Genomic DNA, 40,981 nt, shown 5'->3' with positions numbered 1-40,981 from the left:
ACTTGTCCATCACCTTTTCCATATACCTTTTTTATATTTCGTATATCTATGTAACTCATTCACTTAACCTCCTTAAAATAGTATTTATTTCTAACTTCTTTATCTTTCTATATGGTATATATGCAATAATCAAAACTATACAACAAAATACTATTATTAGGATAATTAATATTCTATTATCATAATATAATCCATAAGTATCTCTATTCTTAAAATACTGAAAATATGTTCCTAGCAACATTCCTACTCCAATCTGTATAACCGTTGAATATATATATCTTTTGGCTATATCTCCTTTGCTTGCACCTGATAATAAATGTATACCATGCTCCTCTTCTCTTTCCTTTATAGAATTTAATTGTACTGTTATTATTCCAATAGATATGAATAAAAATATCACTCCACTTAATGTTATAGATGCTTTAAAACTTTTACTCAGTTCATTTATCACTATATTTATTTGTTCTTTACAACTACTTAGCTTGAAATCATTTAACTTTAACTTAGAACTTTCACTTCTTATATCAGTAATTGCATCTTTTTTATTATTTGTTATTACCATACACCCAGTAAACCAATACTGTATTTTATCAAGAGTTGCATTTTCTAATGTTATATTACTCATAGGACAAATAACTCTATCCTCTAAATCAACTACTCCTACACTAGAAAAAAAGTAACTATTTTCAGATAATATACCTATAACTTTAGCTTTTCTTTCTTTTAAAGATAAATAATCAAAATATCTAAATTCATCTCCAATTTTATATATGTTCTTATATTTTGAACCTAATATAATTGGTGTCATATTTTTCTCTTCAAAGTCTTCATTCTTAAAAGTTCTTCCTTCTTCCAAACTTAATGGAAATTCATTTAAATAACCACTATCTATATAATAACTTTTTATATTTGAAAATTTTCCTTTTACATTTTCAATAGGATCGATATAATATTTTTCTTCCTCTTTCATAGAATAATAAAATTCTTCATTTTCAGTGAAATTTTCAATAAGCATATTACTGTCTTGAGCTGATAAAGATATAAATTTTTTATTATTTTTTAAAAAACTATATAATTTATATGTATTATCTATATTCTTATTTGAGTATATCTCCATCATCTTATTTGCATTGGTATTATCCACTAATCTATATACTTCCTTATTATTGAACAAATTCTTTGTTTTATTGATAGTATCTAACGTTTCTAATGTAGTACTTAATGCCTCTATTAGTATCATTGTTCCTATTAATACTTGTCCAACTATCATTAGACATATAATAGGTTTCCTTATAATTTCATTAATTGAATATCGTATATTATTCATTTAACAACACCTCATTATCTTAGAAGGTTCCATTTTATTTATATTATATATTGATATACCTGCTGCTATTAATGTAGTAATAATTGTTATGCCTAATACTGCAAGCATAGTGACAAAATAAAATTTTACATATCCGTCTCTTATATATGTTATGAATAAATATGATAAATAGCCTATAAAAAAAGATATTATACTAACTGTACTAAGTTCCTTTAATATTTCTAGTGATATTCTATTTTTAGTAGCTCCCATTGCTCTCTTAATGCCAATAATTCTACTTTTCCTCTTTATCCAATATATAGTAGTAAGACTTATATTTAATATCAATACAATAATAACCTTAATAATATTCTCTATAGAATATACATCTATTTTATTTAAAATTTTTGAAATTGGACTTTGATTTTCACTAATCTTTTCTCTAACTATTACATTTTTATTCTCATATATATTTTTTACATCTTGAAAAATTTCTTCATTTTCTCCTTTACTTTGAAGTATGTAGTGTCCTTGTAAATAAAAACTCGTATTATCTTTTATAAGTGAATCTAAATTAATATAGACACTACTGTCACAAGATGTTTCTTCTTTCCTATCTCCCATAATTCCTATAACCTTATAATATTCGTTTTCAATATAATAATAATTTTCTCCGTTTTTAACGATTATTTCATCCTTTAAATTTTTTCCTATAACCGCTAATTTATTATTCTTATTAAAATCATCTTCATAGAAAAACCTACCTTTTATCATTTTAGGCTCTTTATTTAATTTCCCCTTAAAATATATAGCATACTGCTTGTACCCACCTAAATCATCTCTCATAACCACATATTGGTTATCTAGGCTTAGAATCTTATTATCAATTTTTTCTCCATTATCACATGTAATTGTAAAATTTAAGCTGTTATCCCCTAAAAAAACATTCTCATCTAATTGTAATTTTAAATTTTTTTCTATAGTGTAAATTGAAAATATTAAAAAGAACGACATATTGACGAAAATTATACTTAAAAATATGTTATTTTTATATCGCATATATTCACCTCTTCCAGTTAAAAACATTTTATTACTACATTAATTTCACAATCACTTTCTTGAATAATAACATACTTATATACTCATCAATGAATTCTTTAGACAGTCTTTAGAAAGTCTTATGATTTTATTTCATTTATAAAATAATCAGCCAAAAAATAACAGGCATATTCAGCCTGTTATTGATAAAATTTATTTAACTTTAAAGATTCTAGTCTTATATTTTTTATATCTTAATGCATTAGCTCTCATATAATAAATTATTATTAATTATTCTTATCTATTAATAAACTTATCTAGTCTACTACTTAAATAACACATTAACACAAATAATCTCATTGTTAGTTCCTATCCTCATTGGTGGACCCCATGTAAATAATCCTGAAGTTACAATTATTGAATACCATTTTCATATGCCTTATGTCCATAATCAGTTTCAAAAATGTTGCTTGTGATAAAATTCAAAGGATATACTTGTCCACCATGTGTATGACCAGATAAAACTAAATCACCTATATTCATATATTCATTTATATTTGATGGTTGATGATCTAATACTATTAATTGTAATCTTTTACTTTTATTTTGCTATTATTATAAACTCCTATGGTAAATATTATAACTACGATAATTAAAGCTATTATAAATTCATATGAATTTGATATAGAAGTAAAACCTATACCTGAAATAGCTTTATTTAAAAGTCGTACAATTAGTAAGAAAATAAAAGTAAGTAAAGATACTCCCATCCAATAAGATCCTAACTTACCAACTATTAATCCTACATTCCTTGAAGATAACAAGTATGTTGAAATTGTCATGATAGTCAATATCCCTATTAATATAGTAATTAATATTGAAATTGCTATATTAAAACTACTTTCAGCAAAAATAAACGCTCTATAACCTATATAATAATTTATTAAAATATATAATGTACACACCAAGAACGATCCTACATTTCGCATATATTTTGTCTCCTTTTTACTTTTTATGTAATTTACATAATAAAATCCATATCCTATTATATCATAGACTTTCCTCTATTAATGTAAAAAAAGAATAGCCCAGCGGACTATTCTTCTATATAAAAAGGAAAATGATTTGAAAAAACTTTTAACTATTACTTACTACAAATACAATATATCAATTCTCTGTGACAACTTTATGACAATTCTAATAACTAAATATGAACTCAACCTTATGCAATAATAAATAAAGCTACGGCAAATTCATATTCATTTGCCATAGCTTCATATTTATAAATAATTATTAAACTATTTTTCCTTAGAACTATCTTTCTTTATTCCAAACAAAACTATTAAGAAACCTATTATTGCAACTAAAGCAGTTAGAAAGAAAACTCCATTAATACCTGTTTGAATATTATCTTTATTTACATCAAAAACAATACCGCAAATTGCTGCTGCAAATAAAGGAGATAATGAATTCATAAATGTTAATAAAGAAGTACCAATTCCAAGTTCTGATGGATCTAATGATGCTTGTGCTGCTGGTGTTATTGAAACAGCTCTAAAACTTTCTGCAATTCCTGTTAATGCTAATGCTACAAAGTAAATTATTACTGGTGTTTTACTAGTTGTAAATCCCATTACTATAAATGCAATAGCTACTAATCCTGTAGCCATCATCATAGCTTTCTTAGAATTTGCTGCTTTCTTAGTTACCCATAAACCAGTGAAAATTGGTAATATCATTATTAATATTGTACGTGGAAATTGAAGTGCTCCTGAAATTGTTTTAGATTGTCCTAAAACTTTTTGTACTGATAATGGTGCATACATATTCATTGCTTCTTGATAGAAATATGCAATTATACCAACTATTATTAGTGTTCTATATCTTTTATTAGTAAATAAATTAGTTGGAATTATAGGTTCTTGTGCACTCCTTTCCACCTTAACTAAAATAAATCCTAAAATAATTGCTGCTATAAATCCTACTATTATTTTTATATTTCCCCATCCGATTTTAGGACCATAGTTTAATGATAATAATAAAGCAGATAAAAATAATGCTAGTAACACTACACCCTTATAATCAATAACAGCCTTTGTCTCTCTCTTCTTATTTGGTAAATTAAATCCTATAAGTAATATACCTGCTAATAACGGGAATACTGGAAATATTATTCCAAGCTTAAGTAATCCGGCATCTGCTAATATACCTGCTATGATACTTCCAGCAAATCCTCCAATAGCAATAGAGCTTGAAAGTAAGCCTAATCTTTTAGGTACATCTTTTTGTTCAAAAATTTCACCAATTAAAATATATGGTGCTGCTGTAAATGCTCCTTGTGCAGCTCCTAATATAAGCCTCAATACCATGAATGGAACAACTGTTTTTACAATTCCCATTCCGATACCAGCAATTGCTGCTACAGAACCAGCTATTATAACAATATTTCTTCTCCCGAATAAATCCCCAAGTTTTCCTCCGATAGGTGTTAAAATTGCTAATCCTAATGAAGCAAAAATTGTTAACGTTGAAAAATAGCTCATTGCATCCATTTCTTCCAATATAGGTCCTTGAATAACTGCTAGGCTAAGTCCAAAACATGCAATTGATAACATTAAACAAATACAACCTACCATAACAAGGTTTCTCTTTGCCTTCGGTAATTGAATTACAACTGTTGACCCGTTACTATTTTCCTTTTTCATAACTATTCCCCCTTTTTATCCTTAACTATTTATTATTTTCAAGCCATCTTGTTGCACAATGTGCTAAATATGCTGCTCCTATTGGAAGTACTTCTTCGTTAAAAATAACCTTAGGATTATGACTTGGTGCCACATCCTTATCTGGATATCCTGCTGATAGGAACATATATGCACCTGGAACCTTTTCCAAGATAACAGAAAAATCATCTGATGCACTTGCTTGTATTCCTGGAACCCCCATTTGTCCTGGAACATTAAGTTCAGACATGTATGAAAGAATTTCTTTTGTAAAATCAGGATTACAAATTAGTGGTGGCACTTCTGAAATCATTTCTACTTCGGCAGTTCCTCTGTAAACTTCTGCAATTTTACTTGCAACTTCTTTCATTCTTGATACCATAATTTCTCTATTTTCTACAGAAGTAGTTCTAATTGAACCTTGTATCTCTGCAGTTTCTGGTATTATATTATTTGCTTCTCCAGCAACAAGTTTTCCTATTGTCATAACACAAGGACTTGAGCTATCTACCTCTCTTGCTATTATTTCTTCTAGTCCAAGATATATTTGAACTGCTATATGTATAGGATCTATAGAATGATGAGGATATGCACCATGAGCACCTTTTCCATGTACAGTAATTTTAAATCCATCATTTGAATACATCATAGTATTTTTATCATTATACATGTGTAAACCAACTGGCATTTTCCCTGGTCCAACATGATAAGCAAGAGCTGCATCTACCTTTGGTGATTCTAAAATTCCATCTTCTATTAGTGCCTTTGATCCTTTAAATATCTCTTCCCCTGGTTGGAATACTAACTTTACTGTTCCTTCTAACGCAGCCTCATTTTCTTTAAGCATTTTAGCTGCTCCTAACAACATTGTTGTATGTAAATCATGTCCGCAAGCATGCACTGCTTTACCACTCTTACATGCAAAAGGTTCTCCACTTTCTTCTTTCATCGGTAATGCATCCATATCAGCTCTTAGTAAAATTGTCTTACCATGTCCATTTCCTACCGTTGCTGTAACTCCACTTCCTCCAACTACTTTAGGTTCATAACCCATCTCACTTAGCTTTGACACTATATAATGACATGTGTTTGGCAGTTCCATACCAACTTCTGCATTTTCATGTATATAACGTCTATTAGATATTAATTCATCTTTCAATTCCTTAGCTCTTTCAAAATAATCCATTTAAATGCACGTCTCTTACATTTTAAGCATAAAACCTTATATTTCTTCCATTATTTCAATATTATAACCCTATTTTTGTATAATGTAAATTTGTAATTTTCTCTAAAATGCAATTTACGACACAGAAAAAATCATTTCTATTTTCACTGCGTCGTAAAATCAACTCTATTTTCTTTTTACTATATTATAAGCAAAAGCACTTTCTACAGCATCTACCAAAGCTTCATTATATGTAGGATGTGCTCTCATAGCACTTTTTAAATCCTTATCTGTCAATTTATTAGCTATTGCTGTTGATAATTCACCAATCATATCTGTTGCTCTTGAACACATCATCTGAGCACCAATAATCACATGTGAATCCTTCCTAAAAATCACTTTCATGAAGCCTCTTTCGTCATTTGATAAAATTGACTTACCATTAGATGATGTAATTGTTTTTCCTACTACCACTGGTATATTCATATTTTTAGCTTCCTCTTCAGTAACTCCTACACTTGCTATTTCAGGATCTGTATATACACAACTTGGTACAATATCTAAATTTATTGTAGGTACTTTTCCATTAATCTTTTCCACTGCAACAACGCCTTGTGCTGAAGCTACATGTGCTAATTGAATTCCAAAAATAACATCACCAATAGCATAAATATCTTTAATAGATGTCTCAAAATTTTCATCCACTACTATTTTATTTCTTTCTATTTCAATATTAATATCGCTATCAAATAAATCATCAATACATGAACTCCTTCCAATAGCTAAAAGTATTGAATCTCCTTCCACTGTACATGTTTCTTCTTTTTCTTTAAAACTACATATCAATTTATCATTTTCTTTTGATATGCCTTCTACAATTGAATTTGTATGAATACTTACATTTCTTTTCTTCAATATCATTTTTAAGTTCTGAGAGATTTCTTTATCCATATTAGGTAATATTCTTGGCATCGCTTCAATAATGGTTACTTTTTTATCTAGTGATGAAAATATAGTTGCAAATTCTACACTTATAACTCCTCCACCTATGATAATCAAATTATCACACTTAATATTGGGATTTGTTAAAAAATCATCGCTAGTAAATACACCATCAGTATCAATTCCTGGAATTTTAGGAATTGCAGGTTTAGATCCTGTAGCAATTAAAATTTTACCTCCCTTTACTTCTATTAATTCATCATAAGTTTTTATCTTAACAATATTATCTTTAAAAATTTTTGCTAAGCCTGTAAATAATGTTATATTATTAGTTTTAAATAATTGACCTATTCCTTTTCTTAATTTTTCAACTACATCATCTTTATATGAAAAGATCTTTTCCATATCATAACTTATCTCGTTATGGATAATTCCGTATTCTTCGCTATGTTGCATCTTTCTATAGAGTTCTGTAGCATGAATTAAAGATTTCGTTGGTATACATCCTCGATTTAAACAAGTCCCACCAAGTTCTCCTTTTTCGATTACCGCTACCTTCATGCCTAGCTTTGCAGCTTTAATCGCTGCAATATATCCGCCAGGTCCTGCTCCAATTACTATTAAATCGTAATTAGTGTCCATTAATTTCACACCTTCTCTCTACATATCTTGCTCTTTTATCAAAAGTGAAATATCCTGTACCATTTTTTCCTCCATAGATTCTTTACATTGATACTTAGATAATTTCTCACGAATCTTTGCTTTATCAAAAATTGTTTTGTTAATAAGATGCTTAATATCTATTATGAAATCTTGTTCCATAGCATCTGAATATATCTCAATATCATCTATAATTCCACTTTTAACATTGAACTGTATATTAATATCTCCCCACTGAAATCTTCTTCCTAACTCATACTTAAAATCTATTTTTCTTCCATATCTCCATTGCCAAGATTGAAATTCTTCTATCCTTTCTTGCAATATCTTTTCATCTATATCCTTCTCATCTAATTTATCTGGAATACAATTATACGTCTCTCCAAAAGCTTCTATTAACTTCTCTTTTAAAGATGCTATTGTTATGTCTTTGCATAAAGACGACAAATTTATTACTCTAGACTTTACTGAGTCAACACCTTTAGATTTTAGTTTTTCTTTTGAAACATTTAGATACTTAGATAAATCTTGCATATTTACGTTAACCATCAACGTACCATGATGATAGCAATTATCTCCACTTTTAAAAAATGCATTTCCTGAAAATTTTCTTTCATCTATAGTTATATCATTCCTACCATTTCTCTCTGCCTTTAATCCAAACTTTTCTAATGCCTTTATAATTACTTGAAGTTGCCTTTCAACACTGTAATTATCCTTATGCACAAGAAATGTAAAATTTAAATTACCTAGATCATGAAATACTGCTCCTCCACCAGATAGTCTTCTTGCCAAGTGTCCTCCGTTTTCTTCTAAAAAATCAACTTTGCACTCTTTCCAACTATTTTGGTTTCTACCAATAACTACAGTATTTTTGTTTTGCCATAAATATAAAATACATTGATCTTTTTCTACATTATCTAACAATACTTTTTCTAGAGCCAAATTATGATATGGATTCGTATTTTCAGTTTCCACATAAGTTAGCTTTTTTATCATAACTATCACTCTCTTTCAAATATTATTTGTATCTTAATACTGGATTACGTGCTGCTTTAACTTCATCAGGTCTTCTAATTGCTGTTAAAATAGGAGCATTATGGAGTGCTTCCGGTTTAGTTTTTGCTTTATTATATAAATCACGTAAAACCTCAATAGCTTTATCTAATGTTTTCTTTGATTCAGTCTCTGTAGGCTCTATCATTAATGCTTCATGTACTATTAATGGAAAATACATTGTTGGTGGATGAATACCCTTATCTAACAAGCCTTTTGCAATATCCATTGCTGAAATTCCTGTCTCTTTCTTTAAAAACTCAAGACTCATAACAAATTCATGCATACAAGTGTTATCATAAGCCATGGTATATATATCAGATAACTTTGCCATCATGTAATTAGCATTTAATACTGCATTTTTACTTGCTTTAGGTATTCCTTCCTTTCCCAAAGTTGCAATGTATGTTAATGCTCTAACAACTACAAGAAAATTTCCATAAAAACTTTTAACTTGTCCAATGCTTTCAGAATTATACTTAAATTTGCCACTTTCATCTATTGAAGGATTAGGTAAGAATTTTGATAAAATCTTCTTACAACCTACTGGTCCACTTCCTGGTCCTCCACCACCATGAGGTGTTGAAAATGTTTTGTGTAAATTAGTATGAATAACATCAAAGCCCATATCTCCAGGTCTTGCGATACCCATAATAGCATTTAGATTTGCACCATCATAATATGCTAACGCTCCTGCTTCATGTACTATCTTTGTAATCTCTAGAATATTTTTATCAAATAATCCAACAGTATTAGGATTAGTTAACATTAACCCAGCAGTATCATCTCCAACAGCTTCTCTTAATTTATCTAAATCTACTAATCCATCTTCCCCTGATTTTATACTTACAACAGTAAATCCAGCCATAACTGCACTAGCAGGATTAGTACCATGTGCTGAATCTGGCACTATAATTTTCTTTCTTTTAAAATCTCCTCTACTTTCATGGTATGCTTTAATAAGTAATAATCCTGTAAACTCACCATGAGCTCCTGCTGCTGGCTGTAATGTCATATCATCCATTCCTGTTATTTCACATAAATATTTTTTTGTTAAATTCATTACCTCAATACAACCTTCCATTGTATCTTCCGGTTGTAATGGATGTATATTTGTGAACTCTGGCAATTTAGCAATCTCTTCATTTATCTTTGGATTATACTTCATAGTACAAGATCCTAATGGATAAAACCCATCATTTACACCATGAGTTTTCTTTGCTAATTCAGTATAATGTCTACTTAAATCATTTTCTGAAAGTTCTGGCAATTTTAATTCCAAATTTCTTTTAAATTTATCTTTAACTTCATAAATATCAACATCACACTTAGGTAATATTGTACATCCAGTTCCCATGCAGCTTTTTTCAAAAATTAAATCCATACATTACACCTCCTTAAGTATCTCAATTACTTTATCAATATCTTCTTTGCTGTTCATTTCTGTACAACACCATAATATTTCATTATCACCTAATGGGTATCCACCTAAAATTCCATTATCCTCTAGAGCCTTCAATACAATATCACATGATCTTTCAGATACTGTTACAAATTCATTAAAAAACTCCTTATTGTATTTTAATTTTTGTCCAACTTCACTTAATCTATTAGCCATATATTTTGCTTTTGACATACTTTGTAATGCAACTTCCTTTATTCCTTCACTACCCATTGCGGATAAATAAACTGATGCAGTTAATGCACATAATGCTTCATTTGAACATATATTACTTGACGCCTTTTCACGTCTTATATGTTGTTCTCTAGCTTGTAGTGTTAATACAAAAGCTCTTTTTCCTTCTGAATCCGTTGTCTCCCCTACTATTCTTCCAGGTAACTTTCTTACCATAGACTCTATACAAGCCATAAATCCTAGATATGGTCCTCCACATGATAATGGCATTCCTAAAGGTTGTCCCTCACCAACAGCGATATCTGCCCCATATTCTCTAGGAGTTTTCATTATTGCCAAAGAAATAGGATTAGCACCGATAATATATTTTCCACCAACATCATGTATACACTTTCCTAACTCCTCTGTATCTTCAATATTTCCATAAAAGTTTGGTTGTTGTATATATAAACAAGCTGCTTCACTTTCTAAAGATTCTTTAAGGAATTCTATATCTGTTACTCCATCCTTTTCTGGCACTATAATTAGTTCCATTTCACTGCCCATACAATAAGTCTTCATAGTTTCTATAACTTCAGGATTTGTTGTAGCAGAAACATATGCTTTTTTATGCTTTCTATCTCTACACATTGTTAATGATTCCGCAGCTGCTGTTGCTCCATCATATACTGAGGCATTAGATACATCCATTCCTGTCAAATTACATATCATAGTTTGATATTCAAAAATTGACTGTAATATACCTTGGCTAATTTCTGCTTGATATGGAGTATATGCTGTTACAAATTCTTCTTTACTTATTACACTATTAACTATAGCTGGAATATAGTGATTATAGGCTCCGGCACCTCTAAATATTGAAGAAAACACTTTATTTTTACTAGCTATACCTTCCATGAACTTTTTTACTTCCATCTCAGAAAGTCCCTCTGGTAAATTTAAATCACCTTTAATTTTCACTTCTTCTGGTACATCTTTGAAAAGATCATCGATACTTTTAACACCTATTGCATCTAACATTTCATTCTCTTCTTTATTAGTCGTTGAAACATATGATCCCATATCTTTTCACCTCTCTTCTGCTATTAATCTTCTTTTTCACTTTCAATAAATTTAGCATATTCATCTTTTGATAGTAATTCTGATTTTTCTGTTACATTACCTACCTTTATAAACCATGATTCATATGGTTCTTCATTTACCAATGCTGGATTATCTAAAAGTTCTTCATTTATCTCTATTACTTCTCCAGAAACTGGTGAATAAACATCTGATACAGCTTTTACAGATTCTACATCACAAAATGCTGCTTCTACCTCTACGGTATCTCCTTCTTCAGGCAAATTTATAAAAACTATATCTCCTAATTCTGATTGTGCATGATCTGATAAACCTACTAAAACTGTTGATTCATCAATAAATTTTACCCATTCATGAGATTTTGTATATTTAATATCATCTAATAATTTCATAATAATTCCTCCGTTACTTATCTTTTTTTGTCTTCTTATAAAAAGGTAACTTAACAATTTCAGCTTCTACTTTTCTTCCTCTTACTAAAACTTCAACCTTTCTACCTAATTCCGTATAATCTATATCAATCAATGCCATAGCTATTGGATAACCTAAATAAGGGCAATGGGTTCCTGAAGTAGTATGTCCAATTAGCTTTTCACCAAAGTAAACGTCTTCATGTTCCCTAATTATTCCGCGCTTTGTTACCTTTAATCCTACCCTTTTTCTTTTAAGATCTCCTTTAGCTTCTATAGCCTTTTTACCTATAAAATCATCTTTTGACATCTTAACAGCAAATCCTAAACCTGTTTCCAATGGATCAACAGTATCATCCATCTCATGTCCATATAAAGGCATTGCTGCTTCTAATCTCAGTGTATCTCTTGCCCCTAACCCGCATGGTATCAATCCAAATTCTTTTCCTGCAGTCATTAAGCTCTCCCACATCTTTGGTGCATCTTCATTACTTAGATATATTTCATATCCATCTTCACCGGTATATCCCGTTTGAGAAACTATACACCTTATTCCATCAACCTCTGCATTAAATATGCAATGATAATATTTTTTAGGTATATTTTCTTCTGAAGTAAGCTTTTTTAATATTTCAAAAGACTTTGGTCCTTGCAATGCAATTTGAGAAATGGAACTAGACATATCTTCAAATGTTACATTTCCAAACTGATGATCTAACATCCATTTATAATCTTTATCTTTATTTGCCGCATTAACTACTATGTAATAAACATTATCTTTATATTTATAAACAATTAAGTCATCCACTGTTCCACCATTCTCATTACACATTGGACTATATCTTGCTTGTCCATCTACCATATTAGTAAAGTCGTTTGTAAGAAGCATTTGTAGATTTTCTAAAGCATCTTCACCTTTGCAAATAATTTCTCCCATATGAGAGACATCAAATAAACCAGCTTTTGTTCTTACTGCCATATGCTCAGCTATTACACCTGTTTCATATTGAACAGGAAGTAAATATCCTGCAAAAGGCACTATCTTTCCGTTATATTTAACGTGTGTATCATATAATGGTGTTTTTAATTCCATATTTTCATCTCCTCTATTGGTATAATGGATACTTTGTACATATCTTTGTCACTTCGTCTCTTATATAATCAGCTTTTGTATCAAAATCAGTTATACTTAATTTAATTAATTTTGCAATTGTCCTCATATCCTCTTCTACTAATCCTCTTGTTGTTACTGCAGGAGTACCGATACGAACACCACTAGTTACAAAAGGACTTTCAGGATCATTTGGTACTGCATTTTTATTTAATGTTATATATACTTCATCTAATCTATTTTGAAGTTCCTTACCTGTTATATTCATATTTCTTAAATCAACTAACATAAGATGATTATCAGTTCCCCCACTAATTAAATTGAAACCTTCATCGATTAATGAATCTGCAAGTGCCTTAGCATTTTTTATTACTTGTTGTTGATACTCTTTAAATTCTGGTTTCAATGCTTCACCAAGACAAACTGCTTTAGCTGCTATAATATGCATTAATGGACCACCTTGAGTTCCTGGAAAAATAGCTTTATTAATAGCCTTAGCATATTTTTCTTTGCACATTATTATTCCACCTCTTGGTCCACGTAAAGTTTTATGTGTTGTAGTTGTAACTACATCAGCATATGGTACTGGACTTTGATGTAATCCTGCAGCTACTAAACCTGCAATATGTGCCATATCTACAAATAATATTGCACCAACTTCTTCTGCGATATCGTGAAATATATCAAATCTAATTTCTCTTGGGTATGCAGAAGCACCTGCAACTATCATTTTAGGTTTATATTCTTTCGCTAGTTCTCTTACTTTATCATAATCAATTATTCCTGTTTCTTCATCTACACTATATGGAATAAAGTTATACAAAATACCTGATTGATTTACTGGACTTCCGTGTGTCAAATGTCCACCATGTGCCAAATTTAATCCCATTACAGTATCACCTGGTTTTAAAAATGCTTCATAAACAGCCATATTAGCATTAGCTCCTGAATGTGGTTGAACACAAGCATGTTCACAACCAAATAATTCTTTAGTTCTATCAATTGCTAACTGCTCAATAACGTCAATTTCTTGACATCCACCATAATATCTTTTCCCTGGATAACCCTCAGCATATTTATTTGCTGGAACTGTTGCCATTGCCATCATTACAGCTGGCGAAATAATATTTTCTGAAGCAATTAACTCTAAATTTCTTCTTTGCCTTGCCATTTCTTTAATTATTGCTTCACCAACTTCTGAATCAGCCTTCAATATTGATTCCATAATTTCATTAATCATATAAGTTCACCCTTTCTAGCATATATATCTCCGGTTTTCTCAAACAAAAAGAGGTAGCCGGAAATATACAGTATTTCCAACTACCTCTGTCCTTAAACCTGAAAGATTCCTTTTTAAATTAATATAAAAAGTTGCTTCGTCGGTACGCCATTGTTCTCCAGAGTTTCGTCCAAACTTGATCCCTTTGCCTGAGAGTTTTTAAGCCCCTTCGGCGTTGCACTAAAATATCACAATCTCTCTCAAATTTTTCATCCGAATTAATTTTTAATTTATATTCATTGTAATTACCTTCTCGATTATTGTCAACACACTTTTAAGCATTTATTAATTTTATAAAGTATTTATTGAGTATTCCTTTATAAAACTAAGATTTTATTATCTGTTTATTAACAAACTAAAGCTATTTTATATTTTCGACAATTTAATCAACCTTTATAAATTCATCTATATACCTGCAACAATTTTCATAATGTATATATTTTAAAAATTACTTTCTTATCTTATATCTATACAATATAAATCTTTGAATTAAATAACTTACAAAAAATAGAGTGATATCTACAAACATTTTAATAAAAGTTGCATCTATAAATTTAGTAGATAATATAGATACTAAAAATCCACTACAAAACATTTGAAAGATTACTAGTAATATATACTTTATTACATCAGAAACTCGATCAATTCCATTAAATACCCACTTTTGGCTTAAGAAAAAATTTAAACTTCCAGAAAAAATTCTAGATATAATTGTTGCTTCCATAACATTCATAGGTATTGATATTAAAATTTCATTAGTAAGTACAGTAAAAATAGATAAATCTACTACAGCACTAATTATTGATGAACCAGCAAATTTAAATAATCTATTAATTATTTCAATTAATTTTACGATAAGACTAGATTCTTCATCATTATTTATCTTTTCTTCCATTTTTATCACCTTTACAACTTTATTGTCAAAAATATACTAATCCTAACCTTGATATATATGTTTTATTTGAAAATCTACATCATTAAATGAAATAAGATAAACAACTTCTAACATAAGTTTCTTATCAATGTAGATTGTTTTTTAGAACTTATATATTATACCATCATACTCCACTAGTTATAAATGAATTTTAATATCTTACAAGATTTAACTTGTACTTCTTATTAACAGACAATATGAAAACTGTAATGGATGAATCTAGGGTGGAATATCATAAAACCAAGTAAATAATAAGTTTCAACAATATAATAAAAAAGCACCAACCACCATATTTTTTGTATATTCTTCATTACGATGGACCTTTGAAAATTTCATTCTAAAATTGAAATCTACGTGACGTATATTTCAAAAATAATATTTATTTTTCAGTCCTATATTTTCTTTAATTTGTTTTATCAAACTTTCTTTATTTTCTTCTAGCTGATTGACTCTATTTACATTAGCCCCAGAGGGGTGTGGAAATCCTCTAAGAATTTGCTTTTCACAAATAAAACCTTCTTTAGACAACTTTAATAATACCTCTTCAACTGCCTTACCTAAAGGTATTAGTAATATATCTTTAAACTTTTCAATACTCTTAAGTTCATTAATAAAATTATCGTATACATATTTCATTAGAAAATCACTTTTTAGTAATCTAGGTGTATGCCCAGAATAATTTTGCTTTTTTACAAACACAGGATAAGGTATAAGTGATATTGTATGTAGCAAATAATCTTTATCTTCAAATAAATCAGAACAACTACTAATATCAAGAACCTCATTAAGTTTTATATAATCTAACATACTAATTACATTTTTTCTTAAACTTCCACTAAACCTACCAGCTACCTTACATTTATATTGAATTTCTTCAATATCAGTTTCTAACTCTAATTCTTTTCGAGCAGTAGCAATAGCAGTACTCATTTGTTGAAACCCAGGTGTTATCCCTATAATAAATATCTTAGCTTTAGAATTTATATATTCATTATGTGAAGCATAGTATATTTCTATATTTCCATTCCTTTCTATAAGCAAATCATCTATTAATAATTCACTTCTCTCGTATTTTTCTTTTATAGGAAGTTTTTTTATAGTTTCTTTATAATCATATAATGTTTTTTTCATATGTACCTCATACTCCATAGATATTAAATGTTTTAATTGAAGTTTTAAAACAACTGAAAACAGCACTACATCCAACCAAGACTAAGTGCTATTTCTAGAAAATTAATATTTTTAAGATTCAATAATCCTAAAACTTAAAATGTTCTAAGGATTGCTTAGTGTTACTTGCACTAAGCTTTTCTTATTCATATTATATTAAGTTTTTATAAAAAATAAACATATATAATTTTTATTATGTAAAATTCATCTTCCTTAAAACTGTAGTACAAATAAAAACTAGACTCACATTAATATGAGTCTAGGTATACACATTTATTATTTATTTCTTGATTCGTAGATTTCTTTTTCAACATCTATAAATATTTTAGCTATCACTTCATAAGCTTTACCCCAGGCATCAATAACCTCATCTGTTGCTACATCTCCTAAAACTTCTTTGATTGCTACTAAAAGGTTAGCTCCAACTATTGGATAATGTTCTTCTTTAATTTGAACATCACAGTGTCTTTCTCCTATTTTCTTTACTGCTGGTAATAAAACTTCTAAGTTATCTATATTCTGAGCCGCTGCTAATATTGTCATAGCTAACGCCTTTGGTTGCTCTCCTGAAGCTTGTCTATCCATATTGAATAATCTCTTAACTTCCGGATTATTTTCAAACATATTTTTATAGAAAGTTTTTGTAATTTCTACACCATGCTCCTTTAACGCCGGTACTGTGCTTTTAACTATTTCAATTGTTTTTTGATCTAACATATATTTTCTCTCCTTTAGTCTTTTGTTTTCCAATATTAAATTTATATTATTTAATAATTATTATCGCTTTGTACATTTAATATAACATAACATTTTAAAATGTGCAATTTAAATACACATTTTATTTTTAAAAAATAGAATAATAATATAAATGAATATTTATTTAGTCATTTGTAACTCTTCCTTGATTTATAAAAGTAATTTATCATAAAATATAAAATTGTAAATCAAATATATATTTTTTATTTCAATATAATATATTCAAATTCTAAAGGAGAGGACTTATGCAAATATCTAAATTCACAGACTATGCTTTTAGATCCTTAATATATTTAGCTAGAAATAGAGATGAAACTGCTACAGTGGATAAACTTGCTAAGTATCTAGAAGTATCCGAACACCATATGAAAAAAGTTATACATAAGCTTGCTAAAACAGGATATATCATATCAACCAAAGGTAGAAATGGTGGATTAAAATTAGGTTTAGAACCAAGTGAAATAAATCTTGGCAAAGTTTTAGTAGCAACTGAAGAAAATCTAAACTTAGTTGAATGTATGGCTAACCCAAAACTTTGCCCACTAATGACCAATAATTGTAATCTTAAAGGAATTCTTTCTAAGTCATTACAAGCTTTTATTAATGAGTTATCTAAATATACTCTAGAAGATATACTATAAGTCTTTATAATCTTTGTTAACTACAATATAGCAATATCTAAATTCAATACACTAACTCTAACCTTTCTTAACATAAAATAATACGGTGCTGTAGCAATAACGAATGAATTTTCGTGAGCTATAGCTCCTTTTATCATGGCACAAGTTAAGTAAAAAAGTTTAGACTTTCCCATATACAATACAATTAATAATATTTTAATCTCAAGTTTTAACTATGTTTTTTACAAAAAAATAAGATAGACTTTTATAGTCTATCTATCCTAAATTACTATTTAATTCTCTTATCTTTTCTATAGAAAGCCCAGTACCCTTAGCTACAGTTTCAACATCAACTCCTAATTTCAAAAAATTAATTGCATTTTCAATAGACTTTCTTTCCTCTGCCGAACTAATCATATTTGCTCTTTCATGAAGTGATCTTTCTCTCTCATAGTAAATTTTCATTGCTTCTTCATCACTACTTAAGTATTCGATTTTTTGTTCAGCCTTTTCTATTGCTGTATCCAAACTCATCAACTCCTTCAATGTAGTTTCAGATATGTCTTTTTCTAAAAACATTAACCATCTTTCTATATCATTTTCTCTGTAATCTTTATTTTTCTTATTTCTGAATTTAGGCAACTCTAAAAAATGTATTTCAACAACATCTGTTAGCATATAGTCCTTCTCAATATCTTCCCATAGATGGAATGATGATTGATAATTTTCAGTTCCTAAGAATTCAAAATCCAATATATTAATAGTTATTACCTTTTCTAAACTTGTATAATCTTGCCCTTGCTTTATATTTTCGAGATACATCTTTCCCCAATAAAACAATGTTCTTTTATCCATATTTCCTTGATCTGTAAGTTGTACCTCTATATCAATATTTTCACCCTTAGAAGTTTTTGCTCTTACATCAATTATTCCTGTTTTATCTAAAATCAATTCCTTTGTTAATTGTTTATTATCAATAATTTCAACTTCTACAATAGGTTCCTTTTTAGTTCTCTTTAGCACTGCATTGATAAATGATATTAAAATATCCTCATTTCCTTTTTCACCAAATACCTTCTTGAATATGAAATCATTTAATGGTTTAACTTTTCTCATCTATATTTTACCTCTATGCTTTTATCTTTAGTTAAATTATTCTCCTATATTACTATTATTATAACATCAAAGTAAAATTCCATTAATAAAAACTTGATATTAATTTTTATTACTCTAACTTTTACTGGATTTAGTTCTTTCTTTGGTGAAAACATTAAAACAACTGATATATCTGGATATGAATTCTTATTTCTCTATTACTCAAACTTATTATCAATTTCATTATAATATATTTTGTAAATAAGCTATTGCTTATAATACGTTACTTCTAACTATATAAATAGCCTTAACCAAACAATATCAATGGTTAAGGCTATTTATCTCATTTACTTATGGTACGGTTCTCCGTTACACCTCCAAAGGAGCACGTTTTACTTTAATTGTTCTAAAGCCTTATATTTTTTAAGCTCTTTCATAAGTTCTTTCTCTATTTCTTTATCTAAATATCTCCTTGGAATTATATGAGCTACAAATCCACTTATATATAAGGATCATATCTTCGTAAACTTTTACATCTTTTATACTTTCTAACGATACTGTTTCTGATATAGAATCCCCTTTTACTACTATTGTCCCATCAATAATTTCTAAAGTCTTACTTCCAAATATTGATGAATTATCTCCTTAACTTATGAGTTTATCAGTTTCTTTAGCTACTAATTTTTTGTATTGCTTAGGATATGTTAAAATCCAAATGACTAAAAAAACTATCGCTACTATAATCCAATATATACTCGGTTGATTAAATATCCCCGTTCCTGTAAAGTAGATTGGTATAGAAAGTATTATGGGTACAGCATATCTAAGTATGTTAAATGTACTTTTCTGTGATTTCGAGTTTTCTAAATGATGTAAATTGAAGCTTATATAGTCATCTTTTGTTATTTTAAAGTCGATTTTCATTTGTGCCGTCCCCTTATTATTAAAAACTTTATTTACATTATATTACAAATTTCAAGCACTTACAATTAAGCATAGTAACATGAAAAAAGGAAGGGTCTTCATCTTCTTCAGACGACCCTTCCTTTACTTTTAGGCTTTGAATGTCTTATATTTAAATCCTACATATAAAAATTTAACTTATCTATTTAAATTTAATCTCTAATTGCGTTTAGTTTATGAAGCAAATACTCTTTTTTATTCAATGGATCATACGTTGTTTTTTTGCGTGCTTTTGAAAATTCAGCTGAAGCTTCCTTATACCCATAAAATTTTGTCACAAACATTCCTCTACCTTCTGTATATGAAGCTATTTTCATTTTATATTCTTTTGAATTTTCTACTGGAATTAATCCCTTTATTGAGAATTCATCCCCTATAACAATAGGATTATCAAAGGTTGCCCTCATAGTTTCTAAATCCCATACCGCTTTGCTTAAAGCATTTTGAGGAATCTTTAACTCAAACTCATGTAATGGCTCTAATAAAACAGTTTGTGCTTTATATAATGCTTCCATGAATACCATAGGTGTCACATTTCTAAAATCTGCTGGAGTGCTGGCTGGACTAAAAAATTCACCACAGCTAAGAGTGACTTTTACATCTGTAACCTCCCATCCAAATAATCCTTGTTTACTTGTCTTAATAACTGCTTCTTCAATTGCATTTTGAAAAGATTTTGGCAATGACCCTACTGAAACATTAGAAATATACCTAAGACCTTCGCCTCTCCCTGCTGGTTCTATTTCTAAGCCTACTGTCGCCCAAAATGGATTTAAGTCTTCCTGCATATGCATTATTGACGCTCCAAAACCTTTAGGTGTTTCCTTATAGATAGTCTCAATATTCGAAAACTCTACTTTTATTCCATATAAATCATCTAACATGGAACTTAGTATTTCCATTTGAACTTCACCGAATAAGTTGACATAAATTTCTTTATCTATGTCATTCATCTCTAATTCTAGTAGTGGATCTTCCTCTGCAAGTAATGTTAATGCTTTAAATAGCTCTGGATTTTTTTCTTTATCAATTGCAGAAATTGTTGTTTTTAATGCTGGTTTAGCTATAGATATATTTTTAATTTTATCATTTGAAATTCCAATAACATCTCCCACTTGGAAACTTGTAAGTCCATATAAAATACCTATATCCCCTGCTTCTATCCTCTGTGCTTCAACAACTCCCCCATTTTCTAACCTATTAATTTTCTTTACTTTTTCTGCTATCTCCTTATTAGGTACTTGAATTTTATCTCTTACAGATATTTTTCCTCCAAATAATCTTACATAAACCTTCTTTTCATTTTTACTTGTTCTTTCGATTTTAAATACTACTCCAGATAAATCACTTTCACAATCATCACCTGCAAATGGAAAATAACTACAAATTCCATCTAATAAGTCTTCAACTCCAAGTCCAATTGCTGCCGCACCACAAAATACTGGATATAGACTTCCTTCACTTGCATATAATGAAAGCTTTTCTTGTATTTCTTCTTTATCAGGTTCTATTCCACCAATATATCTTTCTAAAAATGCTTCGTCTAAGTCTGATAAAACATCAATAGCATCATCATTTATCATGCATGTATCAAATAGTTTTTTTATATAAACAGCTTTGCTTCCTACATCATATACTTCTTGTAATCTAACTACTTTATTGGACATATTCTTCTTTATATCTTCAAATACTTTATTGAAATTTGCCCCAATTCTATCTAGCTTATTTACAAAAATTATTGTTGGAATGTTTAACTCCTTTAATGTCTCAAATAATATTCTTGTTTGTGACTGAATACCCTCTACTCCTGATATAACTAGTATCGCTCCATCTAAAACACTTAATGAACGTTCAACTTCCGAAATAAAATCCACATGTCCTGGAGTATCAACAATATTAACCTTGACATTATTCCAATTAAAAGATATGGTTGATGATTTAATGGTAATCCCTCTCTTACGCTCAAGCTCCATAGAATCCGTCTGTGTATTGCCTAAATCAACTCTTCCAACTGATTTTATAGCTCCACTATAATATAATAAGTTTTCTGTTATAGTTGTTTTTCCTGCATCCACGTGTGCTACGATTCCTATATTAATTATTTTCTTCATAATCAATACCTCCAACTCTATCAACCACCTTTTTATCCATTATCATAGCAACAATATATAACACTAATACCGGTGTTACTAATAACGAAGTACATGCTATACCCATACTCACTGAAATATTTGTAGCTATGATTCCTATAATTGGTCCACCTAAAATTTGACCTAAGGAATTTATTTGTCCATTTATAGAAAGTACAGTAGATCTGGCCTTGTCATCTATATGTCCATTAAGCCATGCACTAAATATAGGTTCATTTATAGTTCTAAAGGTACTTGTCGCTAAATAAGCTATTAGCATTAAGTTAAATCTTTTTGTAATAGCAAATATGAACATAAATGATATATAAAATATATTTATACATAATAACAGCTTTCCATTTTTATTCTTATCATCATCCTTAAGCTTCTTTTCCATAAAATGCATTACTATAGCACTCAATATCATTCCTGCAATTCCAAAAATTCCGAACCAAGTCACTGGTTTAAGGTTTCCAAGTTTAGGAAGCATAGTATCTTGTAAAAAATGCATATTAGAAAGTCTATCATAACCTTCACTGGATAATCCATAAAATAAAGTTACTGAAAGCAAAATTATAATTATAGGTTTATTTTTTATAAATTTAAGACCAGATTTAAAGGTATATCCCATCTTTTTAAAAGTATTTAAATCCTCTGGAGCAGATGATTTAAAATTATTTTCTGGCATATATAACCATAAAAATAATGCAAGAATTATAAATAAGACTCCACTAACTATAATAGGTAGTCTTACAGATAAATTAGCTATTACAGTGCTTAGTACTATTCCAATAACCGATCCTATCTGTCCTGCTTGTGCTCCCTTTATATAAATTTTATCCAAATCTTTATCTTTCTCTTCTTCCGCAATCCAAGCTTCAACAGATCCACTAATAAAAGTAGAACCTAATCCCCATACAATCTGTGCTACAAGTACGAAAACGAAACTAGAAATAGAACCTTCTAAAATAAATCCCACTCCTGTTAAAACTACACCAATAACAATAGATAGTTTACGACTGTACACATCTGCAACTATTCCTGTAGGAATTTCAAATATAAAGCATGCTACTTCTAAAGTAGTTCCAACAAGTATAAGCTGAAGTGGATTTAAATGCACCGTTTCAATGTGATACACTATCATAACTGTAGCTACTAGTGAAAAACACATTGCTGTAATAGCTGAAAATAATAAATAAGTTTTATATGCTGAAAGTTTATTAACCATTAATAATCACCATCCTAGTATTTTTAAAAAAATTTATTTGTTTTTCATAATCTTCATATTTAAATATATAAATCATCAAAATAATCTCCTTAAATAAAAAAAGCTGTAAGTGAACATAATTCACTTACAGCCTCATAATTATATAACCTAAATATAAACATGAAATATACAACTTTAATTTATATAACTTATGATTAAGCTATGCAAATTAAAGTCTTATATCATATCTATAAATATAGTAAAAATAGGCATAAAAATACCGTGTTTAGAACACAGTTTTCCTATTCTTCAAATAAAGATGTAATATGCTCATTATAATACTGATTATTTTTAGAGTACACAAATAGACATGGTAATATCAATATTATTAATAATTGTTTCTACCACAAATAAACCTTGAGTTATCCAAGATTTTTTTCATATACTTTTTAAAATAATCCTTATTCAGTTAGTTTAGTTAAAAACTACCTCTTTGCGCATATTTACATCTCCTTTACATTTATATTTTTCATGTTTATATTTTAGTATAATTACATTATATATAAACTTTTATTTTTTTTCAATACTTTTATATTCATATTTATCCAAATTCAATTGAAACTTTATTACTTCAAATAACTTATATACACAAAAGAATAACTACTAACTTTAACCTAAATCTGAAATGAATATAAAAAATATATTTGTGGAATGTTTTACAATTTCTTTCAATACTATAGATTAGAAAAAACAAATTCTAATTTGCTGAAATAGGTGAAAAACGAAGAACCTATGAATAAAACTACAATAACCTACAAAAATTCAAATTTTAGATTTTTGTGAGTTTCATTGCAGAATTAAAGCAGACCTACCTTTCATTTATATATCCAATTTTGGTAAAGTTCGCACTTACTTGTGATACGGTTCACCATACCATAATCAAAACAGCAAGATTTTCATATTAAAACAAATGAAAATATTAATTCTATTCTTGCTTTTTTCGTGATTTCAAGTTCTATTACTTTATAAAATGATAAATATTATTCATGTAATTCTAAAGGTAATCCATCTGGATCAAAAAAGAATGTCATTTTTTCATTGGTAAATTCATCTATTCTTATTGGTTCCGTTTCTATACCTTTTTTGTTTAACTCTTTTATAACTTCTTCAATACAATCTACCTTAAAGGCTAAATGTCTTAATCCACAAGCTTCTGGTCTTGATAATCTTTTAGGGTTTCCTTTCATCCCAAATATCTCAAGTTCACAATCTCCTAGCTTTAAATCTAACTTATAATCATCTCTTTCAATCCTATAATTCTCTCTAATAATTTCAAAACCTAATTTATTTACATAAAAGTCTTTAGATTTTTCATAATCTGATACTATTATTGCCACATGATGTATTTTATTTATTATCTTTTGTTTCATCTTATATCACCCTTCTAATTTAATTATCAAAAATATGCTACTCTAATTTTGATATTATATCATCATACTCCACTAATTATAGATGAATTTTTGTAAAATTATTTATTCAACCTCTAAAATCTAAAATATAAGAATGGATTATATGAGCTATTAACTAAAGAAGCAGTAGAAAGAATAAGTATACCTAGTATATATACTGATGTAACAATAGAGAATGTCCAAGAATTTTCCTTGCCTTTTAGAAAATAGCTAATAATTTTCTTTGGAATACTAGTAGATGCAATAATACCAATTATTATAATAGTTATATTAGAAGTTAATATGTATAAAGCATTGTTATCTATAAATACGTTGCTATTAATTGAAAACATAGATTTCATGTATATTAATCCATCTTGTAAATTATCAAAAGCAAAGATAACCCATCCAATTAAAATTAATAATAGAGCATATATTCTTGAATTGATGTTGAAAAACTTCTTTAGTATAAATTTTTCTAATAACAGTATTGAACCAAAATATATTCCCCATATTACAAAGTTCCAGCTAGCTCCATGCCATAATCCTGTTAGTAACCATACTATACAAATATTTCTTACTTTATATCTTCTGTTTCCTCCTAGTGGAATATATACATATTCTTTGAACCAAGATCCTAATGAAATATGCCATCGTCTCCAGAACTCTGTAATGCTTTTGGATTCATAGGGATAATTAAAATTTTCTTTAAATTTAAATCCAAACATATTTCCAAGTCCAATTGCCATATCCGAGTAACCAGAAAAATCAAAATATATCTGTAGTGCAAACATAATTATTCCAATCCATGCTGATAGAACAGAGATAGTACTTAAGTCATTTGAGATTATCTCTTCCCATATAAGTCCAACATTGTTTGCAATAAGTACTTTTTTCCCAAGTCCAGATACAAATCTAATTATTCCATATGTAAATTGGTCTAGACTTTCTTTTCTGTTCCTTAGTTGATGAGCTATTGTTTTATATTGAACAATAGGTCCTGCTATTAATTGGGGAAATAGTGCAACATAAGTCCCAAAATCAATTATATTTCTTTGAGGAGTAACCGTTCCTCTATAAATGTCTATAGAATAAGACATAGTTTGAAACGTATAAAAAGATATACCAATTGGCAAGCTTAAATTTAATAATTTTAAATTAGAGCCGAATATAGTATTTACACTTGATATAAAGAAATCAGAATACTTAAAAAATGCTAATAGTGATAAGTTTATGAAGATAGACGATATCAAAATTAGTCTAGATTTTTTATTATTATCACATTGCTTATATTTATAGATTAACATGCCGTGGAAGTAATCTACTATTGTCGAAAAAATCATTATTAAAATATATATAGGTTCTCCCCAGGCATAAAATAATAAACTGAATAGAAATAGTGTTAGATTTCGTACTGCTTTTGGCATGATAAAATAAGCTAATAAAACCATGGGTAAAAAAGCAAACATAAATGTTAGGCTACTGAAAACCAACTTATATCACCTCATCCTTTAATTTAGTTAAATATTTTAAAAGAAGACTATGCACAGGTATATTATTTAATTATAAGTTCACTTTATATTATCATAAACATATCGTCAATTGTCGAATTAAAATGTATAATGTAACTATGATTATTTAAGTAATGATAAACAAAAGAAAGTTGAGGAGAACATATGAAGAAAAAAATATTAACGCTATTTTTAGCAGCTACTTTAGGGGTTACATCTTTAGTAGGATGCGCTAAAAGTGATGATGCTTTGAACAATCAACAATCTACTGGAATTGAAAACAGTGACAATAATGGTGGAGTCGTAGCCGAAAAAAGTGTTGAGGCAATTCGTGAAGCTGTTGCAGATGCTTATGGAGATAAATATTTAGCTACTATGTCTTTAAGTAAAGAAGAGATTAATGAAAAATTTGGTTTAACTGATGATATGTACAAAGATGCAGTAGCAGATATTCCTGCTATGAGTGCTCATGTCGATACTTTTGTTGCTGTGGAAGCTAAAGACGGTAAAGTAAACGAGGTTTTCGATGCTTTGACTGAGTATAGAGATATGTTAATTAATGATACTATGATGTATCCTATGAATGAATTAAAGACTCAATCATCTGAGGTTTATAAATATGATGATTATGTATTTTTTATAATGCTTGGTGGCTATAATGATTCTTTAGAAGAGGATAGTGAACTTCTAGCGTATTATGAAAATCAAAATGATATTGCTAAAAAAATTATCGAAGATATATTAAATACTAAGTAGTTGCTATATATTAAATAGCACTTTAAATTGTTACTATTAATAAAGAAAAGCAAATTATTTTATCATCACCTTAGTGAGTAAAATAATTTGCTTTTTTCATATATATTATTTTGTTACTTTATATAGATTTGTATCCTTTGCAATAGAATTAATATTGTATAAAACTAATAACTCGGAAATATCATTATCTTCAATATAACTTTCAAGGCTTGAGTTATAGTATCTTAAATCTATTACATGAATCTTTTCATATTCATCAGCAATGAATGGTATAAAACAATTGGCGTATGAATCTTTTATTATGAGAAGATTTTTACCGTTGGTGTTTGAAGATGTTATGGTTACTAATCCATGATTGCCATCTAAAAATACTGAATATTGGTCTTTCTTTTCTAGGTATTCTAAGTTATATAAACTAGTGCTACTAGAGGTATTTGAATCATAGTTTACGCTATACTTTTCTTCTGGATTGTAAATAGTTATGATATCAGGTTCTTTTGCATAATTAATTTTTGAATATATAGTACCTAAAAAATTAGTAGAAATTATTTTTGTATTATCTGATGAAAATGGTTTTATTTCATGGTTTGTTTTGTCAGCCCAAGCATTGTATGCATAATATGCACCAAGAGTAGTCCAGTGATGATCTGTTTTATAGTATATGTACTTAGACTTATTTCTTTTTAGAATATCGTATGTGTTGATGAAATTATCCTTATACATAACTTCGGCATCTTTTAATATCTTTTGCTGTTCTAGAACTGTAGCATATTTAGGGAGCTTATCTGATAAAATCTCACTACCATTAGGAATCAACATAATATTAATATTATTTTCTCCAATTGAATCTTTATATTTACTTATTAAATTTTTCAAATGGTCCATGTTTTTATATAGTTTTTTTGTATCGTATGACGATGTATCTTCAAATAAATAATTGTTCTTACCTAGATATACGTCATTTATATGTTTGTTTAGAGACAAGATTTTATATTTTGTGTTTAAACTAATCCAATTATCTCTAAATACAAATTGGTCATTGAAGTATTCTTCGAATTCTTGTGTAAATTTTCCTGAGAGTATTGTTTCTTTATTTAATTCCGGTGATTGAGCTAGTTTTCTTTTTTCTTTTTCCGAGTATATTTTTGTTGGTGAGATAATGTTTAGTATTGTTATGATGAAAATAAAAACTAAAAATATACCCGCTACTATAAAATTTTTATTCTTCAATATCAATCACCTTACTTTCTACCAATTTACATTTTAAAATAAAACATAATGATAAATATTATTCATACTGCACTAATTATAAATGAATTTTTGTAAAATTGGTATTCATTCGATTATTAAAGCACTTATTGATATAATAACAGATAACCATCCTATAAGGGTATAAAAAATTAGATAGAATGAAGATGTTCCGGCAATCTCCATTACTCCTCTTAATAAACTTCCTACTGTTAGTATTGCAATACCTGAGTTATAAATATTATAGAAAAACCGATATTTCTTTTTATTTACTATACTTGGTATGAACAACATAACAATTCCATAAAAAAGGACACCTCCTACCAAAGGATATAAAAACATATATGTCATGTATGGTGAAGTAACTCCATGTCCAAAAATGCCATAAACTTTATTAAAAATAAATGTAAATATAGTTATCATTATAAAAATCACTATTGTTTTTAAAAACTTCTTTCTAATATCCGACATAAACAATATCACTAACCTCTCTTTCTTCAATTCTCTTACCATTTGTTGTAGGCTTATTTATTACTTCTCCCATAAATACCATTGATGAAGATCCTCCACCATCTAAGTTATATGCCACAGTACATCCTTTTTCTTTAAATACTTCTGCTAACTCTTCAAGAGAGAATCCTTTACTTTCACTAGTTCTACCATCTGATACAACAATAATATAATGTAGTGGTGAAACTTGTCCTATAGCAGTTCTGGGATTACTATTCATAGACTTAGACACTTCGTCATCAGCATCTACTACAATCTCTCCGTCTTTAATTAACGCTGGTCCAAAAGAGATTATTTGCCATATATCACCATCTAATTCATCAATATCAGTATCATTTTCATTTATAATTTTAAAATTGCCATCGTTATCAATTACTAAATCTTCATCATTATCAGAAGTTCTCTTTGTTTCCCTATATAATATTCCATTACGTAAAACATAACCAGCATCTCTGAATCCATAAAAGTCTCCATTTATAGCAAGAATAGCATTATGCTCTTTTGCAATTTCCGATGTCTTTTCTTTAATATTTCTACCATAGGTATTTTCTGCAAAAGCTGTTTTTAGCAAACTCTTGTCTTTTATGGTGATATCTGCAACATAATAAGTTGTTTCATCTTTTCTATCTGTTTCAATAGATATTTCTATATTATCATCAGAATAACTATTCTCTGAAACTACAGCTTCCGTTTCTTTTGTTGTATCACTTTCATTTTCATTAGATGATGTTGAATTATTATCACTATTATAATTTTCAACATTCTCTCTCGATTTAGGTATGACAAAAGTATCTAACAACACAAAAGTTGAGAAAACTATGATTATTGTTGTGATTATTATTGCCCATCTATATGGTTTTTTTAGAAACTCCAACTTTTATTCTCTCCTTACTTCTTTTTTTAAATATAAAATGTTTTTGAATAAAATAGCTAAGAAAAAATAATATACTATCAACTATCATCTTAGTTACTGTCAAATTTACAAACTTGGAAGATAACTTAGATACTATAAATCCACTTGCCCCCATTTGAAGAATAAAAAACATCCCATATTTTATAGCTTCTCTAGTATCTTTATTTCCGTTAAATACCCACCTTTGATTAAGTAAGAAATTAACAGTTCCCGAACATATCCTTGCTATTATCGTTGCTTCAATGATACCTAGTGAAGATGTATATAATATGCCACTAGTGAGAATAAAAAACACTGTTAAATCTATTATTGCACTTACTATTGATGATCCAGCAAATTTAAATATACCAGTAAAAATACGGAAAGAATCTCTTATAGCATTATAATGAGATGACTTATTTTCTTCTAAATAAATTGTCTCAATTGGTACTTCTTTTATACCAATATGTTTTTTTGCAACATTAATAAGAAAATTCATTTCAAACTCATATCTAGTACCTTCTGAAGATAAAAATTCTTCTTCATTTTTTCTTGTTATTCCTCTGAGGCCGGTTTGTGTATCTTTACACCTAATTCCTGTTACAAAATAAAACATTAAAGAAGAAATAGCATTTCCTATCTTGCTTCTAAGTGGCACATTACCAGAAGAAAAATCTCTTGTTCCTATTAATATCTCTTCTTTATTTTCTCTAATACTATTTGCAATCTTTACAATATCTTTAGCAGAATGTTGTCCATCAGCATCAGCAGTAACATATCCAAGATTTTCTGGATATTTTTGTGCCGCAAGTCTAACACCACTTTTTAGTGCACTACCTTTTCCTTGATTTTTTTCATGATAATAAACGATACAGTTTGGCACTTCCTCCACAGCTAAAAATATCTTTTTATACTTTTCACCACTTCCATCATCAATAACTACGATAGGTAAATTCTTTATCTTGTGTATCTCAATTATTAACTTAAGTAGTCTTACATCAGGGCAATATGCTGGAATAATTATTACCGTCTCACTTGTGTTTAATTGTTCACTCATACCATACCCTCCCTTTTCTTTTCATAACATATAGCTGACTATTGTTAAATAAGTACCTATAATTGTTTTCTTATGTTAATTTCATAATATCACTAGATATAATCTTCACTCTATCTATCTATGGTGTTTTTTATATGTATTCTATGTGTATTTTTATATTTAAAAATTAATTGTTACGTCACGTAGATTTTTATTTTTAATAAAAACCATAATAAAAAAGTCCTATGCTTTTACCCATAGAACTTCTTCAATTCTTTATAATTCACTTTTTACAAACCTCTACTTTTTTATGGAATTAATCTTTTCCTATCCCTCGTAATAAGAGTAGCTTCTCTTACATTCTCTAATCCTAAAATTCTTGCTGTAAGTCTTTCTAAACCTATAGCTAATCCCCCATGTTTAGGCATTCCATATTTAAATACCTCTAAATAGCTTTCATAATTTTTAGGGTTTAATCCTTTAAATTTCATATTCTCTACTAACATATCATAGTTGTGAATTCTTTGCCCTCCAGTAGTTATTTCTATACCTTTAAATAACAAATCGAAACTATGAGTTTCCTCTTCTCCACATGGCATAGTATACATTGGTCTCTTTTTTCTAGGATAGTTTGTAATAAATATAAAATCACTATTATATTTTTCTTTTGCATATCTACATAAAAGCTTTTCTCCTTCAGGATCTAAATCACCGACTAAATCACTTTTATTATATCTTTCTTTTAGTATATTAATTGCTTTTTTAAATTTGATCTTTGGAATCTCTTCACTAATTTGTGGCAATACTACTCCTAATACCCTTAAATATTCTCTCCCCTCAATTTCTATATTACGTAAAATATAACTTAGTAATTGTTCCTCTAGTTCCATAAGATCAACTTCACTTTCTATAAAACCCATTTCTAAGTCCATACTTACATATTCATTAAGATGTCTATTAGTGTTATGCTCCTCTGCTCTATATGCATGGCCAACTTCAAATACTCTTTCAAAGCCTGCACCAACCATCATTTGTTTATAAAACTGAGGACTTTGTGCTAAATAGGCTTTATTCTCAAAATATTTTACTTCGAAAACTTCTGTACCACCTTCAGCACCCTCTTTAACAATTTTAGGTGTATGAATTTCAGTAAATCCTTCATTATATAAAAACTTCCTAAAGGAATTTACTATTATATTTTGTATTTTAAAAATTGCATTTACCTTTTTATGTCTTAAACTTAAGACTCTATTATTAAGCATCGTATCTAAATTTACTTCTAATTCTTCTTTATTTATCTCTATTGGTAAACTTTCCTTAGCTTCATTTATAACATCTATACTTTGCACTTCAATTTCAAATGGATTTAATGAGTTTTTCCCTTCATTTACCTTACCAATAACAGAAACTACTGATTCTATTGTTATATCATTTACATTAAATTTATCATTATCTACTACACATTGAACTAAACCAGATCTATCCCTTAATATTAAAAAAGATATTGATTTTAATGATCTTACCTTATGAACCCACCCTTCAATTAATACTTTCTCATTTATTAAATTATTTAATTCTTTTACTAATCTTCTTTTCATTATCATTACCTCCAAAAAATTAATAACCCCTTGAGTAAAAACTCAAGGGGCAAAATATTTCGCGGTACCACCCTTTTTAATAATGCAACCGAACTAGAATATTACCTATATAAAATGAGCTCTACTTTTATATAAAAAAAGCCTTCACTCCCAATAGGAGTGAAAGCATATCTTCACGGTACCATCCTAATTCAATAACGTACTAATACATTATCATCTCAGAACCCTATAACGGAGGCAAACCGTCTTATTCTACTCTATTTCAAATAAGCTTCTCCAGAATGTCTTTCAATATATCGTTTCTCATAGGCTCTCACCAAACCCTACTCGCTTTGGATACTAAGAATATACTTACTCTTTCTTTCAATGAATTTTATAATATTATATTCCTAGAAAAACCTATTGTCAATATGTTACTTAAATTACTCTGCTAATTCAAACTTCCATTGTTGACATTTATGTCCGTTATTTTCCCATTGTTGAACGTTTGCTTTATTAGCTTTACTTGCATTTTTTACTTCTACTAAAGATTTACCATTAGATACTTTTGTAGCAATAGTATATTTATTAGTTCCAACACTAGTTATTTTAAACTTTTGATTATTGCCACCATTATCTTTATAAATACATATGTTAGTTCCGTTCTTACTACTCTTTTTTTCTACATCTAAAACCTTATCTTTATTTTCAACTTGTGCTACTAATTTATAATATCCATTACCTACAGATACAACCTTAAATTTTTGTGCCTTTTCTCCATTTCCTTTATGTTGTTGAACATTAGTACCATTTTTATCTTTTCCGTTATACACATCTAAATACATATTACTATTTATGTTTTTAATATAATATGTTTTTCCACTAACTAATTCATTACTTGTTGTATTATTACCACTATTAGTATTGCTATTGCTATTTGAATTACTACTATTTGTATTGTTTGAATTACTACTGCTAGAATTACCATTTGTATTATATTTGTTATATGTACTAATTAATGCCTTTTGTATATCTTCATGATACCATGTTAAATTATTTCTATTAAAGATACCAAAAGTTTCTCCTTCATTAACTTTAGAATAGTTATTATCCCACCAAATACATCTAATATTTCTCTTTGTTGCAACTTCTATATAATCTTTAGCATGTTGAACTCTAGCTGAATCATTTCCTTTATTAATAGAACCAAATTCTCCAATAACAACTGGGATTCCCTTAGCAACAAACTTATTATAATATCTATCAAATTCTGATTCTAATTCTCCTTTATCTTTAGAAGAATTCCATGAACTTGTTCCACTAGTATTCATAGCAAAATTGTATGGTGAATATGCATGAATTGACACTATTAAGTTACTATCATCTGGAAGAACTAAATCATTAAGAGCAACCTCTGCTCCTGATGCTGCATTTGTAGGCATCATTACTGCTCTCTTTGCATTATTACCACCAGTACTTCTTATTGCTTTTAATGCCACTTTATTATAAGAATTTATCACTGTTCTAGTTTCTTTAGTTCCTCCAGACCACTCTTCTGCACTTCCTTGAACTCTAGGCTCGTTTAATGCTTCAAATATTAACTTGTCATCATAATTTTTAAATCGAGTAGCTATTTGAGTCCATAATTTTTCAAGTTTTGGTTCTACTTCTGACTTTTTAGCATTAGTTGGAACAATCCAATCCTCGTGATGTATATTTAATACAACATACAAATTATTGTCTATACAATAATTAACAACTTCTTGTACCCTATTCATCCACTTTTCATCAACAGTATAATTTGGTGATGCACCCATATGTTGCCCCCAACTTACTGGGATTCTCACTGTCTTAAATCCTGCTTCCTTTATTTTATTAATCATTGCTTTTGTTGTCTTAGGATTTCCCCATGCTGTTTCATAACTTGTAGGATCTCCATTATTTCCTAACCAACTTCCTGTTGAATCTAATGAATTACCTAAATTCCAGCCAACTCCCATATCTTTAACAACTTCTTTTGCACTTTTCATTTGCGCTGCTTGAACCTTTTCTCCACTTCCCATTAAAGCTCCCACTGACAGCATCATAGCCATCGTCGTACATACAGCTGCCATTTTCAATACTTTCTTCTTAATCACAAGTATTCCCCCTTATATAAACTTTTATGTTAACAAGTATCGTATATAAATATATTTTGTAACTTAATCAATATATTTACTTTATGCTAAATTATAAAAATATTTTTGTGTAGTTTCTGTGATTTTGTCGTAAAAAGGGATTTTTCATTCGTGAACGTATATTTTTGTATTATTATTTCCCAACACACTGTATGTTATGTATTATTTTTACTTTTTTATTTTGATAAAATACATTTCATTATTAGATAACTTACATAACAAAAAAGGAAGGATTCAATTTCTTTGAACCTTCCCTTTCAAATTTATATTACAATGGTGATCCACAATACTCACATTCTGATTCACCATACTTAAATATATTTGGTGCTCCACAATTAGGACATGTTACCACTTTATTATCACTATTTTCTTCGCTACCCTGATTTGCATTAAAGTTTTTTCTGCTTTCAGGTGAGACAATCTCATTAGTTTTGTAGTTTATATAATATCCTGGTAATAAGCCACTTTTGAGCATATTACTTAAGTCATCCATAACTTCTTTTTCAGATAGTGACATCATACTAGCAATAATGCTTAAGCTATATTGTTTATCATTAAGAATTATATTTGCATATTTATTATATCTATCAGCCGTGTTACTTTTACTGCTTGTAACAGTAGGATTTATTTTTTTAGCTGATTGATTCAATATACCACCTACTATAATAAGCACTAGCAAAAGTGTAACTTCTCCCTTTGTGAATTCATCATTTAAGGAAGCTACTACTCCACTTACAGCACCAATAAAAAGAATATATGATACTATTTTAGCACCATTTTTACCTTTATCATTTTTAATTCTAAGAATTATTAATACTATTGTAATTGGACAAAATATTATGGCAGATATAAATATTACTGGCCAAGAATACCACCACTTTATATTATCATTCATTTTATGCACCCCATTATTTCTAAATAGTTCCTCTTTTTAAATTCTTCATCTTTATATTTCTTTCTTTTACTAATGAAGATATTTCTCTTAAATAATTTGATAAATCCTCTTTATTTTCTGCAATATTTTCTATCTTTTCTAATAAAGTAGACTCTAACCCACATTCTGAAGATATATCACTATACTTAATATCCTCATATATTTTATTTAATTGCTTTTTATAATCATCATACTCATCACTATTAAGATACGTTTCAATAATACTTTGACATTGAATCATAATTGCCTCTGCATTTAAAATTTCTTTATTGACAACATCTTGGTGATATTGAAAATAGTTTAATACTATATTTATTATTGCAGTAACACCGATAGCAATAACATTGATTAATATATATATTCCTACTGGCATAATTGAAATTTTTACAAATAAGAAAGCTGCTACCATTGTAAAAATCATATATAAACTTGATATTGTTATTATGCTAATTCCATATAGTCCTTTTTTGTTTTTTACTATAGTAACCAATAAAGATATTTCTGATATAATTACAAAGAAATATGATAAAATAGCAATGAAAATGTTAGTTCTGCCTATAAAACCTAAAAAGTAAATAACCCATGTTATAACCATCATGATTAAACCAATAAGAAAAATAGCTTTTAGTTCCTTGTACTTATTCATATGTATCTCCTTCTACTTCAACTTATTACCACATTCCGGGCAAAACTTAGAATCGCCTTCAATGGTCTTACCACAACTGGAACATTTTTTTACTAAAGACATTCCGCATTCTGCACAAAATTTATCATTTTTATTAATTATATCGGCACCACAACCTGGACATTTCCTTGGTACTGGCTCTTTGCATATTGGACAAATTGTAGCTCCTTCTGGAATGTCTCCTTTGCAATTTGGACATTTATTATATCTATCCCCACACTCTGGACAAAATTTCAAATCAGGTGATAATTTTGCACCACAATTGGAACATCTTATTTCAACATTATTTTCTACTTTTGTATTTGTGTCATATCCACAATTGCCACAAAATCTAGTATCTTTATCAATATCAGAATTACAATTTGGACATTTTTTCTTTCTAACTTCTGTCATAATGTTGTTCATAAGACCAGCAAATTGAGATTCCACTGTTCCTCCTATACCAACACCCATGCCAACTCCCATACCTACACCCATGATATTACCTTGTATTGAATTTGGATTAGTAGCAGCTCCTTCTAAAGTATCGAAAGACCTTTCTTGTTGATAGTTGTAGCCAATTATATCCATCTCCGCTCTCTTTGATAAAGCATCCTTTAATCTTATAACTGCACTATCGTCCTCTGGAACACTAATATCATTAACATAAAAGGCAACAAGTCTTATTCCATACTCCCCTAAAACCTCTACCATTTTACTCTTCAAAGTTTCTGATATTTCATCTAGATATGCATTTATCTCCAATACGCTTATTTGCTTCTTTATTATATATGATGATATGGTATCTTTTACTTTAGTAAGATATAATCCTTTAAAATAATTAGTGACACTTTTCTTGTCAAACACAGGCATTGTACCAATTAACTTTACCATACACTTTTTAGAATCTTCTATCTGTATTCCAAATTGTCCAAATGCCCTTATTGGTAAAAATACATTATATTTTGGATCCTGTAATTGAATTGGTGATGCAGTTCCCCATTTTATATCTAAATCATAAGCTTTATTAACATACCACACTTCTGCGGTAAACGGTGATCTACCACCAAAAGGTAAATTAACTAGCTTTCTTAAGATTGGTATATTAGCTGTATCTAATGTATGTCTTCCACTAGTAAATACATCTAATGCTTTTCCACTTTTAAATAGAATTGCTTCTTGAGATTCATTTACAATCAATTGTGTCCATGTTCCAAGTTCTTCATTAGGATACTTCCATGCGAATATGTCTGTTCCCCCATTATACTTAACAACATCAACAATAGCCATAATAACCACTTCCCCTATTTTGCACTTATTGAAAAATTATCTATTTATTCTATTTTATTATATAAATTTACATATTAAGTGTCAATTTGATCTATATGTAAAAAACTTATTTCTTGTGACTCCTTTAAATTTTATTTACTATATAAACTCACATACTAAAAAATATATTGCCACCTTTAAATATACCCGTATAATAATTTAATAGAGGAGGTGTAACCCGATGACGATATTTACATTAACAGGACCAAGTGCCAGTGGTAAAACAAGCCTAGCAAACTTTCTTTCTGGAGAAAACATTGATTTAGAAATAAATAAAGAAAATAGAGACAGGCTGAAAAAAATAGGTATTCTTAATAAATGCATTACTAGCACTACAAGACTTCCAAGAAGCGGTGAAACAAACCATGTAGATTATCATTTTTACAATAAAAAAGATTTTATTGCTAAAATAAACAATAATGAATTCATAGAATATACCGAAGTTTATAATAATTTTTATGGTCTAACTAAGGAAGAAGTAAAAGTTCAAACTGCTAATGGCAAATCTATAATTTTAGTTATGGATCCAAAAGGTGCTGAAACTATAAAAAACATATATAAAAATCATGTTATACAGATTTTTATTGATGTATCCCTAGATAATATAGAAAAAAGAATGAAATTTAATAGAAAACAAGGAGATGCTGAACTTAAAGAAAGGTTAGAAGACCTACAATATTTCTATGATTTTAGAGATAAATGTGATTATATTTTAAATGGTAATGATGATATAAATACTGTATTTGATAAAGCATTAACTATTATAAAAGAAAACATTGATAAGTAATATATTATTCTAACATAAAAATAGAGGATTAAAATTTTAACCTTAATCCTCTATAAGCCTATTATATTATCTTATCTCTTCAAATTGCCACTGCTGATTTCTTTTATTCTGACCTAAAGTCCATTGACATACATTGGTACCATCTGCTGTTCCATTTCCATATACATCTAACCCTTTTGTACCATTACTACTCTTAGTTGCTATAATATATATATTGTTTTGAGAAGTAGTTTTTACCATAAATTGTTGTGCAGTTCCTGAATATGCCTTATAAAGTTGAATATTAGCTCCATCTTTATTTTCACCATTGGCAACATCAATCATAAAATCACCTAATGCACTTTTCAATGTTATATATCCATCTCCAAGATTTCTTAGATACCACCTTTGACCATTCTTTCCTGTTCCAGTGCCAATTTCAATATTAGCAGTATTTTTTCCTGTATCATTTTTTACTTGAAGATATTTTTGTGAATTTACACTTTTAATATAATACCATCCATCTTTTATTGTTACTTTTTCACCTGGATTATCACTGGATTATCATGGCCTGCTGATCCTAATGAGCAAACAAATGTAGTAACACTATTTGATGGAAGATTAGCTGTGAAGTTATTTCCATTTGTATTAATATTAGATGTCTTTTTTAAGTTCTCGTTTCCAGAAGTTCTATAGCTTTCTACACTTTTAACACTACCATTATTAATTACAAATTTTTGATTAACTGAACCACCTTTATTAATAGCAACAACAACTACTTTTCCATTTCCAGTATATGCTGATACAGTAACATTATTATTTGGATTTTCAGTAGCTCCAACTCTTGTATACCCAGGACGAATAAATTTAGAAAATTGCGCCATACAATAACCACGTTTACTTATTGTTCCATTTTCCTTCATCGGACTATAACTTCTATGAATATACCACCACACATATGTTTGAAATCCCTTTGTCATAGATTTATTTATATGATAAGAAACGTCTAATGCCTCAGGCCACTTATCTGCTGAATTGTTATTACTATTTGGATAATACACCTCTGTCATCCAAAGTTCTTTTCCTCTACCTTTTTGTTGAAAAAGTGGATAAGAAAAGTTGTTATAACTTGTACCATATAAATGTGCGCCAAGGATGTCTAAATTTGCTAATGCTCTAGAATCATTTAATATAGGATCTGACATATCTTTTTTATACGAAAATGATTCCGGTGCAATAACTTTACAATTAATCGATCCTGCATTATTTTTCATAAAATTAAGAACTTCATTAGCTGTCCACCATGTCCAAGTATGCCCATAATCTGGCTCATTAGCTATAGAAATTGCATATAAATTAACGCCATTACTCTTCATATAATTAACAAAATCATTTAGATGTTTTGCATAATCAGCATATTTATCATGTCTTAGTCTTTTAGCTTGTTTACCATTGCGATTAAAGGTTTCTGTCATATTACTTGGTGGATTCCATGGTGATGCAAAAACTATTGCACCTTTTTCAACATCTGCCTTTGCTGTCGCCAATTCCTTACTCCAATTATTTCTATTTTCATCAACATGAATTCTTAGAACGCTAAATCCTAATTGATTATTACCATTACCAAATACTGTTTCTCTTTGAGATGCTGTTAAATCTCCTGCCCATGAAGGATGATTCATTCCTCCAAATCCTTTAATAGTTTGATATCTTTGAGACAAATTAATTGTGGCATCACTAGCAGCTAAAACTTTATATGGTGATTCCACTACAATACCAATAGATAACATCGTTATAGTTACTAATACTTTAGAAATAAATCTTCTAGACTTTAAAAACATTATTTTCTCTCCTTTATATGCTATAATTAAAAATTCATTATCAATATACGCATATAGATGCTAACATGTTTCTATAAAATTACTTCTTATTCTATACTTAACTTAAAACTACAAAAGAGAGGTTTTTCTATTTCCTCTCTTTATCTGATATTAATTCTTTCTAGTTTATTACTAATGGCATTTCTGATAACAGTTTTCCACTTTCAGCATCAATAAATATAATTTTCTCTTTCGTAATATTATTTATATTATTATATCTTATCATCCATGCAGTTATAGCAGAATTATCATTTTGTATGTATACTACTTTTTCACTTGTGTACTTTGCTCCTTTAGATTCATCAGAATATTTCTTAGCAATTTCAATTGCTTCTTCTTTATCGACCTTATTATCAAAACTAATATTAGATAGAGGCGTATACTTTCCTGATATAGATGTAGCTTCTCCTTTTTCATTTACTGTTATAATAATTTGATTTAAATACACTAAATATCCGTTATATACTTGTTGTAATCTATATATCACTTGATTTTCTTGTCTCATTTCTTTATCTAAAACAAATTCCTTAGCAGGATTATACATTCCAAATAAATCTTTTATATTATATAAAGAATGAATGGCATCTTTTCCGTTATTAATAATCATATCTGTATATTTCCCATATATACCCTTGACTAATCCCTCTTCATTATAATATATTGTAGGACTTATGCCACCATTTAACTCTTTTAAATTATCTAAATTATAAGACTCTATGCTTTGCAAATCATCAAAAGTATAGGCTTTATATTTTTCTTTTTTTTCTTCAATATAAAAATTTTTATTATAGATAAATAAACTTATAACAACAAGTATAATAATTAAAATAACTTCTCCAACAATAATCTTACTTCTAATAATATTGCCTCCTTTTACATCTATATATATATTATTAATTTAATTTCTTTGTACTAATTCCAACTTGATCAAAAGCATTGTTTATAATTTGTTTTTCTTTTGAATTCATACCTA

Annotated in this window: 37 protein-coding genes, 2 riboswitches and 1 other annotated feature (1 of these 40 running past the window's edge); of the genes, 3 read left to right on the top strand and 34 right to left on the bottom strand. The window is 28.5% G+C overall.

Features of this window, described 5'->3' with window-relative positions; genetic code table 11:
- Positions 1 to 55: 55 nt before the first annotated feature.
- The 15 genes from KQI30_RS04150 to KQI30_RS04080 form a co-directional block, all read right to left on the bottom strand.
- Positions 56 to 1,327, bottom strand: a complete 1,272-nt coding sequence (locus KQI30_RS04150) for an ABC transporter permease (protein WP_216461959.1) — start codon at positions 1,325 to 1,327, stop codon at positions 56 to 58.
- Entirely contained in the window at positions 1,328 to 2,365 is a 1,038-nt protein-coding gene (locus KQI30_RS04145) for an FtsX-like permease family protein (RefSeq protein WP_216461957.1), read from the bottom strand.
- A 560-nt stretch (positions 2,366 to 2,925) separates the two neighbouring features.
- Positions 2,926 to 3,333: a hypothetical protein gene (locus tag KQI30_RS04140; protein WP_216461956.1), complete on the bottom strand. Its 408-nt coding sequence runs from the start codon at positions 3,331 to 3,333 to the stop codon at positions 2,926 to 2,928.
- A gap of 309 nt (positions 3,334 to 3,642) precedes the next feature.
- A complete protein-coding gene (locus KQI30_RS04135) occupies positions 3,643 to 5,049 on the bottom strand; it encodes an MFS transporter (RefSeq protein WP_216461955.1) in 1,407 nt (468 codons plus the stop codon).
- 25 nt (positions 5,050 to 5,074) lie between these two features.
- Positions 5,075 to 6,253, bottom strand: a complete 1,179-nt coding sequence (locus KQI30_RS04130; RefSeq protein ID WP_216461954.1) for a M20 family metallopeptidase — start codon at positions 6,251 to 6,253, stop codon at positions 5,075 to 5,077.
- 165 nt (positions 6,254 to 6,418) lie between these two features.
- On the bottom strand, positions 6,419 to 7,816 hold the full coding sequence (gene lpdA / locus KQI30_RS04125) for a dihydrolipoyl dehydrogenase (RefSeq protein ID WP_216461953.1): 1,398 nt from the start codon (positions 7,814 to 7,816) through the stop codon (positions 6,419 to 6,421).
- Positions 7,817 to 7,834: 18 nt separating this feature from the next.
- Positions 7,835 to 8,833 carry a lipoate--protein ligase gene (locus KQI30_RS04120; protein WP_216461952.1) on the bottom strand — a complete coding sequence of 333 codons (999 nt, stop codon included), beginning with the start codon at positions 8,831 to 8,833 and terminating at the stop codon, positions 7,835 to 7,837.
- Between the two features lie 22 nt (positions 8,834 to 8,855).
- Complete coding sequence (gcvPB, locus tag KQI30_RS04115) at positions 8,856 to 10,274, bottom strand: aminomethyl-transferring glycine dehydrogenase subunit GcvPB (RefSeq protein WP_216461950.1); 1,419 nt, start codon at positions 10,272 to 10,274, stop codon at positions 8,856 to 8,858.
- Between the two features lie 3 nt (positions 10,275 to 10,277).
- Positions 10,278 to 11,588: an aminomethyl-transferring glycine dehydrogenase subunit GcvPA gene (gcvPA, locus tag KQI30_RS04110; protein WP_216461948.1), complete on the bottom strand. Its 1,311-nt coding sequence runs from the start codon at positions 11,586 to 11,588 to the stop codon at positions 10,278 to 10,280.
- 23 nt (positions 11,589 to 11,611) lie between these two features.
- Complete coding sequence (gene gcvH / locus KQI30_RS04105; RefSeq protein WP_216461946.1) at positions 11,612 to 11,998, bottom strand: glycine cleavage system protein GcvH; 387 nt, start codon at positions 11,996 to 11,998, stop codon at positions 11,612 to 11,614.
- Positions 11,999 to 12,011: 13 nt separating this feature from the next.
- Positions 12,012 to 13,109, bottom strand: a complete 1,098-nt coding sequence (gene gcvT, locus KQI30_RS04100; protein ID WP_216461945.1) for a glycine cleavage system aminomethyltransferase GcvT — start codon at positions 13,107 to 13,109, stop codon at positions 12,012 to 12,014.
- A 13-nt stretch (positions 13,110 to 13,122) separates the two neighbouring features.
- A complete protein-coding gene (gene glyA / locus KQI30_RS04095) occupies positions 13,123 to 14,367 on the bottom strand; it encodes a serine hydroxymethyltransferase (protein ID WP_301281800.1) in 1,245 nt (414 codons plus the stop codon).
- 82 nt (positions 14,368 to 14,449) lie between these two features.
- Positions 14,450 to 14,532: riboswitch (glycine riboswitch) on the bottom strand.
- Between the two features lies 1 nt (position 14,533).
- Positions 14,534 to 14,619: riboswitch (glycine riboswitch) on the bottom strand.
- A 235-nt stretch (positions 14,620 to 14,854) separates the two neighbouring features.
- Entirely contained in the window at positions 14,855 to 15,301 is a 447-nt protein-coding gene (locus KQI30_RS04090) for a GtrA family protein (protein WP_216461944.1), read from the bottom strand.
- A gap of 405 nt (positions 15,302 to 15,706) precedes the next feature.
- A complete protein-coding gene (locus KQI30_RS04085; RefSeq protein ID WP_216461943.1) occupies positions 15,707 to 16,471 on the bottom strand; it encodes a hypothetical protein in 765 nt (254 codons plus the stop codon).
- A 315-nt stretch (positions 16,472 to 16,786) separates the two neighbouring features.
- Positions 16,787 to 17,227 (bottom strand): globin domain-containing protein, encoded by a 441-nt coding sequence (locus KQI30_RS04080; protein ID WP_216461941.1) that lies wholly within the window; start codon positions 17,225 to 17,227, stop codon positions 16,787 to 16,789.
- A gap of 284 nt (positions 17,228 to 17,511) precedes the next feature.
- Here KQI30_RS04080 and KQI30_RS04075 point away from each other — a divergent pair, with 284 nt between their 5' ends.
- Entirely contained in the window at positions 17,512 to 17,907 is a 396-nt protein-coding gene (locus KQI30_RS04075) for an RrF2 family transcriptional regulator (protein ID WP_216461940.1), read from the top strand.
- 20 nt (positions 17,908 to 17,927) lie between these two features.
- On the opposite strand, the gene KQI30_RS04070 is transcribed toward KQI30_RS04075, so the two are convergent.
- The 6 genes from KQI30_RS04070 to KQI30_RS04045 all read right to left on the bottom strand — a co-directional run bounded on the left by KQI30_RS04070 (position 17,928) and on the right by KQI30_RS04045 (position 26,221).
- Entirely contained in the window at positions 17,928 to 18,080 is a 153-nt protein-coding gene (locus KQI30_RS04070) for a hypothetical protein (RefSeq protein WP_216461938.1), read from the bottom strand.
- Positions 18,081 to 18,162: 82 nt separating this feature from the next.
- Positions 18,163 to 19,002 carry an Rpn family recombination-promoting nuclease/putative transposase gene (locus KQI30_RS04065; protein WP_216461937.1) on the bottom strand — a complete coding sequence of 280 codons (840 nt, stop codon included), beginning with the start codon at positions 19,000 to 19,002 and terminating at the stop codon, positions 18,163 to 18,165.
- A 1,094-nt stretch (positions 19,003 to 20,096) separates the two neighbouring features.
- Positions 20,097 to 22,055, bottom strand: coding sequence for a tetracycline resistance ribosomal protection protein TetB(P) (gene tetB(P), locus KQI30_RS04060; protein ID WP_006440995.1), 1,959 nt, complete (start codon positions 22,053 to 22,055; stop codon positions 20,097 to 20,099).
- On the bottom strand, positions 22,039 to 23,301 hold the full coding sequence (gene tetA(P) / locus KQI30_RS04055) for a tetracycline efflux MFS transporter TetA(P) (protein WP_006440994.1): 1,263 nt from the start codon (positions 23,299 to 23,301) through the stop codon (positions 22,039 to 22,041). Before tetA(P) ends, tetB(P) begins: the two co-directional genes overlap by 17 nt.
- A 1,019-nt stretch (positions 23,302 to 24,320) precedes the next feature.
- The gene (gene gloA2, locus KQI30_RS04050) at positions 24,321 to 24,710 is read right to left on the bottom strand and encodes an SMU1112c/YaeR family gloxylase I-like metalloprotein (RefSeq protein ID WP_216461936.1); all 390 of its coding nucleotides are present in this window, start codon (positions 24,708 to 24,710) and stop codon (positions 24,321 to 24,323) included.
- A 113-nt stretch (positions 24,711 to 24,823) separates the two neighbouring features.
- A complete protein-coding gene (locus KQI30_RS04045; protein ID WP_216461935.1) occupies positions 24,824 to 26,221 on the bottom strand; it encodes an MBOAT family O-acyltransferase in 1,398 nt (465 codons plus the stop codon).
- A gap of 183 nt (positions 26,222 to 26,404) precedes the next feature.
- Here KQI30_RS04045 and KQI30_RS04040 point away from each other — a divergent pair, with 183 nt between their 5' ends.
- Positions 26,405 to 26,995 carry a DUF4358 domain-containing protein gene (locus tag KQI30_RS04040; protein WP_216461934.1) on the top strand — a complete coding sequence of 197 codons (591 nt, stop codon included), beginning with the start codon at positions 26,405 to 26,407 and terminating at the stop codon, positions 26,993 to 26,995.
- A 105-nt stretch (positions 26,996 to 27,100) separates the two neighbouring features.
- On the opposite strand, the gene KQI30_RS04035 is transcribed toward KQI30_RS04040, so the two are convergent.
- The 9 genes from KQI30_RS04035 to KQI30_RS03995 all read right to left on the bottom strand — a co-directional run bounded on the left by KQI30_RS04035 (position 27,101) and on the right by KQI30_RS03995 (position 37,323).
- Positions 27,101 to 28,225 carry a DHHW family protein gene (locus KQI30_RS04035; protein WP_216461933.1) on the bottom strand — a complete coding sequence of 375 codons (1,125 nt, stop codon included), beginning with the start codon at positions 28,223 to 28,225 and terminating at the stop codon, positions 27,101 to 27,103.
- Positions 28,226 to 28,330: 105 nt separating this feature from the next.
- Complete coding sequence (locus KQI30_RS04030) at positions 28,331 to 28,714, bottom strand: hypothetical protein (RefSeq protein WP_216461932.1); 384 nt, start codon at positions 28,712 to 28,714, stop codon at positions 28,331 to 28,333.
- Complete coding sequence (locus KQI30_RS04025) at positions 28,701 to 29,627, bottom strand: phosphodiester glycosidase family protein (RefSeq protein ID WP_216461930.1); 927 nt, start codon at positions 29,625 to 29,627, stop codon at positions 28,701 to 28,703. Before KQI30_RS04025 ends, KQI30_RS04030 begins: the two co-directional genes overlap by 14 nt.
- Complete coding sequence (locus tag KQI30_RS04020) at positions 29,602 to 30,702, bottom strand: bifunctional glycosyltransferase family 2/GtrA family protein (RefSeq protein WP_216461929.1); 1,101 nt, start codon at positions 30,700 to 30,702, stop codon at positions 29,602 to 29,604. Before KQI30_RS04020 ends, KQI30_RS04025 begins: the two co-directional genes overlap by 26 nt.
- A 287-nt stretch (positions 30,703 to 30,989) precedes the next feature.
- Positions 30,990 to 32,279, bottom strand: coding sequence for an aspartate--tRNA(Asn) ligase (aspS, locus tag KQI30_RS04015; RefSeq protein WP_216461927.1), 1,290 nt, complete (start codon positions 32,277 to 32,279; stop codon positions 30,990 to 30,992).
- 152 nt (positions 32,280 to 32,431) lie between these two features.
- Positions 32,432 to 32,655: a binding site (T-box leader), on the bottom strand.
- A 46-nt stretch (positions 32,656 to 32,701) separates the two neighbouring features.
- The gene (locus tag KQI30_RS04010) at positions 32,702 to 34,396 is read right to left on the bottom strand and encodes a cellulase family glycosylhydrolase (RefSeq protein WP_216461925.1); all 1,695 of its coding nucleotides are present in this window, start codon (positions 34,394 to 34,396) and stop codon (positions 32,702 to 32,704) included.
- 307 nt (positions 34,397 to 34,703) lie between these two features.
- Positions 34,704 to 35,330 carry a zinc ribbon domain-containing protein gene (locus tag KQI30_RS04005; protein WP_216461923.1) on the bottom strand — a complete coding sequence of 209 codons (627 nt, stop codon included), beginning with the start codon at positions 35,328 to 35,330 and terminating at the stop codon, positions 34,704 to 34,706.
- A 19-nt stretch (positions 35,331 to 35,349) separates the two neighbouring features.
- Positions 35,350 to 36,015 (bottom strand): hypothetical protein, encoded by a 666-nt coding sequence (locus tag KQI30_RS04000; RefSeq protein ID WP_216461922.1) that lies wholly within the window; start codon positions 36,013 to 36,015, stop codon positions 35,350 to 35,352.
- 12 nt (positions 36,016 to 36,027) lie between these two features.
- Positions 36,028 to 37,323 (bottom strand): SPFH domain-containing protein, encoded by a 1,296-nt coding sequence (locus KQI30_RS03995; protein ID WP_216461920.1) that lies wholly within the window; start codon positions 37,321 to 37,323, stop codon positions 36,028 to 36,030.
- Between the two features lie 220 nt (positions 37,324 to 37,543).
- Here KQI30_RS03995 and KQI30_RS03990 point away from each other — a divergent pair, with 220 nt between their 5' ends.
- Complete coding sequence (locus tag KQI30_RS03990) at positions 37,544 to 38,149, top strand: guanylate kinase (protein WP_216461919.1); 606 nt, start codon at positions 37,544 to 37,546, stop codon at positions 38,147 to 38,149.
- A 66-nt stretch (positions 38,150 to 38,215) separates the two neighbouring features.
- Here KQI30_RS03990 and KQI30_RS17500 read toward each other — a convergent pair whose 3' ends face one another.
- The 4 genes from KQI30_RS17500 to KQI30_RS03970 form a co-directional block, all read right to left on the bottom strand.
- Positions 38,216 to 38,638 carry an RICIN domain-containing protein gene (locus KQI30_RS17500; protein ID WP_367397831.1) on the bottom strand — a complete coding sequence of 141 codons (423 nt, stop codon included), beginning with the start codon at positions 38,636 to 38,638 and terminating at the stop codon, positions 38,216 to 38,218.
- Positions 38,639 to 38,661: 23 nt separating this feature from the next.
- Positions 38,662 to 39,969 carry a glucuronoxylanase gene (locus KQI30_RS03980; protein WP_216461918.1) on the bottom strand — a complete coding sequence of 436 codons (1,308 nt, stop codon included), beginning with the start codon at positions 39,967 to 39,969 and terminating at the stop codon, positions 38,662 to 38,664.
- 160 nt (positions 39,970 to 40,129) lie between these two features.
- Positions 40,130 to 40,735 carry a PepSY domain-containing protein gene (locus KQI30_RS03975; protein ID WP_216461917.1) on the bottom strand — a complete coding sequence of 202 codons (606 nt, stop codon included), beginning with the start codon at positions 40,733 to 40,735 and terminating at the stop codon, positions 40,130 to 40,132.
- A 166-nt stretch (positions 40,736 to 40,901) separates the two neighbouring features.
- Positions 40,902 to 40,981, bottom strand: partial view of a M4 family metallopeptidase gene (locus tag KQI30_RS03970; RefSeq protein ID WP_216461915.1) — the final stretch only. The gene runs 1,582 nt beyond the window's last position; the window shows 80 of its 1,662 coding nt (coding positions 1,583-1,662); the start codon falls outside the window, past its right edge — the gene reads right to left on this strand; it ends in the stop codon at positions 40,902 to 40,904.

The organism is Clostridium bornimense, from assembly GCF_018917145.1.
Taxonomy (GTDB): domain Bacteria; phylum Bacillota; class Clostridia; order Clostridiales; family Clostridiaceae; genus Clostridium_AN; species Clostridium_AN bornimense_A.
The sequence above is the reverse complement of the archived record's forward strand: the minus strand, read 5'-3'. Positions and strand labels throughout refer to the sequence as shown.

Excerpts from the sequence above, each read along its gene's own strand:
- KQI30_RS04075 (WP_216461940.1), top strand. The coding sequence starts at position 17,512 with ATGCAAATATCTAAATTCACAGACTATGCTTTTAGATCCTTAATATAT.
- KQI30_RS04030 (WP_216461932.1), bottom strand. The coding sequence starts at position 28,714 with ATGTCGGATATTAGAAAGAAGTTTTTAAAAACAATAGTGATTTTTATA.
- KQI30_RS04085 (WP_216461943.1), bottom strand. The coding sequence starts at position 16,471 with ATGAAAAAAACATTATATGATTATAAAGAAACTATAAAAAAACTTCCT.
- KQI30_RS03980 (WP_216461918.1), bottom strand. The coding sequence starts at position 39,969 with ATGTTTTTAAAGTCTAGAAGATTTATTTCTAAAGTATTAGTAACTATA.
- aspS (WP_216461927.1), bottom strand. The coding sequence starts at position 32,279 with ATGAAAAGAAGATTAGTAAAAGAATTAAATAATTTAATAAATGAGAAA.
- KQI30_RS03990 (WP_216461919.1), top strand. The coding sequence starts at position 37,544 with ATGACGATATTTACATTAACAGGACCAAGTGCCAGTGGTAAAACAAGC.
- KQI30_RS03995 (WP_216461920.1), bottom strand. The coding sequence starts at position 37,323 with ATGGCTATTGTTGATGTTGTTAAGTATAATGGGGGAACAGACATATTC.
- KQI30_RS04000 (WP_216461922.1), bottom strand. The coding sequence starts at position 36,015 with ATGAATAAGTACAAGGAACTAAAAGCTATTTTTCTTATTGGTTTAATC.
- KQI30_RS04150 (WP_216461959.1), bottom strand. The coding sequence starts at position 1,327 with ATGAATAATATACGATATTCAATTAATGAAATTATAAGGAAACCTATT.
- KQI30_RS04135 (WP_216461955.1), bottom strand. The coding sequence starts at position 5,049 with ATGAAAAAGGAAAATAGTAACGGGTCAACAGTTGTAATTCAATTACCG.
- KQI30_RS04130 (WP_216461954.1), bottom strand. The coding sequence starts at position 6,253 with ATGGATTATTTTGAAAGAGCTAAGGAATTGAAAGATGAATTAATATCT.
- KQI30_RS04080 (WP_216461941.1), bottom strand. The coding sequence starts at position 17,227 with ATGTTAGATCAAAAAACAATTGAAATAGTTAAAAGCACAGTACCGGCG.
- glyA (WP_301281800.1), bottom strand. The coding sequence starts at position 14,367 with ATGATTAATGAAATTATGGAATCAATATTGAAGGCTGATTCAGAAGTT.
- gloA2 (WP_216461936.1), bottom strand. The coding sequence starts at position 24,710 with ATGAAACAAAAGATAATAAATAAAATACATCATGTGGCAATAATAGTA.
- gcvPA (WP_216461948.1), bottom strand. The coding sequence starts at position 11,588 with ATGGGATCATATGTTTCAACGACTAATAAAGAAGAGAATGAAATGTTA.
- KQI30_RS04065 (WP_216461937.1), bottom strand. The coding sequence starts at position 19,002 with ATGAGAAAAGTTAAACCATTAAATGATTTCATATTCAAGAAGGTATTT.
- KQI30_RS04145 (WP_216461957.1), bottom strand. The coding sequence starts at position 2,365 with ATGCGATATAAAAATAACATATTTTTAAGTATAATTTTCGTCAATATG.
- gcvH (WP_216461946.1), bottom strand. The coding sequence starts at position 11,998 with ATGAAATTATTAGATGATATTAAATATACAAAATCTCATGAATGGGTA.
- KQI30_RS04020 (WP_216461929.1), bottom strand. The coding sequence starts at position 30,702 with ATGAGTGAACAATTAAACACAAGTGAGACGGTAATAATTATTCCAGCA.
- KQI30_RS04070 (WP_216461938.1), bottom strand. The coding sequence starts at position 18,080 with ATGGGAAAGTCTAAACTTTTTTACTTAACTTGTGCCATGATAAAAGGA.
- KQI30_RS04005 (WP_216461923.1), bottom strand. The coding sequence starts at position 35,330 with ATGAATGATAATATAAAGTGGTGGTATTCTTGGCCAGTAATATTTATA.
- KQI30_RS04040 (WP_216461934.1), top strand. The coding sequence starts at position 26,405 with ATGAAGAAAAAAATATTAACGCTATTTTTAGCAGCTACTTTAGGGGTT.
- KQI30_RS04140 (WP_216461956.1), bottom strand. The coding sequence starts at position 3,333 with ATGCGAAATGTAGGATCGTTCTTGGTGTGTACATTATATATTTTAATA.
- KQI30_RS04120 (WP_216461952.1), bottom strand. The coding sequence starts at position 8,833 with ATGATAAAAAAGCTAACTTATGTGGAAACTGAAAATACGAATCCATAT.
- gcvT (WP_216461945.1), bottom strand. The coding sequence starts at position 13,109 with ATGGAATTAAAAACACCATTATATGATACACACGTTAAATATAACGGA.
- KQI30_RS04090 (WP_216461944.1), bottom strand. The coding sequence starts at position 15,301 with ATGGAAGAAAAGATAAATAATGATGAAGAATCTAGTCTTATCGTAAAA.
- gcvPB (WP_216461950.1), bottom strand. The coding sequence starts at position 10,274 with ATGGATTTAATTTTTGAAAAAAGCTGCATGGGAACTGGATGTACAATA.
- lpdA (WP_216461953.1), bottom strand. The coding sequence starts at position 7,816 with ATGGACACTAATTACGATTTAATAGTAATTGGAGCAGGACCTGGCGGA.